Source organism: Martinezella lusitana (genome assembly GCF_014207095.1).
Lineage (GTDB): Bacteria > Pseudomonadota > Alphaproteobacteria > Rhizobiales > Rhizobiaceae > Rhizobium > Rhizobium lusitanum_B.
On the sequence record NZ_JACHBG010000017.1, the window covers coordinates 55788 to 113025 of the forward strand.

A 57238-nucleotide genomic window follows, 5' to 3' on the forward strand; every position below is an offset into this window, starting at 1 on the left:
GGCCAGCATTTCCTTGAGGAACGCGGCCGCGGTATTGCGGCTGGCAATGCCGTGTTTCACGGCAAAATCCGTGAACCGACTGGCGTAAAGCCCCGGTATCGGCTCATCCGGATAGCCGAGAAACAGCGAAAAGCCGGCATGGGCCATCAGCCATCGCTGCTGCGCCGCCATAATCGAGGCAATGCGGGGATTCTCGCTATATATGGCCATGAGTTCATGGGCGTTCTGCAACATTGCCGATAGAAAATGCTGGTTGCGAACAAGCTCATCTGCCGTGGATACCATGTGCGGAAATTTATCACCCTAGGTTTCAGAAGGAATCCGTGGCTCGACCCTAACCCGCTCCACGATACAATAAGATCACAAGAACAACGGTTTGTCTTGTGGTACTCGTGACTAACTCTAAGAATTTTAAGGATAAAGCTTAACGGCGAAATATATCTCGCCAAGGCAAACTTGGGTTGGCGACGGTGCTTCCTCAATATTTCTTTGCATTTGGCCCGCAATTGGCCATGTTTCGGTAAAATCAGCGCCATAGTTCTCAAGAGAATGCATATCCGGGAAGTTGTCAAAAGGAGCGACCGATGGATATGCAGCCTGTGAGATGGTGGAACGGTCAGAGCGAGGTGACCCGGAGGCTCGGTACCGGCCTTGCCGTTTGTGGGACAGTGGTTGGCGCACTCTATCTGATTGTCGAAACCGCGCCCAGCGAACGCGCGATGCGGCTTTTCGACGATAGTGGACGCATCACGATCAACAGTGCCAGGTCGTTGGATCAGGGCGTAACAAATGGGCCGCAACTCGCGATCGATGCGAGCCCGCCCACCCGCCAGATGATGGCGGCGGCAGTGCCGATCCCGATGCCATCGCCTTTCGCGAGCGCCAAGGTCGCAGCGCCGGTCAAGCATGTCGCTTTGCGCTCCGACGTCTTAAAGGCCAAACCTGCGATTGCCACCGGTGTTGAACGTTTTGACCGTTGCTTGCCGCAATGCGAAAGTCGAGATCCTTTGATTGCCGGATATCCGGAATATGCCCAGGCAGAGCCGCCATTGGTGAATCAGGACCCGCCTCCAGTCGTGGAGGAAAAGGTAGGGTTTCGTCCATTGGCCGGCGCACGCGAGCTGTTGAACCAGGCAGTCGATGCTCCCGGCGCGATGTTGCGCCGCAGCCGGCAAGCGCTCGACAATGTCGCCCACATAGAGTGGTGAGGCTTTGCCGCCTGCAATATATAGGTGAGCGCCCATCGTCATATTCCCACGACGATGGGCGCTCATGTCCTTCAGATCGCCAAGCCCGCCGTCAGAGACGGATGCCGGGGGCGAGTATCACAGTCTGCCTGCGAGAGAAGTACTGTGCAGCAGCTTGCAGAGGTTGACGAGACCTGCGTCGAAATCGCCTGAGGCCGTAACCTGACGGCAGGCAATAAGCATGCGCTTCTGCTCGGCAGTCGACAAAGTCCGGAAGGCTGCAAGGGTACGATTATTCGAACCGGTGCCGAGGCCGGAACCAGTTCCGTTCGTGCCTGTTCCTGCACCTGCCGTACCCAGGCCACCCGTACCGCCCGTGCCGGTACCAGTACCACCGGAGCCGACGCCGACACCCGCTCCGACGCCAAGTCCAGACCCGCCCAGGGACGCACCGACGCCGGCATTAATGCCGCCGGATCCGCCAACCGACGCCCCGAGGCCTGCGTTTACTCCGCCAGAGCCGACAGACGTTCCAACGTTGGCGTTGACGCCGTTGGAGCCGCCCAAGGACGCACCAACACCAGCATTGACACCGCTCGTTCCGGATACGAAGGCACCCACTCCTGTATTGACGCCGTTCGTTCCGCCGACCGAGGTAGCGACACCGGCATTCAATCCGTTGGAACCGAGACCAGCGCCGACATTGGCATTGATGCCGCCGAGGGAGACACCCACACCTGCGCCAAGCCCGCCGCTACTGGGCGAACTGCCACTGCGATCCGTCCCGCCGCCAGGTTCTGCATAAGCTGTCGAAGCCAACAAAAGAAATGCGGATGCCGCAACCGCCATCCGTGAAGATCGTACTCTCATGACTAAACTCCGTTTCAGTTTTGACCAGTTAAGCAGCCAGTTTCTGATTATCGGAGCGCGCGCACCGTAGAGTTGGAATGAATGGGCGACGCTTGTTGTCCTTTCCTCCCAAGACCATCTTCCAGAATAGTCTAAATTAGTAATATCGCAACAAAGAATTGCGCGGATGCCTTGCACAATGATAACACAACCAACCGAGCGCAGAATGAGCTGCCCCATTTCGCAACAGGGTTGTTCTTACTTCATATTTCGGACAAGGCTATTCTGCGAAACCGAGCGGCTAGGCGCGCTCAGCCCAGATCTTTGCCAGTTCAACGAGCGTTTTAACAGCTTTCTCCATGTCCTGGCGACTGACCCATTCTAGCGGCGAATGAAACGCGTGGCCGCCGGCAAACAGATTGGCGCAAGGCAATCCCATGAAGGAGAGCCGCGAGCCATCCGTGCCGCCGCGGATACTGCCGCGCACAGGCTCCATGCCCGCACGACGGATTGCCTCGACGGCATAATCGACGATCTGAGGATGACCATCGAGGATGGTCTTCATGTTGCGGTATTGGTGCTTCACCGTGAATGTGTAGGAAGAGCCCGGATAGGTTGCCATGACATCCTTGACGATCCCCTCCAGCATGGCCTCCTTCTCAGCAAGACCAGCCTCATTGAAATCGCGAATGATGAAACCAAGCGAGGCTTTCTCCATGGAACCGCTGATACCGGTCGGATGAATGAAGCCATCGCGGCCGGCCGTTGTTTCAGGCGCTATGTTCTTGGGCAATCTGTCGATGATCGCGCCGGCAATCTTGATGGCATTTTCCATCCTGCCCAGCGCAAAACCGGGGTGAATGGCAACGCCCTGAATATTGACTTCGACACCATCGGCCGAAAATGTCTCGTCTTCTATGTGGCCGGCGGTTTCGCCGTCGACCGTATAGGCAAATTGCGCACCGAGTTTCTGCAGATCCACCTTGTCGACGCCGCGGCCGATTTCCTCGTCAGGCGTGAACAGCAACTTTATGGTGCCGTGGCGGATTTGCGGATTGTCGACGAGATATTGCGCAGCGGCCACGATCTCGGCGAGTCCGGCCTTGTCATCGGCACCGAGCAAAGTCGTGCCGTCGGAGGTAATGATGTCGTTGCCGATCTGATCCTTGAGGGCGGCGTGCTCGTCGAAACGAATGATACGCTGCGGATCGCAGGCAAGCCTGATGTCGCCGCCGGCGTAGTTTCTCACGATCTGTGGCTTGACATTCGTGCCGGTGAAGTCGGTTGCGGTATCCATGTGCGAGCAGAAGCAGATGACCGGAACCGGTTTTTCGACGTTGGAGGGTATCGTCGCATAGACATAGCCATATTCATCCAGGTGAGCGTCGGACAGGCCGATCGCCAGCAACTCTTCGACGAGGATACGGCCTAGATTCTTCTGCTTGGCGGTGGACGGATGGGTGGCCGAATTTGCATCCGATTGGGTGTCGACAACGACATAGCGAAGGAAGCGATCGGTGACGGTGGTCATGAGTCTGGCTCCAATGGTCCTCTGAGTTGCATAGCTATAGCGATACGCCGCCTCGCCGTGAAACCGTTTCCGCATCGGAACGACGCCGCCGGTAAAGCTCAAGTCTATCGAAGAAATAAGAGTTGCCGATCGGGCTCGACGGCAGGTGAATGTTGATCAGCGATACCTTTGGCACCGCCGACGAAAAGGCCGCCCCAGCCGATAGCGGGGCGGCCGTCAATTTCACATCGCCTTGCAGCGGCGCAACTTAGTTCGTTGCAGTCAGCGTAACGGACGTACCGGTTGCGGCAAGGTTAAGGCCGAGCTGACCCGTAACGCTGACCGTCTGAAGCTGGATGGAGCCGGCAGTGCCGCCGACGAGAATGTTGGTGCCAACGCCAGCACCCACAGTCGCTTCGACCGTGGCGCCCTGATAGAGGCCGCTCAGAGAGCCACGATGGTAGCCGGCTGTCGGCGCGAATACCAGCCAAACGAGCCGGCTGCGGGTCGTAAAGCCGAGATCGACGCCCATCTTCCTGATCGCACCGGTATAGTGATCGACGCGCGCCTTTCCGACTGTCGAATGGAAGGTGCACTCCACTTCCTTCGCGGAGCCAAGGACATAGCCCACACCGCCGCCGATTTCGCAATCGAGGTAGCCGATCTTGACACCATTGCGCTCGTCGGTTCCCTCGTCGCTATAGGTCGTCAGATCCGCTGCGCGCACTGCCGCCGTGCCGGCGACCATCAGCGATACGGCAGAAAGTGCCAGTGTCAGGATTTTTCTCATCTGTTTTCTCCTTGTCAGAGTATTTATGGGTGGGACACCCTTTGGCCAAGCCGATGGAATCAGCTCTCAACTACAGTCTGTAACTCCAGAACGATCCTCAAAATAAGGCGGCTATCGTCATGATCCACCTTAGATTATAGGGAGCTAGAACGGCGATCACAGCCCTCGTTCCTTCACGTTTTGCAACCGATTGAATCGCGCGGCTTAAAATCGGCCGCGGGAGACCGCAGAACCAGCCAATAGTCAATCACGCATTCTCGGGCAGCTTTTCTTTCGCGGTGAAGGCGAAAACATCGACCGGTTCACCCAAGCCCTTCAGTGGAAAGGAGCCAAGGCTTTCCATATCGCGCTGACAACTGGCCATTTCGACGAAGGCTTTGGACAGAAGCACCGGCCGCTTCACCTGCTTCGTTAGCGATTCCAGCCGCGAAGCAATATTGACGGCGGGGCCGATAACGGTGAAGTCGAGCCGTGTACGCGAGCCGATATTGCCGTACATCACGTCGCCGACATGCACGCCCACTCCGTAGCGAAGCACCTCGCGGCCATGCTTTCGGTTCTCTTCGTTGAGTGCCGCTACCGCGGCCTGCGCTTCGCTGATGGAGACGAGGAGATTGTGGCAGGCATTGGGGTCGCTGAGCGGAAAGATGGCGAGAAGCCCGTCGCCCATGAATTTCAGAATTTCGCCGCCGTGCTTCTCGATCGGTTCAACCATGGCATCGAAATAACCGTTGAGCAGCTCGATGACGTCGTCTCTCGGCCACATATCGGAGATCGTGGTGAAATCGCGAAGGTCGCAGATCAGGATTGCGGCGCCGACAGTGGCGCCGCTGCCGCGCGTCGTCGCTCCCGCCAGGATCTGCTCGCTGGCATGCGGTCCGACATAGGTGCGCAAAAGAGTGCGCGCCATAATGTTCTTGAGCCTGATCTCCGTCACCATCGTCAGTGCCGGCAGCAAGTCCTTCAGGAAGGTGATGTCCCGTTCGGTGAACCCGCCCGGCGCATCGGACGCAAAGGTGACGATGTGGCGCTTGCCGAGCGTATGATAGATCGGCCAGGCGATATAATCCGTCAGCCCTTCCGCATGCATTTCCTTGTATAAGGGATAGGACAACTGGTTTTTGTCCGAGACCTCCAGATTTTGCCGGACTTCGATTGCACCGTTGAAAATCTCGTTAATAGGACTGGCCAGAAACTGTGGCGTCTTCTCGACGCCATAGCTGAAGGTGGCAATGTCGCCTTCCTTCATGCCGGTGCGCCAGAGGATCCGCGCGCCGAGCCATTGCGGATGCAATGTTCTGAAATGCATGGTTGATCGGGCGACCGATATTCCGACCGCTCGCATCTTCTCGCATAGTTCAACGAGGATGTTGTCGATGAAGCGCTGCTCGCGAACATCATGCATCAGCCAGTCGAGGATCTTGCTCTGCTTCGTCGGCCAATGACCGCGATCATCGATTTCCGAGCCGACCGTTGCTTCAATAGAGGATTCCATTTCCTACCCCACAAATTCTCTTGCCTGTCACCGACGGTCGCTGCTTGCGCCGAGGCGAATATATCGCCCTCGCCATTTGCCGGAAACGATGTTCCGCCAGAAGTTTGCGGATTTGCACGCCAATTCTTCCGCTCTGGCGCGACAACGCTGAATCGGTCATATCCTTCATATGGTTCGGCGGCTGCCGGGCTGCAAACAAATTGTTTAGGGGTAGCGAATTGAGAGCTTATTTGGCAGGTCCCGAGGTGTTTCTTCCCAATGCGCGGGAAGTGCTGGACCGCAAGATCGCCTTGGCGCGCAGCTATGGCTTTATGCCAGTATCGCCCGGCGATCTGACCGTTCCGGAAACGGAAACCAAATATCAGCGTGGACTGGCAATCAGCGCCATCAATGAGAGCCTGATGAGCAGCGCCGATCTCATCATCGCCAATCTCACGCCATTTCGGGGCGTCTCGGCGGATGTCGGCACAGTTTTTGAACTAGGCTTTATGTGCGCACGCGGTTGCCCCGCCTTTGCCTTTTCCAATGCCACCGAAAATCACTTCGAACGTGTGAGCACCTTCTATCGGTCGGACGTGCATCTCGGTGCCGACGGACGCCATCGCGGACCGGACGGCATGGCTCTCGAGAATTTCGACATGACAGAAAATCTGATGCTGGATGGCGGAATCGCCACGCGCAATGGCGCGATAGTCACGCGAAAAGTGGCGCCTGATCAGCTGTTTCTGGACCTGACCGCCTTTGAAGAATGCTTGAAGCTGGCGGCGAAGAGACTGTTGAAACCTGCCGTCGGCGCCTGACTGCTTACGAGAGGCAGTGTTCCTTCCAAAACGATCGATCGGGCGCGATGCGACGGCGCCGCGGTATCACCAACGCCCTGACAGAGCGTCATCGATTGCTTTGGCTCTTGCTGGAAGCTGGCCGTAGGCCGTCACATCCGGCCTGACGAATCCGGCAAGGCCGAGCGATTTCAAAATGGCGCGGCCGTCCGGGCTTCGGTGTACATCGAGAAGTGCCACCTGAAGCGCATCGTTTGTCTCGAGAGGCAGCTGCCTGGCCGCGACGAGGAGCGGGAAGGGTGCCGGCCTTGTCGTCGCGATCACTCGCAAAGGGGCGAGCATATCAGGCTCGTGCAGTTCCAATAGTTGGAAAGCATAGGCGTCGATCGCACCGACATCGATCGCATTGGTGCGGATTGCCTCGATCACCCCATGCGGATTGAGCAGCGGACCGACCGTCTCTGGGGCTGAATGTTCGTTTGCGATTTCGGCAAAAAACTCCCGCGGCGCATTGTAGCCGGACTGAGAGTCTCGCACTGTCCAACCCCAGCGCAAGCCTGGAAGATCTGCAAGATCAAATGACGCATCGCGCCCCACGACGATGTGGCTGGCATAGACCGGTTGTCCCTTGCTCCAATCCGCGAGGGAAACCGGTGCCGCCAGCGGCACGGGACGTTCCTCGGCTGCCAGTTTGGAAAACGGATAGCCGCACATGAAAACGACGCCCATATCCGAGCGCGCCCAAAGTTCTGAAAGGGGTGCGGGTGCGGCGTGGGGAATAATCTCGAGATCGACATCGGAACGGCGAGAAAGCCAATGGAACAAGCGATCCCATTGCTCCGAAATCCGCGGGCTGAGATTATACATGCGCGAGCAAGCGATGGCTGGGGCTAGGGGCGTCGTCATATCAGGTCACGCAAAACGAAGGCGTTGGCCGATATTCATGCGTCTGGCCTTTTCGACCATCGCCGCGCCGAGCGCGACATCGGTGGTGCTGAGCCCGCGATGCCAGAAGAGGATAGTCTCCTCGTCATTTTCGCGACCGGGCTTGGCGCCGCAAACGATCTGACCGATTTCGGCATGGAGCGTCTCGGCCGTCACCTTGCCCTCATCGACATGTCGGCGCAGCGCGCCGAACGGCCGACCGGGACCGCACTGTCCCCAATCGTCAACGACGACCTTGTCCATAATGTCGGTCAGGTCGAATTCGAGCGCGCTCATCGTGCCGTAGGGAACGACGAATGCACCTTTCTTCACCCAGTTCGTTTTGAAGAGTGGCGCAGGTTCCGGCAGACGGCTGGCCTCAATCATGATATCGGCGCCCTTGAGGCAATCTTCCCAATTATCCGTCACGACGATCTTTTTGCCGAGGTCCTTTTCCAAGCGCGCAGCGAATGCATCCCGGCTTTCCGGGCGGCGGGAGTGGACGCGGATTTCTTCGAAATCGAAGAGATGATCGAGCAGACGCACATTCCAATAAGAGGTGCCGCGCGCTCCGATATGGCCGAGGATCTTGCTGTCCTTGCGGGCAAGATGGCGGGCACCGATAGCCGTGACAGCGCCAGTGCGCATGTCGGTAATCGCGGTCGCGTCGATCACAGCCTTCGGCACGCCGGTATGCGGATCGAAGAGGTTGAGCACAGCCATTTCCGAAGGCAGGCCCTGTTTGTAATTGTCAACAAAGTCGCCGACGACCTTCACGCCTGCATAATCCAATGGTTTCACATAGCCGCGCAAGACATTGAAATGTCCTTTATCTGAGCTCTCTGGAACGAGATGGACACGGGGCTCGATCACGGTCTCGCCGCGCCCTTGCGCATCGAGTGCTGTGGTCACGGCGTCCAGAATTTCATCGTTGGAAAGTGCCAGTGCCTTCGCATCGAGGGCATTCAGATAGTCGATCCAGATTTCCTGCATTGCCATTCTCCAAGTCACTTGCCGGCTGAGCCGGTCTATCGATAAGGCGGGTTGCGCGCCTGTTGGGCACCATCACGAATTTTGGACGAGACCAGGTTTCCAGCCGGTATTTTCGATGAACTCCGACAGTCTTTCGAAATCCGGCCCTTGAGCACGATCCTCACCGAGAGGCGGCACGAGAGCACGAACCTGCCGGTAGGCTTGCCCGGTGAGCGTGCCAAGCTCATTCTCCACGCCACGAAGCTCAACTGCTTGCGCCGAAGCGATAAGCTCAATGACGACGAGGTAGCGCAGCCGCTCGATGATCGCCCCCGTCTTGGCCAGAACACCCGGCGCCATCGACGCCTGATCCTCGACCCCGTCCGCAACCGGAAGGGGTGTGAGCGAGATCGGTATGGCCAGATGCCGTATCTCGGCCTCGAGCGCCGAGACCGTCTTTTGCACCGTCGCGAAACCCGTGCGGCTCTGGTCAAGCGGCGTGAGGAACCGCGGCAGGTCCGACATGGCGGCCGACATGATTTTCATCGTGCGGTACGCGGTGGCGGCGGCACAATGCGCCAGCGCCTGACCGAGGTGTTCCCATGCCAGCACGAAGGCGGTCATGTCGAAATTTCCATGCGAGAGAATAAGCCCTGCATCGGCGAGCACGACCGGGTTGTCGCCCGAGCTGGCAAGCTCGATCTCCGTTACCTCATGAGCCTGGCCGATTGCATAGTGAAGCGCACCCCAGACCTGTGGAGCGCAGCGGTAACTCAAGGGATCCTGCAACCGCCGCGCCGCACCATCGGCGAGCAGCGAGCTTCCGGTAAGCAGCTCGCGAAGCCTGGCTGCGACATCTCTCTGGCCAAAGGCCGGTCTTGCAGCCAGCGCCCGGTCGTCGAAAGCGGATGTGTTAGCGCGGAAAGCCTCGAAATTCAAAGCGATTGCAGCAAGCGACCAGTCGAACAGCCGAGAAACGTCTTCGAGACAAAGACAGGCCCTGCCGACGGACAGGCTGTTGGCGACGACGAGAACATGGCCGTCTTTCGGTCCCAGCGGAAGCGGTTTCAAACCGGCCCTTTCGAGAGCTTCGCCCGCCGTTGTTACTATACCGCCGACCTCGGCCTCACCATCTCCCAGCAAAGCTCTGCCCATGTGCGCAAGCGGAGCAAGATCGGCCGCGCCGATAGAGCCAAGCGACGGCACGACCGGGTGAAAACCTGCATTAAGCGCGGCCACCAGTCCTGAAAATACCGGCAGCGACACGCCGGACCCGCCAGCCGCCATGCCGGCGAGGCGCGCCGCCATCATGGCTCGAACAGCCTCGCGCGGGAGCGCAGGGCCGACTCCGACCGCACGCGCTTGGGGCACGCGCATCTGAAAGGCAATCAGATCATCCGCATCAAGCCTGGTATCGACACCCGCGCCCAAAGCGGTTGTCAAACCATAGACCGGACGATCATCGGCGAGATAGCCTTCCACGACCGCACGGGCTGAGCGGATCTTTCCCTCGACCTCTGGCGAAATCGCAATCGTCGCGTTGCCTCTTGCGATCTCGACGATATCCTTCACTGTCGGAGGCGTTCCGGTGAAGGATACGGTATTGTCCGTCTTGCTCATTTCCGCTTGCCTCCAGCACCTGTGATCGCCTTGCCGCCAATGTTCGTCGTCGGATCAGGTATGTCTAACGCATACCATGTCATAGGGGCAGCGGCAGTCATATCGATTGAAGAACACCGCTATCCTATTGTGCGGCGATCCCCCTGTTGAAAAGCCAGGTAGGCTGGATGATTTTGTTTTCTGTGTTAAGATATTAATGTAAGCTATTGATATTATGCAATTTTCATTGAGAATCATTCCGGCTCCAGCATCCAGGCCATAGGAACTATGGCTGCCTGACTTCTGATATCGGCTTGGCTGACGCCTTGCCCATTGTTGCCAAAACGGCGAGGTCCGAACCACTTTTCACAAAGTGGTCCTTGCCGAGCCATCCATTCGCGGCTCAGTTTGCCAGCTCAAACATGACGGAGGAAGCTGATGGCTGAGGAAGACAAGATCGTTTTCGCGAACGGTAAGGGCGAGTTCTGGACCGACGAACGATGCTATATTACGGAGTTGCACAATTGCGATGCGTCTCCGGAAGCGTCGCTAGCGGTCGCTCGCGTCGAGGTAGGCGTTACCACGCAGCTGCACAGCCTGACCGGAGTGATAGAGCGTTACATCGTTCGCCAAGGCGAGGGCAACCTCGAAATCGATGGCGTAAAGCAGCGGCTTCAGGTGGGGGATCAGGCAGTCATACCGGCCGGCGCGGCACAGCGTATCGAGAATACGGGCGCAGTAGATCTCGAATTCTATTGCCTGTGCACGCCGCGATTCTTCCCGGAATCCTATGTGAACCTGGAACAATAAGTAGGTAGGTGGAATTGCTAGGCGGGAAATGTCTCGCCTGCCAGATTGCAAATGGTGTCGATGGCGAACTGCATGGTCGCCGGCGGGCGGACGAAGGGCAAGCGGATGAAGTCGCCAAAATTCTCATTGGCGGAGTAGCCGGGGCCGGCCGACAGGAATAGGCGGTGGCGTTGGGCCTCTTGGCACAGCGCCACTGTATCGACACCGGGCATGTGGATCCACATGGCAGTGCCGCCCGCAGGACGCGACCAGCGCCATCGGCCTTGGACGCGCTCCGTAATGAGATCCTCGGCGGCTTTCAGATGGCCGGCAACCTCCTGGTGACGATAAGTCCGCGCTTCGCTGATGTTTTCGAGCAGGCCGACGGCGAGATACTGATCGAACATCGAACAACCGAGGTCGTTGACCGCTTTGAAACTCGCGAGCCGCTTCACGACTAGAGGCGTAGACCTGATCCAGCCGATGCGGATACCACCCCAGAACAACTTCGATAGCGTTCCGATCGTTGCGACGAGCTCCGGATTCGTCTGGCCGGCGAGTGGACGCGGTGTTGTTCCAGCGAGGGTGGAAAGTTCGTTTTGCGCGCCATCTTCGACAAGGAAAGTCGGGTAACGTTCCAGCAGATCCACAAGCTTGCGGCGACTGGCATCGTCCAGCGATCGCCCCGTCGGGTTATGCGCTTCCGGAAAAAGATAGAGAAGCTTTGGCCGGTTCCTGAGCGCCTTTTCCAATTCGACCATGTTCAGACTGGTATCCGTGGCAGCGACGGGAACAATCCGCGCATTGCGCCGGCGAAAGGCCTCCAACGAGCCGCGATAGACCGGGTCTTCAACAACGACTGCATCCGACGGATCGACAAGGGCGTTGGCGAGAAGCCAAACCGCCTGCTGGGCGCCGCTGGTAATCAGAATATTGTCGGGATGGGTCGGAAGTCCGAGGTCTGTATAGTAACGAGCGACAGCCCAGCGGAGCGCGGGCAGACCGGAGGCATCGTAACCAAGGCCGGCAGCGACGCTTGCAAGGTCGACGCCGCGCAAAGCGGCAAGCATTCGGGTGAGAACGGGTGAGGGCGGCAGGGCGCCGCTGGTCATATCGATATCCTGGGGGAGCGCCAAGACTTCGCCGGCAAGGCGCGTATGCGCAGCCCCCGAGGTGGTTGCAGACGCAACGATGCGATGGCCGCTGCCATGCCGGCTGTCCAGCACTTCCGCATCCCGCAAAGAAGCATAGGCCGCAACGACCGTTCCCCGGCTTACTGCAAGCGCCGTCGCAAGCGCTCGTTCCGAGGGTAACAGACCACCGACGGGCAGCTCTCTCGCGGCGATCAACTTGGCGATTGCCAAACTCAGCTGCTGGCTGATCTTGCCCTCGAGCATGCGCCAGTCACCAATGAGCCGGCTGATCCTTGCCGGTGAAATCCTGTTCATTCCTGATCCACTTCTCGACAAGTGGACTTTGTCAGATCTCGAAGAATGGAGCAACTTGGTTTGCGGAGAACGAGATGAAGGGCCTCGGTCAGCAGGCTCAGGGGAGGAAAAAATGGGATCTTTCGCCACTAGGGGCGAGCATGCGCCATTGGCCGTACGGCAAGTCGTGCCAACGCGCTCGCATGCTGGCAAACGTTATCTAGTCCTCGGCGGTGCAGGCGGTGCCGGCAAGGCCGCTGCTGAACTGCTGGCGGCTGAAGGCGCCTCGGTCGTCATCGGCGACGTCCGCGAGCAGGCCTTGAATGAGGCAATTGCAGGCCTCGGGCCACATTCCAAAACGGTTTCTGGCGTCGTGGTCGACCTCAGCAGCGCCGAGTCTATCGCAGCGGCAATCGGGCAGGCTGAGCATCGGCTCGGCGCCCTGGACGGGCTCGTCAACTGTGCGGCCATCGTCCGACATGTCGATCCTCTTGAAACACCCTGGACGGATTGGGAGCGCATTTTCTCCATCAACGTCTTTGGCGCGTTCGAAGCCGCGCGACTTGTCGCCAAGGCAATGATTGCAAAGGACATCAAGGGCGCAATCGTCAATGTGGCATCGGAAGCCGGCAAGAAGGGACACACCCAGTCGCTCGCCTATAGTGCCAGCAAGGCGGCCATGATCAACTTCACGCGGGTTCTGTCTGAAGTGCTTGCGCCGAACGACATCAACGTGAACTGCGTCTGCCCAGGCGGCATGGCGACGGACATGCTCCGCGAGGTCGCAGTCGCCTATGGCGGTCTCGTCGATCAGGCTCCCGATGACGTGTTCAAGCAGCTCGTCAGCTCGCAATTGCGCCGGCATATCGATCCGGCCGAACTCGCGCGCACGATCTCGTTCCTGCTCAGCGACGACGCGATGATCATTCGCGGCCAGGCGATCAACACCGATGGTGGCGATACGCCCTATTGAACCAATGCGCCCTGGCTGTTCGGCGCTTCTGCGTTCCGCAACTCCCGCGACATACTTGCCCTTGGAGTCTCAAATGACCACCACCAGCAAATTCCAGAATATCTGCCTCGGTTCCGCCCTTGCCCTTGCAACGCTTTGGGTGCCGGCCAAGGCTGAAGATGCCACCTACGTTCTGGTCACGCCCAGCCGCATTGGAGTGAACAAGTTCCTCGGCCTTGGAAAGATCGGCATCGAAAAAGCCGCAGAGGCTCACGGCGTGAAAGCGCGTATCTTCGAAGGCACCGATCCGTCTACCCGCAGACAGAACGTCCAGGCCGCAATCGACATGAAGGCCCAGATCATCGCCGTCATGGGCTTTGAGTTCGGCGATATCATCGCCGATCTGGCGCCGGATTATCCGGAATCGAATTTCGTCATCATCGATACCTGCATTCCGGATGCGCCGAAGAATGTTCACTGCGCCGTGTTCCGCGAACAGGAATCCGCCTATCTCGCCGGCGCGGAGGCTGCCTTGACCTCGAGCAGCAAGACGGTGGGTGTGATCGGCGCTCTCGATATCCCGTTCCTGCATCGCTACACCGATTCCTTCGCGCTCGGCGCAAAGGCGGTGCGCTCCGACATCAACGTCCTACCGACCTCATGGATCGGCGGCGATAATCCCTTCCAGGATCCAGTGAGGGCGCAGACGCAAGCCGCATTGCAGCTCTCGAATGGAGCGGACCGCATCTATGCGGTCGCGGCGGGCAGCAATGGCGGCGTCTTCAAGGCGGTGGCTGACAAGCCCGGCGCGATGGCGATCGGCCTCGACGTCAATCAGTGTGGCGATGCTCCCGGCGCCATCCTCGATAGCACGCTCAAGCGCGTCGATGTCATTCTTCCTGCCACTATCGACGGCATCCTCAAGGGCTCCGCCAAGCCGGTAGTGGGCTTCGGCCTTGCCGAAGGCGGACTGGAGCTGCTGGCCATGTCACCGGACGTTGCGGCCTCCGGCTGCGCGGTCGCAAAGGAAACCGAAGTCATCGGCAAACTCAAGGAAATCCAGGCAAGGATCGTATCGGGTGCGATCGCTATCCCTGATCCCATGGCTCAGTGACGATTCCGGAGCACGACAATGGCCTTGCTTCAGATGAAGGGCATTACGAAGCGATTTGGGAGCCTTGCTGCCAATGACGGCGTCAGCCTCGAGGTAAAAAGCGGCGAGATCCACGCGCTGATGGGTGAAAACGGGGCCGGCAAGTCGACCCTGATGAACGTCCTCTATGGGCTCATCAAACCGGATGCCGGCGAAATCGTGATCGATGGCAAAGCCATGGATTTTGCAAGCCCGCTCAGCGCCATCGCCGCCGGCGTTGGCATGGTTCACCAGACATTCAGGCAGTTTCCGAACCTGACCGTCTGGGAAAACCTGGTGTTCCAGAACGAGCCCGGCAATGGTCCGTTTGTCTCGGCCGATGCCGCTCGCGATTTTGTTCGCAAGCTCGGCGCCAAGCACGGGCTCGAGATCGACCCCGACAGCCGTGTGCGCGATCTGGCGGTCGGCATACGCCAGCGCCTCGAGATTCTAAAGGCGCTGTCGCGTCAGGCGAAGATCCTGATCCTCGACGAGCCGACGGCCGTCCTCACGCCTCAAGAACGCGACAGCCTCTTCGCGGCCATGCGACATCTGGCAAGCCAAGGCATGGCGCTCATTCTCGTGACCCATAAAATTCCGGAGGTCACCGCCGTCACAGACCAGATCACCGTCATGCGTGACGGCCGCCTCACGGGTACCTTGACGACGGCGGAGACGAACGAGGCCGAGATCATCCGTGCCATGATTGGGCGAAATGTGCCGCCAACGGTCGCGACGAAGGTGGTGTCGACCGCAACGCCGATGCTCTCTGTCCGGAACCTTTCGGTCCGCAAGGCAAATGTTGCCGTTGTTGACGATGTGTCTTTCGACGTTCGGCCTGGGGAAATCGTCGGTATCGCCGGCGTTTCCGGAAACGGTCAGCCGCAGTTGATTTCAGCCGTCACGGGACTTGAGCGCGCGGTGGGCTCGGTGGTCGTCGCTGGGAAGGACGTTTCCGATTTCTCGATCGCAGATCGTCGGTCCGCCGGCATCTCCTATGTGCCCGAGGATCGGCATCTGACGGGCACTGCGCCCGCAGCCTCGATTGCTGACAACATCGTCTTTGGCACGCATCGTGTCTCAGATGCCTCTCACCGGGGATTTCTCCGCAAAGAGGCCATCCGCACCCAGGCGCGCAGGCTGATTGAACAATTCAGGGTGAAAGCCACCTCGGAGCAGGTGCCGATCGGCTCGCTCTCCGGCGGCAACATGCAGAAAGTGGTCATAGCCCGCGAGATCGAGCACCAATCGCCGCTTATCATCATCGAGGAGCCGACACGCGGGGTGGATGTCGGAGCCATAGAATTTATTCACAAGACGCTGATTGCCGAACGCGACAAAGGCCGGGCGATCCTGGTGGTCTCATCCGACCTCAATGAACTGCTGGCGCTTTCGGATCGCATTCTCGTGATGTTCGAGGGACGGATCAACGCCAGCCTCACCGGAAACGATATGAACGAAAGCACCGTCGGCGGCTGGATGATGGGGGGAGTACAAAGCGCATGACGACGGCGGGAGGCCTCGATACGAAATCAAGAATGGTGGCCATCGTGCTCTCCATCATCGCTGCGGTTGTTCTGGGAGGGCTTGTCGTTCTCTCGACCGGTGCCAATCCGCTCTCGGTCTATCGTGAGATCATCACCGGCGCCGTCGCCGGCCGCGGACTGGGCGAGACGCTCACCCGCGCTGTACCATTGGTCGGTATGGCCCTGGCGGCTGCGATCGCGCTGCGCGCCGGCCTCGTCAATCTCGGCGGCGACGGGCAGATGCTGGTCGGCGGGCTCGCAGCCGCGCTTGTTGCGCTTTACCTGCCGGCGCCAGGTGTCCTCAGAGCCGTGTTGGCGTTGCTGGCCGCCATGTGCGCAGGTGGCCTCTATGCCTGGATCGCGGCCATCCTTCAGCTAAGTCTCGCGATTCCTTTTCTGATCGCGAGCCTGCTCCTGAGCTATATCGCCCGCGGCCTGACATCCTATCTCGTTCGCTATCCCCTGCGCGATCCATCGACGGGTATGCCGGAAACCTATCGTGTCGCGACGGGAGCACGCCTGCCCAGCAGCATTCTCGAATTGCCGATCAGTTGGGGCATGGTGATCATGGCTGCGGTCGCAATTGCCGTGGTCGTCAACGACCGGCACGGCGTCAATGGTTTCGAGTGGCGTATGACGGGTCTCAATGCCCGCTTCGCGCAATATTCAGGAACGAACTTGCAGCGTCAGACGCGCCGGGTGGCTTTCCTGAGCGGCGCCCTGGCCGGGCTGGTCGGTGCCCTGCTTATACTCGGACAGCAATATCGTTTCACCGATGGCGCCTTGCTTGCTCCGGGCTACACCTGGTCCGGCTTGATGGCAGCGGTCCTTGCCATGGCAAGCCCGATTGCGACCGTCATCACGTCGATATTCTTCTCAGCCCTGCAGGTGGGCGGATTTTCCATGGAGCGGGCGCTCGGCCTGCCAGCCGTCCTCACATGGGTCTTGCAGGCATTGATCATTCTCTGCCTCGCTGCCCGCCCGATCTTCCTGAGGAAGCGATAGATCATGATCAATATGCTTCTTTCCCAGGTGCTCGATCTGATGACGCCGGTGCTGCTGGCGGCGATGGCCGGAGCGCTGTGTGAACGCGCCGGCGTTTTCAACATCGCGCTTGAGGGCAATATGCTCGTCGGTGCCTTCGTGGTCGTTGCGGCAAGCGTTGCCTTTGGCTCACCGGCACTCGCCGTGCTGCTGGCTCTCATCAGTGCTGCAATCTTCGCGACGCCGCTTGCTCTCGGCGGCGCGCGGTTCGGCGGTGATCCGATCGTCATCGGCATCGGCCTGAACCTGCTTGCCTCCGGATTGACGACCTACCTTCTGAGCGCCCTGTTCGGTGTAACCGGCACGCTCGTCGATCCGTCCGTTACCGCTCTGCCTCGCTTCGGCATTCCGGGCCTTGCCGACGTTCCCGTGTTCGGTGCGATTGTCGGCGGACACAATGCGCTCGTCTATCTCTCATGGCTACTGGTGATCCTCGTCAACATCTACCTGTTCCGGACGCGCTGGGGCTTGCGGCTGCGCGGCATCGGCGAGGTACCGTCCGCGGCGGCGGCGATGGGGGCCAATGTGAGCCGCTATCAAACCGCGATCGTTGTTTTCGCCGGTGCTCTTTGCGGGTTGGCGGGGGCAGAGCTGGCGCTTGGCTCCGTTGCGCTTTTTGCCGAAAACATGACGGCCGGGCGGGGGTGGATCGCCGTGGTCGCCGTAATGCTGGGCCGCGCCCATCCGCTCGGCATCGCTTTGGCATGCTTCGGCTTCGGCCTCGCAGATGCGATCGGGCTGCGGCTCCAGGGGCAGGGGCTCCCCAATCAGATCACCGACATAGCCCCCTACGGTATCACTCTGCTGGCGATGGTCGGCCTGGGACTGCGCACTGCTGCAAGAAAATTGAAAAATACGTGAGGAGGAAACGATGACTATGCCGAAGACCATTTATGTGGCGGGTTCCTGCGATACCAAGGGTGACGAGCTGCGTTACGTCGCGGAGCTGATCAGGGCTCAAGGAATGTCCGCAGTCCTGGTCGATCTCTCGACGGCGACGCCGTCCGGTAATGTCGACGTCGATGCGAAGACCGTCGCCGGCTTCCATCCCGGCGGTGTCCAGGCGGTCTTCACCGGAGACCGGGGTTCAGCCGTCTCGGCGATGGGCCTTGCCTTCGAACACTTCATCCTGTCGCGCAAGGACGTCGGCGGCGTCATCGGCCTTGGCGGTTCGGGAGGTACTGCGATGGTCACGCAGGCCATGCGCGTCCTGCCCGTCGGCACCCCGCGCGTGATGGTCTCGACTGTGGCCGCCGGCAATATCAGCGCCTATGTCGGCCCGAACGATATTTCCATGGTGAACTCGATTACCGACATTGCCGGGCTTAACCGCATTTCGCGAACGGTCCTGTCGAATGCCGCCAATTCGATCGCCGGCATGGTCCGCAATCGCAAGGAGGCCGAGCAGGACGACAGGCCGTCGCTCGGCCTGACGATGTTCGGCGTCACCACACCTTGCATCACCCAGGTTGTCGAGCAGTTGCGCGACCAGTACGAGTGCCTGGTGTTTCACGCGACCGGCATCGGTGGTCAGTCGATGGAAAAGCTTGCCGCGTCCGGCTATCTGGCCGGGGTCCTGGATATCACCACGACCGAAGTATGCGACCTGCTGTTTGACGGCATTCTGCCGGCGACGGAAGAGCGTTTCGGCTTCCTGGCGCAACTGCCGCTGCCTTATGTCGGCTCCTGCGGCGCACTGGACATGGTCAATTTCGCCGGCATCGACACCGTTCCGGAGAAGTATCGCCAGCGCAATCTCTATGTGCACAACCCGCAGATCACGCTGATGCGCACGACGGTCGAGGAAAACGTGGCGATGGGCAAGTGGATAGGCGAGCGGCTGAACCGCAGCATTGGTCCAGTGCGCTTCCTACTGCCCCTCGGAGGGGTGTCGCTTCTGGACGCTCCAGGCCAACCGTTCCACGACCCCGAAGCAAACGCCGCGCTGTTCGACGCCATCGAAAGCACGGTGCAGCAGACCCAGGACCGCCGGGTGCTTCGGGTGCCGCATGCAATCAATTCCCCGGAGTTCTGCTCCGAAGCCGTTCGACACTTCCACGAAATCAGCACGAGGCGTTAGTATGAAGTTCAAAAGAAGTCAGTTGCTGGAAAAGTTCCGCCAGCAGATCAACGCAAAAATTCCCATTATCGGCGGCGGCGCCGGTACCGGCCTTTCGGCCAAGTGCGAGGAAGCCGGCGGCATCGATCTGATCGTCATCTATAATTCCGGCCGTTACCGTATGGCCGGAAGAGGCTCGCTCGCCGGTCTTCTCGCCTATGGCAACGCCAACGAGATCGTGCTCGACATGGCCCGTGAGGTGCTACCCGTCGTCAAGCACACCCCGGTTCTTGCCGGCGTGAACGGTACGGATCCATTCTGCAATTTCGACCATTTTCTCGACGAGCTGAAAGGGCTGGGATTTGCTGGCATCCAGAACTTCCCGACTGTCGGTCTGATCGACGGCACCTTCAGAGCCAATCTCGAAGAGACCGGTATGGGTTATGCCCTGGAAGTTGAGCTCGTCCGGCTGGCGCGCAGCAAGGACTTGCTGACGACGCCCTATGTTTTTTCGGTCGAAGACGCTCGTGCGATGACCGAAGCCGGCGCAGACATCGTTGTTGCCCATATGGGACTGACGACGGGCGGAGCGATCGGCGCCGACACCGCGCTGACCTTGGAGGCATGCGTGGAGGAGGTCAATGCGATCGCCGCCGCAGCCCGGAGCGTCAATCCGGACATCATCGTCCTTTGCCATGGCGGTCCGATCGCCGAACCGGAGGATGCCCGCTACATTCTGGAGCGGTGCCCGGGTTGCCATGGCTTCTATGGTGCTTCCAGCATGGAGCGCCTGCCGGTGGAAAAAGCGCTCGTCGAACAGACGAGAGCCTTCAAAAATCTTGTCATCAAACATTAGGAGGGGAATGTGGCCAAGGCATATGCAAGTGCGGTGATCGATGCGCCGATTGAAACCGTGTGGAAACTTGTGCGCGATTTCAACGGCCTGCCGAATTGGCATCCGGCCATTGCGAAAAGCGAAATCGAGGGTGGGCATAGCAGCGGCGATGTCGGCTGCATCCGCTCGTTCTATCTCACGGATGGCGCGCATGTGCGCGAACAGTTGCTCGCGCTCAGCGACGTTGATCATTCGCTGTCCTACAGCTTCGTGAAGCCGGCATTTCCGGTGAAGAACTATATTGCAGGGATCCGATTGCTCCCGATCACGGAAGGGAACCGCACATTCGCGGAATGGACGGCTAGTTTCGACGAAGAGCCCGAAGATGCAGGGAAATACGTCGAGATCGTTTCCACGCACGTCTTCGCTGCCGGCTGGACAGCCCTGCAGGCCACGCTCAGCAAATAGACGAGCGCCTAGGCGCCACCAAAATCGGCGTCATGAAAATTCTGGCGGAGCGCTTTAGAACACGCTCCGCTTTCTTTACGGGCAGGCCTCTGTCCCGTTTCTCAGCGCACGATGTTCCTCGGCCGGATCACGCCGGTTCGACATAGCGCCCCTTGAAGAAGATCAGGGGCTGCTGTTCGTTCTCCGATTGAGCGACGCTCATGTCGTTCACCAGCCCGATCACGATGCGATGGTCGCCGGCCAGATGTTCTTCGTAAAGCGTGCAATCGACCCAAGCGAGAGATCCTTCGATGACCGGATTGCCTGAAGTCGTTCCGCTCCAGGCGACGCCTTGCCACTTGTCACCTAAGGCATTGGAAATTTCCCTTTGTCCTGACGCTAGAATATTGACCGAAAAGATGCCCGCAGCTCGGATCTTCAGCCAACTCGTCGAGCTGTGCATGACGCTGAAGGAGACCAAAGGCGGCTCCAGCAAAAGGCTATGGAACGACTGGCAGGTAAACCCCACAGGTTGCCCCTCCGATATCCGCTTGCCTATTGGATCGCCCATCGGTCGCCGGTGCGTCAAAGGCGCTTCCTCGTGCTCATATTGACGTCGTTCTGGACGAGTTCGCTGGTCAAGAATTTTGCCTGGCTGGTCCGGCTCGGCCGCAACGGGCCGTTCTCCAACCTGCTGCACTATCTGGGCATGCCGGGGGAGGGAACGTTCTGTTCAATCGAGGTACAGTGATATTCGCGATGACGCATACGCTGCTGCCGCTTGCCGTCATCATCATGTTTCCCGTTCTCAATGCGTAAACCGCAGCCTGGTGTCGGCGGCCCGAACATTGGGTGAAGGCGGCGCGCAGACATTCTGGCGCGTCTATTTTCCGCTGACCATGCGCGGCGTGGCAACCGCTGGCCTGCTGGTTTTCATTGTGGCGCTTTCGCTCTTCATCACGCCGGCGCTGCTTGGCGGCCCAGCTCAGACCATGATCGGCCAGCTGGTCATCGAGCATATCAACTCCTATCAAAACTGGCGCGTGGGCAGTGCGCTTGCCGTCCTGCCTACACTTATGACCATGCTTGCCGTCTTCGCCGGCGATTGGTTGCTTTCGCTGTCGTCGGCCATGGGAGGGCGGTTCGAAGCTGCAGGGATGGGATGATGTGTTCATGCAGGTCAGTCCGACACTTGCGGCCGCGTCGACGGTCATTCTGGCAATCGTAACGCTGCTATTCCTGACCATGGAGCTCCTGCAGCGCAAGCAGCCATCGCAATAGGACGCGACGGCGCTGCCTGGGAACAGCGCGACAACAATGATAAGTCGACCCCATCTATGGATGGGGCCGGCTTTTGGCGTTGATACCGGATCAGCGCACGAAATGCGCGAGCTGCTTGCCGCTTAGTGAGCCGCGACAGTCCAGAAATAGTAGGCGAGCGGGATGGCAAGAAGATACATGCCGATCGACACCTGTTTTGCCTCGCCAGACAGCACTTTGACGATGACGTAGAACAGCAGGCCTCCGGCAATGCCGGTCCCGAAACTGTTTGAAACCAAGGTCAGCAAGACCATCATCAGGGCGGAGAGACCGTCTGAGAAGTTCTCGAGATCGACTTTCTTCAGAGCGCCGAACATCGACATGCCGACGAGGATCAGAGCCGGTGCGGTGGCGGCTGCCGGGATCATCAGCGCGATGGGAGTGAAGAGCAGGGTGAGGGCGAACAGAGCCGCCGTTGCGATGGAGGCAAGGCCGGTGCGGCCACCTACTTCGGCGCCAGTGGCGGATTCGACAAGCGCCGTGGCTGAGGGAATACCAAGCAAAGGGCTGATCGTTGCGGCAATGGAGTCGACCAGGAAAGGCTTGCCAAGATCCTTCATATTGCCGGCTTCGTCAACCAGACCGGCCTTTGCACCGACAGCGAGCGTCGTGCCCAGCGTCGAGAAGAATTCCGAGGCGAAGAAGGCGAAGAGATAGGGGAAATATTGGATCTTGAGCGCGCCGAAGAAGTCGAGCTGCAGACCGATTTCGGAGATGCCGTGCGGTACGCCGAAAAATGTGGTCGGGAGCTTCGTGACGCCAAGTGGAATGCCGAGCAGCGTGCTGCCCAGAATGGCCCAAAGGATCGGTCCCGGCACTTTGCGCCCGCGCAAAAAGACGGCCAGGAAAATCCCGAAAACGGCGATGATGGCCTGTCCTGAGCTGAAGGATCCGAGCATGAGCGCATGGCTCTTGGCGTTGACGTCAACCAGCCCCGCATTCTTGAAGCCAAGAAGGGCGATGAACAATCCGATGGCCGCGCCCAAGCCGAGCTTGATCTGGGCTGGCACCATGCGGGTAATGACCTGGCGCACACCCAACACGGTCAAAAGCACGAAAATGACGCTCGACCAGAACGAGATGGCAAGACCGGTCTGCCACGGAATATGTTCCACAGCCGCCATTGTCGGCCCGACCAGAACCGAGCCGCCGATACCGGGGCCAACCACGAAGGGCATGTTGGCATAGAGCGCCATGAACAGTGTCGCCCCGATGATGACGAGGATGGCAGCCGTCGTCGCGGCCGCGCGATCGATACCGCCAGCCGAAAGCAGGGACGGAATCACCACGAGTAGATAGGCGGCGGCAAGGAAGGAGGTAATGCCGGCAATCACCTCCGTTTTCGTATTGGTATTGCGTTCACGCATGCGGAAATAAGTCTTCCACCACACTTCCGATGCTTCGCTTGGCTGCACAACATTCATGTTTGAGGCCATCGTATATATCTCTCCTAAGTCGGCAATCATTGCCGTGCAGCCAGTGACGTCAGTTTGGGCCTGCGGCCAGAAGCGGTCTGATTTGCAGTGTCGTGCCGTCTGTCAGTCCAAGGTCGGTGACGTGCGGGCCGGGATTGCATGCAAGGCTGGCTCCGACGACCGCCTTGAAGGTACGAATTGGCGGCATCCAATCGGCGAACGCGTCGGCTGCCAAGCGCAGCTTGGCGAAATCCTCGGCAACCTCGTGTGCTGGAGCATCCGACAGCAGCCCGCAGACGGGCAGGGCGAGCAGCGCCGTAACCTTGCCATCCTCAGCCGTTGCCATGCCGCCGCCGGCATCGATGACGGCGTTGGCCGCCGCGGCCATATCCGCGGGATTGCGGCCGAAGACCGTCAGGTTGTGGCTGTCATGCGATATTGTCGTTGCCAACGCGCCGCACCAATGGCCCCAGTCTTCCAGAATTCCGATAACGGGCGAGGGGTCTTTTCTCCCATGGCGGTGAATAACCGCCATGAGCAGCATGTTGTCAGGCAGGACGAGCTTGCCGTCCTTTACCTCGACCGTGGCCTCTCCCCATTTTGTGAAGCGAGGGCTGACGACGGTGTTGATGCGGGCCTCGGCCATGCCAGGCAAGGCAATCTCGAAATCGGCTGCTGACAGCCTGGCAAGCTTTACCGTGTCGCGATACGCGTCCGCCCGTGCACTGCCATTGAGAACCTCCGCAAGTCTGCCGTCACTGGCAACCTCGCGCCCCGATGCGTAGACGCGATCGACCTTGATTTTTTCGAGGTCGGACAGGATGACGATATCGGCGCGTCGACCGGGAGCAATCAACCCGAGATCGTATCGATTGAGCCACATGGCAGCATTGAGCGTTGCGGCTCGAATGGCGTCGATCGGCCTCATGCCATAGCCAATAAGTCGCCTGAGAACGGAGGACATTGCTCCATCGTTCACCAGATCATCCGGGAAGACATCGTCGGTGCAGATCGTCAGCGTCTGCGGCAGATGCGGTAGTGTCTTCAGCGCTTCGATCACACCGGGCAGCACATAGTCATGGGAGCCGCGCAACTCGACGGTAAGGCCGGCGCGCAATTTCGCCAGCAGATCTTCCCCGGACGTGATCTCGTGATCGGATTGAATGCCCGCCGCGACGAAAGCCTGCAAATCAGCGCCTTCGAGGCCGCGGGCATGGCCACAGACGCGCTTGCCGCTGGCGAGCCCCGCTTCGATGACCCCGCGCATCGGCTCGCTTCGCTCAAGCACGCCGCGCATGTTCATCACTTCGGCAACGCCCGAAATGTTCGGCCAGCTCAACATGGTCGCCATTTCGCAGGACCGGAACTCTGCACCGGCAAGTTCCAGCCCGGGCGCAGAAGGCACACAGGACGGCGCCAGGGTCAAAAAGCGCAGCGGCAGCTGCTTCGTTTCTTCCAGCGCCCAGCGGATGCCTTCGAGACCGGCGACATTGCCAACTTCATGAGGATCCCAGCATACGGTCGTCGTACCCTGTGGGACGACGGTTTCCGCATATCGCCTCGGCGTTACCATCGAGCTTTCAACATGCATATGCGTATCGATGAATCCGGGCGCAATGAAGCGTCCCGAAGCATCAATTGTCTGTTTGGCGTCGGTCCTGCTCGCTGCAGCATGAACACTCGCAATCAGCGGACCGACAAGGCCGATATCAGCCGGCCGAATGTCCGAGGTCGCGACATCGACGATCGTACCGCCGACGATCAGGACATCGAAAGGTTCGAGCGCAAGGGCGGCCCGCACCGCGCGATCGCGCAGGTCGGATGCATGGAGATCATGGGGTTCATTCGGCATTTGTGTCTCCCTGGGCGATGGCCGATGGCCGCGCGGTGGATTGCCTGACAACAAGTTCTGTCGGAAAAATTCTGCTGGTACTGGTCTCGCCGGCGACGAAGGAGAGAGCGTGCACGGCAACGGCCTCAAGATCCTGACGGACTGTCGTCAGCGGCGGCGAGACGATTTGCGCCCACATCAGGTCATCGAAACCCGTAAGCGATAGGTCAGCCGGTATACGGCAACCCCGCTCCCGAACGGCGAGCGCGAAGCCGATGGCCAGCGCATCATAGGCGGCCGCACAGGCTGTGAAGCGAGTGACGTCAAGTTCGCGGCCGAGAGCGCATCCCGCCTCGAAAGTAGCGTCGCTATGCGTCAACGTCGGCTCGATACCGGCCGAACGGAATATCTCGCATATTCCTCCGACACGCTCGCTTGCCACCAATGCATTCTCCGGGCCAGCAAGCACAAGAAGCTTGTCATGACCAAGCGCAAGCAGATGCTGCGCGATCTTGCGGCCGCCTTCGCGGTGATCGCTCGCGGCGACATTGCCACCGGTGACCGCGCTGTCGATCACGGCAACAGGAACTGCAACGCTCTCTGGCATAACGGTCGTACCGCGCGTCGGTATGACGATCAGGGCGTCGACGCCGCGCGCGATCATATTCCTGATCTCGAAATCCTGTTGCTGCGGATCACCCTGACTGTCGCCGATGAGAACGGCAAGGCCGCGCTGCTTGGCCGCCCGCTCAATGGCCTGGGCGAAGGTTGGAAACAAGGGTTGACCGATGTTCGGAACGAGCAGTCCGACCGTATTGCTTTTGCCCGTGCGCAGCGCGCGCGCCGTATGATCCGGCACGTAGCTCAGCCTGTCTGCCTCAGCCCGGATCTGCTCGGTAAGGGCCGGAGAAACGCGCCCCTTGCCGCGCAGAGCATTGGAGACGGTCGCCGTGGACACACCCAGCCTGTCGGCAATTTGGCGAATGGAAGAAGGGCGCGTTTCACTCATTTCGGGCTGGTCTTGATCATCGTTGATTAAACGATTAATCAAGAGATGCTATTTTTGCAAGTGCTTACTTTCCAGTTTCCTAGGAAGGGGCTGACCTCAAGGGGTGCGAAAGAAACCTTACACAATACGCATGGGGCGGCACGCTTGCGTGCTGTCACCGATAAGGAGACCTCCCACCATGAAGGGAGAAGCTTCCCGTGTGAGTTCCAGAACGGCAGCCTATCCGAAAAACGGTGGATGCGTTTTGATGTAGTCCCAAAGACGGTCGGCGACCGGTCCATGCGGTCGGTCGCGGCGGCGGGCGGCGGCGAGTGCGACATCGGTGCCGGGGAAATGCTGCCCAGCAATCGAGAGCAGCCGCCCTTCGCGCAGTTCCTCCCCGATCATGAAGTGGGGCAGGTGACCCCAGGCCATGCCGCGAAGCACGATCTCCTTCTTCATTGCATGATCGGCGACCGTGCATTGCGGTGCGCCTTCTACCACGTAGAAATTGGTCTTCGGAGTATCCCGCGCGGTGTCGCGAATGATGCACTGGGTCAGCCCGCGCATCTGCTCGGGGGTGATTGAGGGCGAGGGCGCAAACGGCAGAAAATTCGGGGCGACGACCGGCACGAACGAGATCGTGCCGAGGTCGATCCATTCGAAGCGCGGGTCGGACTTGTCTATCCAATGGAGGATCAGGTCAGCCTCATCGAGGAGGAGCCGCTCGGATGGACCTCCGATCGTCTCGAAATGCAAGTCCAGCCGCGTGTTCGGGTAGTCACCGAAAAATCCACCCAGTAATTGCAGCCCGCCATGCAGCGGACATGTATCGCCGAGAATGACACGCAGATGTGTTTCTTCGCCCATCGAGAGCTGGTGCGCATGCAGCCGCAAGACTTCCATTTCACCAAGCAGGGCCTGCGCCTTGCGATGAAAGGATCGTCCGGCCTCGGTCAGGCTAACCCGGTAGCCGCTGCGGTCGAGCAGCGCCACCCCAAGGGTTGCCTCGAGCTTGGCGATCGCCGCGAAGACGGCTGTGTGCGACCGGTTCAGCGCCGAGGCTGCGGCCTGGAAGCCGCCTTCGCGGGCCACCGCATCGAGACATTGGATTTCCTGGAGCGTGAAGGGCTGCATTGTATATTCTGATTACAATGATCTTCGAATCTTTTCAATTTTTTTCGAACGAGCGTCAAACTAGCGTCGCACTGTCTTCGGTAAACGCGCTCCACACGGAAAGCGCCAACAGCAAGTGAAGGTGCATATCATGACCAATAGCTCCGCTCAGCCCGCCACGCTCAATTATGACGAACCGGCCGCCTTGTCGTTCTTCACCACTGGTGATGGCGTTAAGGTCGCTTACAGGATCGATGGCCCGGAGGACCGCCCAGCGCTTATCCTTTCCAACTCTATCGCGACTGACTTACACATGTGGGATCTCCAGATCCCAACCTTGGCCGCGCATTTTCGGGTTATCCGCTATGATTACCGCGGTCACGGCGGCTCCGATGTTCCGGCTGGCGCCTATTCGGACGGGCGGCTTGGCCGCGACGTGCTGGAGCTGATGGATTGGCTCGGGATCGAACGGGCACATTTCCTCGGCCTGTCCCTGGGTGGCTGGGTCGGCCAATGGCTTGCCATCCATGCGCCGGAACGCATCGACCGTCTGATCCTCAGCAATACGTCTTCCTATCTCGGTCCGGCAGAGAACTTCGACCGGTCGATAGCCGCAACGCTGGCCGCGGCGGATATGCAGGAAACTGCCGAAACCTTTCTCGGCAACTGGTTTCCGAAGCCAATACTTGCAGAGAATGGACCTGTTGTGCGCCAATTTCGCGACGTATTGCTGAATACATCGCGCCAGGGCCTTGCCGGCCTGTTTGCCGCCGTGCGCGACGCCGACATGCGCCGCACGATCACGCTTATCCAAAGCCCGACGCTGGTGATTGCGGGAGAGTTCGATACCGTGACCTCACATGCGATGGGTGAAGCGATCGCCAACACGATCCCCGGAGCGAGACTGAAAACCTTCCGGTCCGTGCACTTCTCCAATATCGAATTTGCGCAGGAGTTCGGCGAGGAAGTCGTAGCGTTTCTCGATCCGCAATCGATCTGAGTTTCTGTGATAGGTCCCGACGAAGCCCGGAGAGCGCTGTAGACTGCGCGAACTTCGTGCGGCGCTTTCTGGGGGCGCTCTTTGAAGGCACTGAATAGATTTCAACGTTCGTCATGACCTGCCTCGCGGCTCTCTTGGGCCGCAGGCGACGACGAAGGTAATCCTTTAGACGGTGAATTTCGTGACAATTGATTTGATGGATTTGTCTCTTTTTTCGCTTGCTGCGGTAATCCTGCTTGGGTCGCCTGGACCTGCCATCGCGGCGCTTATCGCCGTTGGCAAAGAGCGGGGATTTCTCCACGGCCTGCGCTTTTATGCCGGCCTGCAGATAGGTTTGGCTGTTGCTGCTGGCGTCAGCGCCGCAGGTCTCTTTTCGGCATTTGCGGCTATTCCGGGCGCTACGAAGACGATGATGTTCATCGCGACGGCCTATTTGCTCTATCTCTCTTACAAGATCGCTTTCGCCCCGGTTGGGGCAAGCGAGACGGAGGCTGGATCGAGCTTCGCTTCGACGGTGGCTGGTGGAGTGCTCCTAGGCGTTACGAATCCGAAGGCCTATATTGCCTTTGCATCTCTGATGGCGTCTTACGCGATCGTCCGGCTGGACACGGTAGCGGACATGTCGATCAAGTGGATTATCTGCGTTGTCGTTATGATCGTTGTCGACCTTGCCTGGCTATGGGCCGGCGTCGTCTTAGGCCGGGTCGACCTCGAGCCAACGACCGAGAGGACGATCAATGTCTTGATGGGCGGCACGATCCTCGCTACTGCATTGATGGCCATTCTGTAAAAACGGAACCAAGTATGGCCCAAACGGGTGCCAAAACCCCCGGTTTTCCGGCATAAACGGAGTATGCGTGGCCCGAACCAGAACGTAGCGTGGCCCAGAATTTTCGGGCACAAAAAAAGCCGGGTCATCGACCCGGCTGGCAAAAATCAAACTTGATTTCTAGTAGGGCAGTTCAGAAGTCAAAGTCGGATGTTTCCAACGTGCCGCATTTTCCAAATACCTGAGCAGCTCGGTGTACCCGGGTTGGTCTGCTCTCTCCAGCAACTCTACGGACAGCCGCCCCAGAAGCATCGATAACGAGATCTTTCGGCGTATCGGTTTTAAATCGAAAAATGGGTCAAGTGCGGAGTCTAATGCCTGCTCACCCCGGGATACCATTGCGTATCCAATGTCAGAAACCTCAACCCAATCATCATCATCAAATTCTTCTAGCTCTGGTTCTCGGCCATACTTGGCGACTGCGCCGAGCAATTGGGTGAAATGGGCCGCTGATTGTAAGGGAAATTTATCGAGCCAATTTCCGTGGGGCGGACCACCTCGCAATCGGTTCACCACGTAATCTTGGAAGCCAGCAGGCCTCGTTGAGCGCGGCCCGGCGAGGTTTTCAAGATCGGCGATCGCTGTTCGCAGTTGGGCAGAGAAATCTGACGCCTTCAGCCTGTCGCCGGATACCGTCTGCAACCGAATCCCATGCTCCGGGCAAGTGTGCACAAACTTCATCATCCATTCGACGCGTCCAAAAGCACGGTGGAGACGTCGCGCTGGGCCGATGTCATTTGCCACGCAGGCCGGACAAAAACGACAGCGATCTGTTTCGAGAAATTCGCGCGAAAATGTTCCTCCTGGAGTTTCCACGAATTCCCTGCTCTGTATGACGACACCGTCTGCTGGACGACCCTGCCTACTTCCAAGCAGGGCGCAAAACACGTTCACGTCGGTTTCCCAGCCTTCGGCCAACCGTCCAAAGTTGAAACCGAAATGCGACGCGAATTCTGCGGCGCTCTCGATACCATTCAGCGCGGCGATACGAGAGCAGTAGCTGGCCAAGGTCTCATTTGGCTGAAAGGGGACCGTCAACGAAAGCATTCTGAACCTCAGCAACTTACTTTTTGCGAGACCTTGCGAACTTCTCCAAACGCGCATTCGCCTCGCGATGAGAGGCGTCGTACGGCCTGGTATCCTTCCAATTCTTTACAAGAAAAACGTTGCGGTCCGGCTCAAATCCAGTGTTGTTTTCGAAGCAGTTTGCAAACTGTTGGTTAGTGACGACGGTTTGGTCACCGTCGATTGCTTCTTCGACAGCGCCACGGATCATCTGGACAATGGTGCCGAAATCCCGGTCGCATCCATGGATCAAACGCTTGATGAATTCCTCGTCCTCGTGAAGTGCGGTAGACAGCTCGGCATGGTCGAAGATGATCATACGCGTCACTTCCGCGATTGTTGCTTCACCGGAGGTCCCAGTCATCTTCGAGAAAGGAATAACCGTCGAGCGGTTCGCCAACTGTTTTATAGCCAGGAACTGATCGAGAGGCTCGACGCCTGCCAGTACGATCCTGAGTGGCCAGTCAGGCATCTGGACCAAATTTTTCAGAGAGTTTGCGATTTTGGTGATTTCGACGCCATTGGCGGCGTCGACCGCATGCTGTGCCTCGTCGATGATCAAGAACATCACTTCATGCGCCTTCAACACATCTCGGAAGGTCTTCCACATCAAATTTTCGCGGAGAGTGCTTCGCACGGGATATCCCAACGCATGCAAACCCTCATACGCTAAAAGACGGGGAGTGCAGGGGCTCGGAGCAGTCATCATCAAGACAGGAGATTTTGTATTCCCGTCTTCATCGACATAAGGCCGCATCGCGACCGTTTCGGCAGTGTGCCTCAACAGTGCGGTCGTCTTGCCAGCACCGGATTCGCCACAGACGGCAACAATTCTGCGCTTATCGGGCTTGGCCACCTCGTCGAGATTAACGACAGCAATGCTTTCGACCATCGCTTTGAAGGCCTTTTTGAGCCTCTGGTCCCGTGAGAGGCCAATATAACGACCGTTCATCCGAGCGACGCGGTCGGCCTTCAAAAGTACATCGTGTGGCATCAGTGCCCGAATACGGGCGATTGCTGCCCGCTGAGATTGAGAGATATCCAAAGCGCGCTCCTTTAGAACGAAAACATTGATAAGTTTGAAACGGGTAGGGGGCGGGCCGGATCAGAGATTGAAGCCTGGATCGAGAAGATTTCCGCTAACAGGGTTAGGCGCTGTTTTAGCAACCGGGTTTTGAGTTTGCGCGTTTTCAGCAGACTGCTGAATACCGTGCATGTCCCACTGTTTGATCAGTGAAGAGATATCGGCCTCCTCGACCTGGGCCTGCTCCTCGGAGCGCTTGCGCTCGACGAATTCGACCTGGTAGGCGACCTGCTTCTCGAAACGAAGGATATCGCGCTCGGTCAGGACTGCGCTCCCAAGTTCCGCTTCGGCACGCGCCACTTCCGCCTGGTCACGAAGCCACGACTTCGTCCGCCGGGCGATCTCCAAGGAAACCTCAGCATTCTTGCGGTTCGTGAGATTGAGGCGCTGATTGAAAGCGAGCCACTTCCAAAGGCTCATTCCGGCGATCTCTTCGTGGTCCGCCGGAACGGTCAACCAACCCTCAGGATGACGAACCGAAATCGCCCCAAGGTCGAACCGGTCAAACCTCACTTCCAAGCTGACGTCGCTTTCACGAAACAGGGCCTGGAGTTTGCTGGAAGTATAAAGAATGCCGAGAATGCGGATGCCGCCCTTGGAAATCTTGCGATTTACCTGGATGCCAAACACGCTGCGGCGAAGACGGGGGGACAGCGGCGGTGTCGGCTTGTAAAACTTCCGCAAGCGCAGCCATGCATTACGTGGTGTCTCACCGTTCAGCCCCTCATGGGGCGTGTTGTGGAAGACGTCGACAACATAGCGCATCAGGAGTTCGGCGGCCTTATGAAAGACGATGCTTGCCTCTTTCTCAGCATCGTAGTCGCCTTTTTCAGCGGGCGAACCCCAGGTCCTCCCGGTTAAGCTCAACAATGCCTGTCGGTTCAACGTCCTGAACCACCGCTCCAAAGTTCCGCGTGCCGCTGCATCACCTGCCTTCGGTTGGAAGAGGCACCCACCGATATCATTTGTAGCGGTACGAAGCTCTTTGCTGGCGAGCCAGGTCGCAGAGTCGACCGGGACTTCTTGAGGAACGCCGTCCATATCCCACGGTGTTTCGCAGCCGATGCTCCTCGCCAATTCTGACTTATCGCGCGTCACCATCTCCAAAGCGCAGATCGCACTTGATGTGTTTGGGGCGGTGTGGTGGATGCGCAGACCCACGATACATTTCGTTGCGACATCCTTCGCGGCCGTAATATAGAGTCGTACCCGCGCGACGACGTTGCGCTCTTTTTGACTGAGGTTGTCCCAGTCTTCGGCTTGGACCAGAAGCGTCTGCAGGTCGATGGAGCATTCATCGATTTCAACACGTTCGAGTGGCCTCAGAACATCCACACCTCCCATAATGGCGGAATACCGAGCCAAGGCGGCGTCTGAGCCATGCTGCCCAAGAGTTACATGCGCCCGAGGAAGCTTGTGGATGCGCGAGGAGAACGTATCGATATCCGGGACGCGCAAGTCTTTCAGGGCAGTTGCGCCCAACGCGATATTCTTTGCCCTGCGCTCCTGGTTTGCCGTCTCGACGGCTTTTTTGAGCATGGCGTGCAGCTCTTTGATCGGGAGCCGATCCTTCGAAGCGTACATCCAGACATGCTTGTTGATATGCTCAAGCTCTTCGGGCGTGAAATATTCCCGGCGGTATTTCGCGCTACTTTTGTTCAACAGGGCGATTGCATCGAAATTACCCTCTTCGAATTTTTGAACCCACCGACGCAAACTGCGGGGAGACGGTGGCGCAGGAAGCTGCGGCGCGGTTCGGTGCGTTTTTCCTGCAGCTTTGTGACGTTCATCGGACTCCTTCTGAAGCCTCGCCTGCGTCTTCATAATGTAATCGGAAAGCTTAGCCTCCGAGCGCGAAAGGAGGTCGTCGGCCGCTTCGTCACGCAGGAAACGCGCACACCATTCATGCTTTTCGAGGACCTCCTGCTGCTGAGCAGGCTTCAGGTTACTGAGCAACTCGGTTTCGGAGAGATTACCCTCGTTGGGCGAGGACCGACGGCCCGGAAGGTAGCCCATGGGGTCGCGCTTATTGTCGAACGCCTGTGACACCGATTCATACGTAAAAAATTCGGGCGGCAGGTCGTCATCGACACGCTGGAACCAGTAACCCGTGTTTGTGGTACTCATCCAGCGATAGATTGCGTGTTTGTATTCGACGCGATCACCGCGATTGAACTCGAAAAGTTGGACGTGGTGTGCATGGCCTGGGCGTACGAGCATGTTCATTTCGATCTCCTTTTTTTTTGGGACGCAGGTGTCCGTTCCGCTTGAGGCGGATCAAATCCATCAGACATTTTCGGAAGGCCGGAGTTGAGTGCGTCGCCCTAAGGCGGATGCGCGGCCAATGTTTTGCAACCGTGCATCATGCGATTACCTCGCCTTCATAGACCCGAACCCAGGGAGCATCGACGAGTTTGCGAGCCGGTTCAGCCAGCTCAATCACGCCGTCGTAGAGAAGACACCAGATTGCATTCAGTCCATCGGCGAAGCGCTCGAATTTGCGGGCCAAGGCATAGGCACTGACGACGCCATGGGCATCCGCGATGATCGTGCGCATGCGGGCGCAATCTTGTTCGTTGCGAATTTTCAAGGCCCGAAGTGTGGCTTTCGCATTCCAAGCGCGATCCCGGGTGAGGGTGCGGTCGGTCACAAGGAATGCGGCGTCCGCGAAACCAGGAAGGTTGGGCTTGGTCCGCCCAATGATGTTCTCGATCTCAGTCGACTCGACCTTGTCGAACGGTTTGACCGCAAACGCTAGACGGGTCCCGTTCTGCAGGGTTGCGCGGTAGTCGTAGGTGTGCTCGTGCATCCGACCGTCAGCTCCCAGATAAGGCACCGCAGGTGGCTGATCTTCAATGTCGATGACCAACCGATTGGACAGCAGATCAAGAGCGCAGTGCATTTCGTGCGTGCTGGCAAAGCTGACGGCGCGGTTCGTGCGCGTGTCGACGAGATAGCCGCGACTGTGAGCCTTTGTCCGAGCAGGCGGCAAACGGGTTGCCGTTGTCGGACCAGGCGGAACCCACAGGTCGATATTTTCGGTCTCTCCGTTATCATTAACGGCCGTGATCTGGACGAGGCGGCCAGCAGGGATGAATTCCTCCTCAATCACCTTCTCGAAAATCGGCGGGCAATCGTCGATATAGTTGTCGATGCCATGCTCAACCTCGATCATATAGCGCAAGACCCGCTTCTGCTTCATTTCACGTCCCGTCCGAGCACATTCGTGCTGTAAATTCATTGCCTTAAAATCGCTGTTCAACGCGCCGCAAATCAGCGCGGCCGGAAGGTTTCAGCGAGATATTAGGACAGGGATGAATGAATGCCGGGACGCACCCAGGCCGTCATCGCGGAACATTCGTCCGGCGACCTGCTGACGGATTGCGGGCATGACGATGCCGTCCGAAAGGTCAATCGGACCGCAATCGGATTTGGTATCGACAGCTACTTTGACAGCGTTGTCCTGAGACAACTGCAGCCGGGAACCATTTCTCGGGATTTTCGACACGAACGACCTCCTACAACGACCCTACGTCTGTGGGAGGGATTTGCCGCAGCCTCTTGGCTCGGCATTGTAGGCCCAGCTAGAGGTTGTCGCGGTAAACCCGCTCCCATCCTGCTATTTGTAGGTCTACGCGCATCAATATCGCTTTCGCGTTCGTTTCGATGGTTCAATAATGCACACCACCAGCACCTGGGGAAAGAGGCTCAAAGCTTTTTGTCCGACTTTCAGGCATTTTGGAGGAAACATGGTTAACGCTAGAGGGGTGGCGTAACGTTTTGTCTGTTTCCGATACAGAATGATCTAATTTCGAGTTACCACATTCTGCCAAAGGCCGTGTAACGGTCGTTCTCTTCCTCAAGTTTAGGTGTGACTATGTGGCGAAGAGCTACGAGCGCCCTCAAGGTTGCCGCTCGATAGACCGGATCAACGACGAGTTCCGGATCGCCAATAGGGACCTCGGTGAAAAGCTGCGAGATGTCTTTTTTAGAGACCGCGATCCGGGCCAGGCAGGTTCGTTCCCTCATAATGTCAGGCATGCTCATCTTCTGCAGGGGCAAGGGATCGAGGCTATTGACCGAAAAGATAAAACTCAGGCTGGGCTCATCGTCTTCTTCAAGTGAAGTGACGTAGACACCGGAGACGTACCTATCCATTTCATTTTTCAGATATAGACCGGCCCCGTAGCCAAAATGAGCGTAGAAGCAGGCCGGATAGGTTCCGTCCGGCAAACTATTGAATTCGATGGCCGTTGCATCGGCGAGTTCCTCCATCAAGGCCGAAAAATCGAATATTCTTCTGCCCTTGTGCGCCCACCGGTTGATTGTATTGGTAATTGCCACGGAGTCATGGACGCGGCGGTCGAATTCCTCCTGAGGCAGTCCCGCATAGGCTTGTCGGCTGATCTCGTCCAACGTGTGCGAGGGGTTTTGCGCCTGCAGCGTCTGCAGACGCTCGCGGCATGTGTCGATACTCTGGGTCAAGCGAACCGGATGGTACGTTTTGTTGATCAGGTTCATTTCTCACCCCTTGCATTACGGGGACAGTGGCGCAACGGCCAGCAAGACACAAAGCTATGCAACTCGGTTAGGCTGCGTCAAAGCGACAACGCTTTCTCTACCTATCGCGTCAACAACTTGCCTTCATTCAAGAGGCAGATAATTCGCCTTTTGAGGCGGCGATCAAGACGACTCACGACTTGAGCCGATGCCAGATGGACCTATAGCTCGGAGGTGTATTTAGCAACTCATAACCTATCGATCATCAGTTCGAAACTAACCGATCCGTTTGGGCTTTTCTTGCTCGCCACATACCTCTGAACTTTCGCCACTCAAATTGAACAAAACGCTCGCAGTGATAGCGAAATCAACGTTTCGAGCCGTTGCATGCCATATCATGTTGCGTTTGAGGGCGCTCAGAGTGGATGTGCCATCGCATATTGGTAAGGCGTTCAGTCCGAGATTGCAGTCAATCGAACGTCAAAATTTGAGTTTGCGCATGAATAAACAGCACCGAATGGTGGAATGGCAATTACTTTAAAGGCTTGCGGCCGACCAAAACCTCGATTGTGATAGAATCACATGCATCCGAGACTTTGTCATGCCGACCGAAAAATCCAATGAATGGTTGCCCGATCCGTTCGAAAACCTTCTACGATACGAAACGTCCGGCTCCGTGCGGATGGTAGGGACGATGTTGTCCACCGACAAAAAGTGGTTCGAAGCCAACCTCAGCGAGGAAAATCTATCTCGTTGCGCCAGCATCGCCGCTCGACTGGATCAATGGAAAGCAATTGAAGCCGTACACGGCGAAGGCTCAGCTTTGAACCCCGATCATCAAGTTCTCGCAAATCTAATTTCGAGCGTCGAAAGTTGGAAGCGCGACTACGAGCCACTTCTTGCCAACGCCCATCGGTTTAAGGCCTTTATGGATGATAATTGGCTTTGGCACCAATCATGAAATCCCGTGCGTCGTGATAGCCGTCAAAGAGTTTGGAAGCCTCTCGGAAAGAAACACTTCCTATCTCAATAGTTTTCAGTTTTCCCTCTTCGAAGGAAACACTTATGCGTTGGGCAGTAAGGAAATAATCTGAAACCGCTTCAAAGAATTTCGCCATGATTTCAAGTGACTCATCGGCAACAAGTTCGCGAATGAGACTGCGAAGCTCCTCTAAGCCGGTGGCTTCTCTGAGCTTCCCATCTGCAAGGAATGCATAAAAGAGAGTTTTTGAACCGAACTTTATCGCGATTACTTCCCGCATCTTACCCTCGGACGATTTGACTGTCTGCCGAGGACATAATTGCTTTTTGATTTCGGAAGCGTTTCCAATCAAGCGACCCAGTGCGTAGGCTATCTCCAGCGAGGTACGCCCTTCAGGGCAATCTCACCGTCATGAACGAACGTCACGCTGTATCGGGCCCTAGAAACGCCGACGTATAGCTCGGGTCTGACCCCATCGATATGTTCGTAGTTTCCCGTCTTCAGCCACTTCAAAGCCTTCAGATGCGGAAAAACGAGAACTCGGTCGAACTCCATTCCCTTTGCCTCGCCAAAATTCATGGCTGGCAACCCAGCACAGGCCGTTTTTACAGATAGCCGGAGAACCTGCGGATCGAAGGTGCGGTAATAATCACTCACTTCGTCCGGCCTGATTGCAAACACGCCGTCATGACCCGTCAGGTCCTTGTTTTGCGATTGTGTCTTCTCGTGGTCGGGATAGAAGCTGTCAGCTAGGTCTGCGATCAGTTGGTTGCACCGATGGGTCTCAACCCGGTGTTCCAGTTGGGCGAGCTTCTTTTTCTCCCACTCCTGAAATTTCTTGATGATATCAGGCCCACGAAAACCTTTGTGTCGATTGGAATTGTTGGTTGTGAAGGTCGATTGCCGTGGATCACCCACGAGAACTACTTCGAGCTTCGATCTGAGCATCAGGTCGATGATGTCGAGGTCATACCCGGCAACATCCTGAATTTCGTCGATGTAGATTCGCGTAAAACGCTGCTCCAAACGTTGGAAGATCGCGCCGCCCGCTGCGGCGTTGCAGTCGCAAATGAATTCCGCAAGCCTGTTTGAATAGATCGTTGACGAGTTGCCGAAATAGTAGCGACCGACGTCGGCCTTTGGAGCGAACCTGTCTACCGTCGTTTCTGTCCAGAAAATGCCGTCGATCCGCTTCTCGTATTTGTAGTTCCGATACGGCCGGGCCATTTCACGGAGAAGGAAGGTGTACCAGGGAATGATTTCTACGTGTTGCGGGATTGTTAGCCCTCGCTGATAGAACTTGGCCTGAATCTCGCGAACGTTGTTCCTAGTGTAGGTGACGATTGCCGACCGGACCGACTTGTCGGCCAGCACCTCGTCAACGATGCGGGTCGTCTTGCCTCCACCTGCAGCAGCGATGACGATTCGATTAGGCGACCGCACGATCAATATATCCCGGCACGTTCCACGCCTTATCAGTTTCCAGGAGTCGAAGAGCGACCTCAGTTTTGTTGTTCTTCATGAATTTCAGTAGATCATCGTTCGTGGCATATGTGGTGCCGAGAATATCGTTCAACACACTCCGGTCATTGGCCTTGAGCAGTTGTGGTTCCAAGGTCTTGGCGGTCTCATCGGGATCGTACTGAATTGAGATATGTGCGTGGTTGAGGTAGTCGACATACTTTTGCTGCAGCCTTGCCACGTCACCATCGTTGTCGGTGACAACATCAACCCGGATGTTCAAAATTTCGGCAATTTCCAGGAAGCGTTTGAATGCCAGGGAGCTGACACTGATGACATCGACGCCCGCCTCAATGGGCATCTTTCCATGCTTTCGATGGAAGGCCTTCTGGACAATAAGCTCGTCGGACGGACCTTCAACGAGGATCGCACGCTTCGAGAGCACGAGTCGAAGGGTATCGTAGCCGGGCAATTTCAGGAAATAGTCCCGGGTTTTCGGATCAAGTGCTGTCAGCTTGATCGCGGCTCCATTCATGAACATCAGAACGGAATCGACACCGAGCTTGTTCATAACGTAGCTGCTGTGGGTGGTGATCAGTAGTTGTCGGTCTCCGCGTTTTGTGGCGATATGATTGATCAACCCGGCCAGATTTGAGAACGACAAATGGTTTTCGGCTTCCTCGATTAAAAAGACGTGGGAGTTATCCGCAATGTCCAATGCAAGTTTGATCTTCACGGCGCTCTGCTCGCCTTTGCCGATGAGGGTCATCGGAATATCATCGAGATGAGGCATGACCCCCGACTCCCAGTTGGCGCGGGCGGAGCTGTCGAGCGACACGGTGATCGCCTTGTCGGAAACGTTCCCTTTCTTTGCTTCCAAGCCTGAATTGATCGCCGCCACCTTTGGGTCGGCGAGAAAGCGATCTTTCATCTGACGGTACGAGAGCGCGAGGCTGACCTGTTCCTCGCGGGTCAGACTGTCTTTGACCACATCAAGCACATATCGATTAGCGACACCATTGCTGCGCAGGGTGCTTGCATCAATGAAACTGGGTTTGATTGGGATGGATCGCGCCGTAACGTCGTTGTCCGCGAAATCGCGCCACCGGACAATGTAGTGTTCGACCGGGACCGTTCTGATGAGCGAGGGGTCCTTAATGTAGTCCGCGTACTCTGCCTTGTAGCCCTCGTTAAATTCAATGAGCATTCTGATGCCTGGAACATCAAGTTTTAGGAAATTGTTTCGTCCCTTCATCTTGCTCAGCGCAGTATCGTCGGCAAAATATAACTCGATCAGGATCGGAGGTGGGGGGCTAACGTGTCCTTTGTTCAGCCGCTCAATGTACATTCGGACGATCTGGGAATTGAACAGGTAGGGATGCAGCTCCCCTTGGATAGCTCGACCGTTGATTTGGCCGCTTAGCGCCAGATGGATTGCTTCCATCAAAGTCGATTTTCCGCATTCGTTGTCACCGACGATGACGTTGAGATTTGGATTTAGGTCGATGGTTGAATTGTGGAGACAGCGATAGTTTTTGATTACGACCTTCGTTATGTGCACTCAAACCCTCGCAATCTACCTGCGACGCAGGCGAATCAGCACCATTTCGTTCTTGGATTTCTACCGCACTCACAACGTCTGATACAACTATCGCGTTTACATTCCAGTTTTAGAGGTCGCAAATGCGACTCGTGAATACATCGAATTGGAACCAAACGACGTGATCCGGCTGCTTGTCAGAACCAGGGTCCGGGTGAACGGTTGCCTTCGAACTCGGCTCATCGAATATTTCCAAGGAGTGAAAGTCCCGGCTAGGTCCTGGACGCATGCTCCCGAGCTGAGCCTTCAGCAGGAAGAGCAAGCGTCTGCCTCAGCAGTTCGGGGACTGGCATCAATAAGCTATTAATACTATATATAGTGTTTGCAGCCACCGTCACTACACGATAACTCAACTTCAGTCCACCGACGCGTCGAGGCTGCACATGGAATTCATATGGAAAAAGGGAGTGGGGTTTAAGGTCACGGTTGCGCCGAGATTTGCTCTTGTCGCATGCAGCCTTGTTCTTGCTCTGCAAGCGCCCGATTACTTGCCCCACTGGTTTTCGATCCTTCGTGCGGCACTGGCGGGCTAGTCATTATAGCAAAAAAGCCTCCCGGCGTGAACCGAGAGGCTTCATGTCATTCAATCTTCCGCTACGGGAAAATTCTAGTAAACAGCGAGACCAACCCAATGATCCGCATATCGGTGATACCGAAGGAGTGGACCATTCTGTAAGTCTCGCCCTTGGCATTGCGATATTCCAGCGCAAGGAGTGAAAACACTCTGAGCCCCTTCATATTGCTGCACGAGAAGCCTCCAAGGCAGACCATTCTCGTGCTCGTTAAGCCGACGCTCCGCAAGGGTTTCCTTCATTAGGGCCGTAATGAAACCGCTGCGGGGGAAACGTCGTGGCCTTTTTCCGTGGGGTGCTAAAGCACTAGCAGCACTCGCATGTAGGTAGAATGGGTATGCTGTTCAAGGCGATTACGGTGAATTTCACATCATACGTACAGACGTCAGGGAGTAACAGCTCCCACGTTTAATGAGAGGGCAGTCAGGCCCGGTGAGAGCCTAGTCCAACTCGCTGCACTTGATATCAATGTTTGCGGGAGATCTTTCGGTTGCCTGAATGAATCGTCGTAACTTGTCACTTTCAATGACCACCGCCGTCAGCCTACCCGTTGCATATGCGCCCGTGTCGACCGCGATCCGGTGAGGATAAGTTTCCGGCAGATCAGTCTCGGTCGGCGTGTGACCATGCACAATGATCTTTTCAAATTGGCCACGATGATCGAGAAACTCCTCCCGTATCCATCGCAGATCGAACGAATTCTGATCGGCAATAGGAACGCCAGGCCGAATACCCGCGTGCACGAAACAGTGCGCTCCAATAACCACTTTGTCGACAGCGTTCCTCAGCAGCGAATGATGGTGCCCATAATATTCATGGACGAACGCTGCAAACTGTTGAACGGTTGGCCTGTTACCAGGAAGATATGACCGCATGGTAGCCTGACCGCCGTTGCCTTCCAGCCAAATCGTTGCGTCCGTCTCCGTCAGAAGACCTTCGAGGGCAAGTAGGAGATACTCGTCGTGGTTCCCAAGGATCAGCTGCGATCCTGGAAAGCGATCCATCGCCTCATCGACGAGTTCCAGCGCTTCTTTGCTATCCGGCCCCCGGTCGATGATGTCGCCAAGGAAGATGATGACCGCACTTTGATCGCCCGCGTCGTCCGCAATGGCGTCCAGCAACGGGCGCAACAAATCCGCTCGACCGTGTACGTCTCCGATAGCATAGATTGGCTGCTCACTCTTCACTTCGAACGGTCCGCTTTTTCCTTGCGCCATAGGATGTCAGGCTCGTTATCGTGAAAAATGGAAACGAGCAATGCGTTACCCCCATCCCTGCCGCATCACAATGTTCCACGCGATCTCGTCAACTAGGATGAATGCCGTCCGCAACACCTGGGCGGACGCCTTGGCGAACTCCACATTGCGGCAATCACGTCGGCAAGAGCAGGCCATACAAGGCTGGGCTTTGTCTCGGGAGATGGCTGCCGTGAACGAGATCGAGCAAGCCGACCGCTTTTAAACGTTAGCACTGATAAGCCGTTGGCGGAAGACATCCTGCTGACGCCGGGTCGAATTGTCGATGCATCGGCCTTGATCAACGGATTGCCAGATAATGAGTGGCAGGCTGCATGCCTTCGGGATGTCCGCGTACAATTCAACGAAGCGTACTTCTGCTTCGGAAAGCAGAAAAGCCTGATCATCGATCCGGTAGAGGGGCTGTATTTCGAGGGCGCGTACGTCAAGAAGGCGAACCGCTATGGGAAGTGGACGTACGATTTTATTCTCGTCGCGAATGACAACAAGGAAGCAGACAAGGCATTCGACACTAGTCGTGTCTTCCTACGGGACGAGAACCTGGACGAGGAGATTGAGCGGCGGCTTGCAGAGGCCCGCCTCGCGGGCAAGGGAACTCAGCAACTTGATCAAATTTTCCTAAGTCTGGACAAGCAGGCGTTCGCTGATGAGACTGTTCCTACCCTGGCTAGCGCTCCTGTAGCAGAATACATTCGTATTTTCAAAACCTACGACGGGGACGAGTTGAGAACGATATTGGCTGGTGTCTTCCAATACAGTCGTGTCGGAAATGCCACCGATGACATGAAGACCATCGTTTCAAAGTCCCGCGAAGCGCTAGTAGTCATTGGCCAGGAATCCAAATTAAATGCGGAGCGAGTGAAGGAGTGGGGTATTACGATCTCTACTAATCGGACCGCTCAAGGATAAATGACTGCATTTGGCTGAACTCAGCGAAAAGTCCAGCGAGACAGTTTCCAGGAACGGGCGTCAATTTCTGACCAAGGTGGGCGAATTGAGGAATAACCCAGTGGATAGCTCAATTCGTTTGCCGAGAACCGAGCTTCGCTTTTCTTAGCCCCCTCAAAATCAAAACCATTGCTTGATCTACATAAGGAGTTGTGGCCAGCACACGATTCTCTTCGCTCGATAATCCATTTCGAAGGGCTTTCCCGTTGAACGCGCTGAAGCGCTCGCGACCTGGCCAATCCCGAATGCTTTTCGCTTCCAACACGCCAATCGCTTCGGCAACATCTCGGGCACAGCCGCCAAAGCCTCCCATGATGTATAGAGGTTGTTTGCCTTGCAGCGAATATAGTGCTTCCTCTGCGATCCCCGGCATATCCCCCTTATATTCATTGACTTTGCCACCGAGGATTATTCTCGCGTCAGTCTCAGCCAACATCGTGTGACGCATTGCCGATAGCCCCTTTACCCACTCTAAATCCGTCGGCGGGTGGCTAGGTAGCTTGTGCCGCTCTTCCAGTCCGATCTCTTTTCCATCGATGTCGAGAAGCCGAAGTTCAGCAGTACCCTGTAGATCCGTAGCCGCCTGATCTAGTTCCTGCGGCGCTTTGGCAATATGAATGGGCCAGGCTAGGTAGTTCGTCACTCCGAGTTTGTCGTCGCCTATCGTATCTCGGCGGTATCGTGCAGCCAGCTCGAACAACAGGTTACTGAAACCGCCGACGCGGAGGTCTCCGCCGTATACCAGTTTTGCGCCAAGCGCGAGCGTATGACGCGCGATCTCGGCCATTGCGTCTCGAAGGTGTTCATCGTCGAGGCCAAGTTCGGCCATGTCCGGGCTTTCCGATGTGGACACGGCAATCGTTCTATTGTCCAGAAGTTCTTGATAGCTCATCTGACGGCTCCTGCTAGCCACTCTGTGGCACTGCGTAGCTGTATATTTGGCGCGATTGCATGAAATAATCGTTCCTCCTCCCGGCCGAGAGGAGGATCAGGATAGACGACAATTGACTTTTTGCCTTTCGAGTCTGGCACAAGCGTGGCGAGGGAGATCAGCTCGGGCGGTCGAGGCACGAAAGTGACGCGCAACTTGCTTTTCTTGGGACGCATTAGTTCAACTCGGCACTGCCACAAAAAGTCTCTTAGAATTTCGTCCAATAACGCGCGTATGACAATATCGACGCGTGGAGATTTCTCATTATCCAATCGAATGATTGGGACGTTTCCCAAATATGGGAAGCCTCGCTCGTCCTTGTCCGCGAGACAATTCGCGATGACAAGTGGTCGGTTATGCCGCTTAGCCTCAACAATCTCGCGGCGACACCATTCTCGGGACGAGTAAGAATCCGTGTGGATCGCAATAACAGCGCTCACCTTGACTTGCGAAAGTAAGACCTTTTGGAACCGCAATCCGGGTGGGATATCATAAACGTCGAAGAATGAACCCAAACCGTCGGTCAAGGTCAGCTTTCTCCGAATGGCGGTTGCCACCAGTTCACCGGCCTTGTTTCCATCGTGCTTCGAATGACTAAGAAAGATGTCAACCTTCTTGAGAAAACGAAGGAGAGCTTTTTCACTCTTTCCCGGTTTCTTCAAATGAGCGAGATAATGTCGAAGCATTCGGCAAAATTGGAAAGTCAGGTGCCCGATCAGAGCGTCAGTTCGGCTCTGTACGTCGCCGTTCCATTGATACCATCGTATCGCCTGTTCGCTGAGGTTTAGGTCGCGAAGTAGGTCGGGCTCGATAACGACGGGAAAAAGCCTTGTCCCAAGGCCAGCTTCATCGGTCTGGTCCGCCAGCGCTCTAAGATAGGTGAGCCAAACCTCGTCTTCGGTGTAATTCTTATCGACGAGAACAATGACTGCGGAGGTCTCTGCTGTTGAGAAATCTATTGGGAGAGGCCCACCTCTGTCATTGGATAACACGAAGCGATAGACAACGGGTATACCAGTACCGCCAGTTATCTTCTCGTAGCTCTCTCGGCGAAAGTGCTCAAACATGGCTTTCGCGATGTCGTGCCCCATCGCAAATTGCGGATGCCATACGACGTAGATAACGATGAAAGGGCGAGCCGTATCTGCCATGCAATCCCTCGTTTTTGCTCGCTAGGCACGCAACCGATAAGTGGTAATGTAGTCGAGAATCAGCTTGGCGGATAGTGAGCTTTGGGTTGTCCCGTCGACCGGCACAATTATTTGACCTCAAGCTTAGAAGGGTTTTTTAGGCTTGTTACCTTGCTCGCTCTTCGGTCGTGGTTCACCCCAATCAGTGATGATGGACGTGATTATCTCCGCAAGCGCTGGCACTACGGACGACCGCGCAGCAACAGCAAGATTTTTGCGGACATTGGCTGGGATTTGATCTCGTAGTGCGTTTAATTCATCCATTGCTTCCTGAAAGCCAGATTGGCGTGGCGGCTCGCCGCTTGAAAAATTCTCTAAGAGATCAAGCGCCTCGGCAATCGCTTTTCCACACCCACCGTAAGCTCCCAAAGCGATGACTGGCTTTCCCGCCGAAAGCATCCCGATCGCTTCTTCAGCCACGCCGGGAAGATGGCCATAATATTGATCTCGCGGGTTTTCCAACAGTCCAGTCTTTCCGCCTATCGTTATACAGGCGCTGGAGTTTGTAGTCTTCATACGCCTGGCGAAGGAGAAAGCTTCTTCGACATTCTCATGAGAGATCTTCACAGGGAATGTTGAGCTGTCGTATTCCTCTTGATCTAGGCCATCTGGCGAGAACACGAGTGTGTCGCCATTGATTTGTATCACGCCGTGACTCTCGCCGATGCAGGCGTACGTGACTATTTTCTGTGATTGGCGGCCAATTAAAGTCTTGCGAAACCGGTCGTATCCCGCTTCCACGAGACTAGGCTCGTCAATAACATGAATGAACGTGGGTGCCGATTTCCCTGGTGGGAGGTTGGAAAGCGCAGACGCAATTTTATCTGTAAGCCCACCCGGAGCCAAATTGCCGCCGTAGACAATCACAGCACTTTTTTGGGTTAGCGCTGTACACAGCAGCGACAATGCGTCCTCAAATGTCTTTTTGGATGCGGAGTTCTCTACTTCCGGAGGCAAGCTTGCGGATATCAAGATGGCTTTCCCGCCCAAATCGGACATTCACTTCATCCTTTGAGATTGCGAGTTATCAGGTGGATTGGCGGCTGAGATCGGATTCCTAAAAAGTCAAGGATAGAGTAACAGCTCGCCTTCGGGTAGAGGTGGCGTCTCAAAAAGCTCGCGTCTGCTCAATAGATCGCCAAATATTTTCGCGATCGCTGATAGGCGAATACATGAGCTATATCGTTGATGGCTCAAGAATATACAGCTGATGCTTGTGTCTCGGCTTATGGTAGCTTGGACACGGGCCGTGTCTCGGCTTCCGTTAAAGTTGCTAAAGCTCGTCGCGCTCGGTTGGATGCAAAACGACAGAGGCTGCTCGGATTCGATGGACGCCGCCGCATCGAGTTCAGAACATCGCCAATTGCTGAGAGCCCCGTGCGGCTGACGGCAGACCGTAGAGGCCTTCAATCCCAGATATGAAGTCGCTTTGGCCGCCGTAGCTCGGATGGCGAACCTGCATCGCCTCAATGCCCAGGTCGGCCAAGGCGAACTGCGCATCACGTCCGACGGCAACAACTATTCGGGGATCAAGCACATCAAGTAACCAACTGAGCAGCGGACGACAGGCGTTTCGCTCGGTCCGAGTATGGCAACGATTGGACTGCGGGTCACCATGTTCGTGCGGATGAAGTGGGAAGACGTTCCACAAAAATACTGGTCGCTGGATACGATTCAGCGTTTCCCATATGACGCTCGCTGTTCTTTCAGCCAAGGCTGGGCCTTTGGTAGCGCGAACGAGAGGCAGGTCGCCATATAGAATGGAATGGTCCGTAAGGTGGGCCTCGTCTGTAAGCGCGAGGCCTGTCCGCCGTCCGCCACGATATCCAAGATCCCGAGCAATCCAGATTGAATCGACCTTACGCTCTATTGCCGCATCGAGGACCAACTTCAGATTCTTTCTGCGAATAGCTGGAGCGTCGTCCTGGTCAAAATCATCGCAGGCATCGGAATAGGGATTGAAAGCATCCGTGAATGAAAGATTGGCTAGCGTTTCAACAAACTGAGCGGTATTCATCATGGAAGTTCCTCTATCGACAGCGCCCGCTTCTCTATATCAAGCTTGATCCGACCGCGACGGCTTTCTCGAAGAAATCGAAAAGCGTGATTTCCCTGCAGGATTGCTTCCTCCCAAAGCCAGAGGGGTGAGGAGTGCACCTCGTATCCACGAACAAACTGCCGGACATTCTTGAGGAATGTTAGACTGAGATCGCCCGGCCTTTGATCGGCAAAAAAATCAAAATCCTTCGCAATTCCAAATACATATGTCGCGACCCCCTCTTCAATCAGAGCGGCACGAGCGCCATCCTCTCCCTCGTCGACACGCGCTTTGCTTTTTCGCTTACGTTTGAGAAGCGCACGGGTAACGGGGGACCATCCAAGCACTGCAGCATAGGCATAATGGAAAACATCGTGGAAACGGTAGTCATCAGGCTGCATGATGTTGTCGGTCAGGCGATCTCCTATAAATAGGCCTCTGCAACTTTGAAGCACGTATCGCTTACCGTTGCTGGCCTCGCGCTCAAAAATGTCGATTTCCAGGGAGCGAGGCAGTTGCTCGTCTTCGGGGAATTGGCCATCAAATAAAGGGGGATACACACGCTCCTGCGGCCAACGATCTTCTGTCTTTTGAAGATTGGCGCGAGCTGCCTCTTCAAGAAGAACATCCGCCTCGTTCGCTGCTTGCACAAGATGCTGCAAGACGCTGGTCAATCGCGTTTGAAAAGTCCCATTGTCACCTTGCGCCCCGTCGATGTTGGCTGCGAGTTCACCCGTAGCCGCCGCCAAACGTAGCAGGGTCTTCTCGAACTGAACGCTCGGCGTGTTCATCGGCAAAGAATGCTGCGGTTGAAGCGCTGAGAAAGCAACATCAGCACCGGAGACGTCGTTCGCCAGCGAAGCGAGCTTAATTCCCGCATGTTCTGTAATAATCGCCAAATACCACAGGGTGTCGCCCAATTCTTCAAGCACGGTCTGCTCATAGCCGATGATCGCTGCCTTGTCGCGCTGACGCTTCTTTACCTCGCTTAGCAGGCTTCCAACTTCCCCAACGAGGCCAAGAACTGGGAGATCAAATCCATTGCCTTTGTTGCGCGTACGGTCGCTCCGAGCTGCAAGTGTTTGGTATTCATTCAGTCCAAGCGAAGCGCCCGTCATTGCAATCCTCCTAGCGTAGCCTCAACCATTCAAATGGGGTCCCTTGCAAACGTCGCGGGGCGATTGATCCAGCTAAACAACAAGTTTGGTTTTCATCTCGTCACCGGTAAATTTGGATCGATCGATCCCGGTCTTGCGGAGATCATTTTTTGACCGCCGTGAAACTTGGACAACTTCTTCCGTGAAAAACGGAAGATCTTTGTAAGTTCTGTACTGCAGCTTTATTTCATCATGGCCGATTCGACATAGGCAATTGTCTGGTCGATCGTTCCGGTATTTCTTACAATCTCGACCGTATACTTCTCGCGTTCGCGGTTTGCTAGGTCGACGTAACTTTCGCGGAGAGCTTTCCAATAGGTCAGGTCTTCGCGGCGATCGATCGGACTGTCTCTATCGATCAGAAATGCCACTGTGGGCTTGATGTCTCCCCAGACCGTTTCCTCGGCCCCGACGAGCTTTTTCAATGCCCTTTGCGTCCCGCCGCCAACACCTCCGTAAACCAGCGTTGACCACCAAAACCGATCGAGAACGACGTTCTTACCGCTTGCAATCCAGGGTCTAATGCGTGTTTCAATAACGTCAATGTGGGCTGCGATATGAAGGGCCTGTCTTGCCAACTCGGACATTTGCTTGATGCCGAATGCTTCAGGGGTATGATGGATCTGATAAACGGCGCGGCCCAACGTTCCTTCGTCTCGGCCTGGAAAACTCAAAAACTCAAAATCCGAGCTTAGTAATCGACCTCGTAGCTCTTGCACGAGGGTTGTCTTTCCGACTCCATCAGGACCTTCAAATATGAACAGTTTTCCAGTCATCAACACCACCACCACTATCGAAAACTAATTCAACCTATGGTACTTGAGTCGTCAAGAAGGTGGAGAAGTAAAATGGCAGGTAGACGTCACGTTTTTATTAGTCATCACCACGCGGATGATGAGCATGTCTCGAAGTTGACAAATTCGCTTGCCCGCAAAGGCTACGAAATCCGGAACAGCTCAATCAGAGCCAAGCCCGCGAACAAAGAACGCTTGGAGAAAGGACTAGTAAGCGATAACGCGATTAAGCGTCTTTTGAGGATCAAGATGGCTTGGGCATCGACGGTTATCGTCCTGATCGGGAAGGAGACGCACGCGAGACCTTGGGTAAACTGGGAGATTAAGAAAGCTCACGAGCTGGGCAAGCGTATTGTCGGTGTTTTCACCAGGGGTGGCACGGAAGCAGATGTTCCACCTGCTTTCGAGGACTATGGCAGCGCTTTGGTGAGTTGGAACCCAGACAAGATTATCGAGGCTGTCGAAGGCAAGGATAACGATTTTCAGGAACCCGACGGTTCCCCGCGCGAGCCCGTGCACATTCCCTCCACATCACGCTGCTGATCCATGAGCGTCTATATCTACGTTGTAGCGCGGGACTTTGGTTTCGCGCCCAATCCGTTTCACGGTGTGTGTACGCTTGCGACCTGCAAGCCGATCGTTCGGCGAATGGCTGCTGAGGGCGATTGGATTTTCGGGATGGGGGGGACCAAGCTGGGCGCGGTAGGTCGCTGCATATTCGCGATGCAAGTGACAGAATGCATGCAGTTCGATGAATATTGGGCCGATCCTAGATTCAAAGACAAACGGCCGGTTCGCAACGGAAGCCGGACAATGATGCTGGGCGACAATATCTATCATCGGGCAAACGGGCAGTGGCAGCAGCTCGATTCCCATCACAGTCGTCCAGATGGATCGCCTGACATTCATAATATCAAAACAGATACGGGAACTGATCGCGTTCTGATATCGAAACATTTCTTCTATTTCGGCAAAGATGCTCCAGAGGTTCCGAAGGAAATCTTAGAAAAAATTCGATACAAAAACCTCAGAGGGCACCGCGTGTATCTAGATGACCAATGCCGCGAACTTCTTGACTGGTTGACCGCGACCCAGTCTAAGAACCTAAACAGAGTCGTCGATGATCCGTTTCAATTCCACCAAAGTGCAGCTCGATACTCCGTCAGCGACGACAAAATTTTAGACTAGTTGGGACTTGGGCCAGTTGTTAGGCCAAAGCCACCTACCCACGAATAGACTTGCGATGACGGTAGTTCAGGAATTCCGATAGAATGACCGAAAATTCAATGAAATCTTTGAAAACGAGCACGTTCAGGTTGGAAATGGCGCAGCTTTCCGACGCAAGTGTCTTTGGGTCTGAGTTTATTGAACTATACGGCGATCAGGTCTGGACACAAGACATACCGAATACCGCAGCTGCCCATCAATTTAGGACAGAGTTGATTTCGCGAATTGCGACGAACCGCCTTTCGTATGGTAGCGGAACAGAAAAGCGTGCACTGGAAAGCATTGTTGAGCTTTTCGAAAAGGCTCGGAAGATAACTGCGGACAACATTGGTTGCGGCACATTCGAAATACTGGTCTGGCACACGCTAAATTCAGTCGTCAGGCAATTTACCGCGAAATGGCATCCGCTAAGTAATTCCGGTGCGCTTGATGCTCTCGATTCGAGTGACATTTTTCGTGCTGAACTCTACGGAATTCAGTCCACCCTACGGGAATTAGAGCGCGGACTTGCCTTGTTGGAAGGCGGGGCATCCTCTTATGATCCAGCGGTTGGCGTCGCTAATGGTGGGGCAAGCGGCCATCTCCAGGGTGCATTATGGCGACCTGCAGGTGGTTTAGCAACCTTTGCGGACCTCGAACGAAATGCGGTTGAAGAACGAAGGAAAACCTACAAGGTAACCCATGAAGATTGGGCCGCAGGTCTCGCGATATCGGGAGGAGGGATACGCAGCGCAACATTCTCGCTCGGCGTGCTCGCTGCACTGGCCCGCCGCAACCTGCTGCCTGAGTTCGACTATCTATCAACCGTGTCCGGCGGCGGCTACACAGGTTGCTTCCTTACTTCGTTACTCGGACGCGGTGACCTATCGCCTAGTGAAGGTCTACGCAGCAACCAACTTCCATTCAAGCGCAACGAACAGGAGTCCGAGCTGCTGATGGGTGTCCGACAGAGAGCAAGTTTTCTTTCTGCTGGTTTTATCGAGCGCCTACTTCTTGTTATGCGTTCCAGCTACGGTGTTTTCGTGAATGTCGTCCTGATCTTCAGTGCGATCGCAGCTTTCGCGGCGATGGAGGTCGCTCTACGGCTTGGTTTCGAGAGTGCACATATCCCCACATGGCTTGCTTGGATTTTTCCGCTTGCTTCAGTATGCCTTCTTGGCGTGGTTGCAACGAAAGAACGACTTCAGTTGGGTGAGCTGAACGCGTGGCATCTTATATTGGGCACGTTATTTTTCGCTCCATTGGTCTGGATTGCCCTCCGATCCTTCCACGATGGCATTTCCAAAATAACGGATACGTTCGGCGGGTACCTGGGATTGAGTGGTCTTACCTCGTCGCTTCTTGTCGGCTCCATCGCGATTTCCTTGCTTGGGGGAACGCTTGCCGTCCAAGCACGAGCGCGGTCCCTGATGGCGGCCATCGTTACGGTCGTCTTTTTGCTATTCGTGGAACATTCATTTTTCATCGTGTTCGGTTCGCAGTCAGTATTTAAAACTGGTTGCGTGTTGGCAGCATGCGCGGCGGTGGTCCTGTTACTCTGGTCAGTAACCAACGTTAACGCGACATCTTTATATCGATATTACCGTTCAAAGCTTGCGACGGCCTTCATTTATGTTTCTCCGGGCGCGATGCCACCGAAGGTCAGCGAAATCGCGCCGGGAAATTCGCTTTATCCCATAATTAATTGCGCATTGAATGCGCCTGGCTCCGAAGATCCGCGAATGCGAGGCCGCCTCGCGGACGTCTTCTCATTCACGCCGCATATGACCGGAAGCACGGTTCTCGGACACAGCGTAACCAGAGACTGGGAGCGGTGGAATCCAACGTTTGATTTGGCATCGGCTATGGCGCTTTCGGGAGCGGCTGTATCTCCTCAGATGGGTTTAAGCACATCCAAGCACGGGAGTTTCTGGCTTACACTGTTCAATGCTCGTCTCCACGCGTGGTTGAGAAACCCAGATCTCGTGCCCAAGGACGAGCAGTCTGACAAATCAAAATGGTACCGTAGAAGTCCTGGGCTCGGATATTTGGTCCGTGAATTTATGGGTAACGCCGATGAGAAACTCCCATATGTAAACATTTCAGATGGCGGTCATATCGAGAACCTCGGCATTTACGAACTTTTACGTCGTCGCTGCAGATACATTGTCGCAATCGACGGTGAGGCCGATCCACGGATGACCTTCCACGCACTGACGAACTTACAACGGTTGGCGTATATTGATATGGGTATCCAGATTGATGCTGATTTGGATGAGTTGCGGTTACAAGAGACGGGTTTTAGCCGTTCGCACTTTCGATTCTGTAGAATTCGATACCCGACAGACCAAGGTGTGGATTGCTGGGAGGTTGGCTACCTACTATATGTAAAGCTCTCGTTGACCGGCAACGAAGGGGAATTCCTGCGGCGTTATCGCCTGGACGAGCCGACCTTCCCACATCATTCGACTGCAGATCAGTTTTTCACTGAAACCCAATTTGAGGCCTACCGTTCGCTCGGAGAACACGTCGGGGACAAGCTCTTCATGGAGGCGATCATCGAGGATTTGGCGAATAAGCCGCCGATTGGAGTGCAGGAATGGATGGGAAAATACATCAAGAATTTTCCACCAGCGTTTGCGATCTAAAACTCGCGCAGCAATGGGTTGTCCTGGTTTAACGCGAGACATGACAGGATAGGCAATTTTTTGGGAGCAGCGAGGTCACACAAATTTTCCCGGGCTGAAGACAAGAGGCGGACATGTTTTCTCAATGGAGGAGGCATCATGATGCTCGTTCAGGTGCCGAGTTTGACCAAACTTTAGCGTTTCATCGAGCTTTCGAAGCTAGTGGCGCGTTGATTAAATTGCAAGATGACATCGTCGCGACATCGGTGATCCCAGACGCCGTCTTCGTTGTCTTCCATTGTCGCTTAGTACAGCGGGTTCTTTCGTTGGCCGCTCCAACAAAATGGAGTCGAATACCCGGATTGAACTTTGTTCTTGCTTCGTTCATAAACTTGCGGTCGTCGTAACGGCAACGGAGATGGGCATGAAAATGACTTACAACGGTCGACCATTTGACGTTGCCGACTTTGCAAGAGACATTGATCGTCAAATGCTGGAAAGCGTGAAAGTTCAAATCAGGGAGCGCTTCGCCTCAATCCGCAACCCCGAGACAGGCGAGTTTCCCACGGTTTTGGTCCATGGCGAACGACTTGATGACATTCGGTTGACGATAGAAGGTTCGCCGGAAATCCTTGAGCTGGTTAAAAAGCGAATGTCGTTAGATGATCAGGATGCCGTGGACTTCGTTCCCCTTCACGACGGCCCCCCAAGAGCATTTCTCAGTTACTCGTTCGAAGATCGAGACTTGGCAAAAGCGATTGCCACAGGTTTGATGGCGAACGGCGTAGATACCTGGTGGGCTGAATGGGAGATTGGGCTTGGCGACAGCCTTCGCCGGAAAATCGATGACGGCTTAGGTAAGTGCAGTCACTTCATTGTTCTTCTTACCCCCAATGCCATGGAAAGGCCTTGGGTTCAGGAGGAAATGGACGCCGGTCTCGTGAGACAGATTTCCGGGCAAGCGCGATTTATACCCTTGCGTCATGGCCTTACGGTTTTGGACCTGCCTCCTTTGCTTTCCGGGAAGTATTCGCCAGAAATTGACGTCATCGGGCTGGATCAAAACATACGTGATATCGCTAACGACATCCATGGGATATCACGCAAGCCGATACTAGGTCCCGCACCGAGCGCAATTGAGCTTCCGCCTACAGACTATTCAAAAACCGCCACGGCGATAGCTAAAGTTTTCGTTGAGGGTACTCAAACGGCTCTCTTTGCCGACCCGCAAATGACAGTAGAAGAGCTGACGGCCATCATTGAGGTCTCTGAGGAAGATGTGGAGGATGCGCTGCACGAGTTGCGGGATTTTGTAAATGTGACTCACCGTCGTGTGTTGCCACAGGCTGATTTGTTCGCGCAGTTCGACAAATATTTCATGGCGTGGTCGCCCGAGCAGGATGCATTACGGATTGCAGCCGATCTTATTAATGATCCGGAGATGCCGTATCAAACTGGGCTGGTCGCCGATCGCTACGGCTGGAACCAAAGACGCATGAATCCGGCACTCGCGTATCTCTTGGCTCGTAATTTAATTGTGGACTACAGGGCGCTTGCAAATGATTTCGCCACCGTTCGCGTTGTTAAGACAGAAGCCACCCGTAGGTTCGTCAGAAGCCGTAGCTAGAAATTGTGCTTTATGCCGAAGCGCCGACAGGCGCGAGAATGCCTTCGGCTCTCTCTTTTATGTCGCCGAATGCCCGTTGTTCCTTGCAAGCTCAAATAGTCCCATTGCCTGATCAATGGAGATTGTAATCGAGATGAATAATGAATTCGCCGTTTTTGCTTTCGCTGGTAACTTTTCCAGCACCGAACGTCGTGTGGCTATCCAAAGCCGGAATGTTGAGTACGCTGAAGGTATCGCGCAGCAGATGACGATTGAGTGCGGTTTTCAACCTGTTGCCTTTAGATTTGAGACGATGTCAGATGATGGAAGCATACAAAACCGAAGTGGATGGTTCTATCTCGGTGGGACCGTAGAGACCTTGCAGGATATCACAGGCAAAAATGAACCCGGCGATAGTCGCCTTATCCACTTTCTCGAAGAAAGTGGCCTCAACAAGATTGTCACAAACAATTGCCCTTACCTCGTCCGTTTTCCGCTTCGCGACCAAGATCAAGTTTTATCCTGGGAGCCGGTAGCGGAAAACGGCTTCGGTATGAGGTAGGTTTATTCCTTGCCACGTTGCAACGCAGCTTCGGCTTCCGCCAGTAACTTTTCACTTATCTTCCAGCCATTTAGCGTGTCATCCCATCTGCCATTTGCAGCCGCGATGACACGCTTCTGCATAGGAAAAGATCCGTTGAGATGGATCTTTTTTCCGATCTTTTCGGCCACAAGTATTCCATCTGGTACGACAATTCGTGTAGCAGCCTCACGAGGCTGGCCATCGAATTTTCGCTGAAGAGGTGGCTGGTCCTCAACCAGCCGCACTATCTCTCGACCTGCTGATTGCATCGCACGGATGGGATCGCTTTTGCTGGCAGCATGGCTGTAGGGAATTGGCGTGATGCCAGCAAGATTAGTGGGAAGTTTAATTTCATAGTCGCCTGGAGCGACAAAAAAGGTTCGTTCTTTGCCGAGCGCTCCCATGAACAATCCCAGTTCCAATATCACATTATCTCTTGGGGCAAGGGCATTCTTTTCCCTGGAGGTAACGTCGTCATCAGGCGTCAGCAAAAAAATCGCAAAGTCAACCTGGCTTGTAACTCTTATCAAGTTGTCCAAATGGCTGTGATTAACGCGAAATTTGCAGAGACCGCTTTTGTCGCTAGCCCGACCGCAATAAAGTGGCTGCTCAAACTGATCCTGGAGAGCATCAGCCACGCGTGCGCTTTCGTTAGAATGACCCAAAAATATGTTTTTCATAATATCCCCAATGGCTATTTGAACGCAGGCTTCTAGTCGCAGAGAAATTTCTAAAATAGCGTAAAAAGTGTAAATTCTGTTTCTGCATGCTTAACGGGAGGTGACTGGCTCTTTGATTCCTTTTGCAGTGAACTTAGGGAAAGATGTCGTTTTATAAGCAGGGATCCCGTTGAAGATGAGCTGGGTCTATCGTCAGCTATAGGGAAATCCTTAAAGGTGGACGCAACAAACGCCGGTCCAAGCTGCAACTGTTGAATCACCTAAGAAGCATGGGGATATCTTGGTAACTTGATGCACGGCTAACATCTCGGCAAATAAGGTTGAGGTTAGGTGCCTTCCGTTGAGCGCGTCGAAATCCTTCCAATGTACGTTTGTCGACGAGCGCGAGATCCACGTATGCGGCCAGGCATGCCAGGTGTGTGTCGTTTAGATCGCTTCCCTTACGCTCCTTAAGTGGAGGTCCGTGACGCCGGAGTTCCGAAGAGATTATCCATGTCGGCACGCGGTCCATGGTAACCGACCGTTTGAGATCACGAAAAGGGATGCCAGAATCCTGTGTCGTGATTTTCATCTGCTGAAAAAATAGCCCATACTCCAGCACCTCTCCGACTGTAGCGTCGGGCCTGACATCCGACGGTTCCACTCCCTGAGCCGCCAGACTTTGCCAGATCAATGCTTCAACGCTATTGGGTAAGCTTTGTATTTCTTCGGCAACCTGCCTTATAAATTTCGTCGCTACGGTGCGGGGCTCCTGAATGCGTTTATCGCCGTGACGGAGAATATCTAAGGCAAGGCTGCCCTCGATGACTTCTAGTTGTCGTTTGATTTCTTTTTCGCTCCTGAACCGACCGTTTAGCAACTCTGAAAATGGCTTGGATGAGATGTCAATGGCATTTGTCCGCGTAACGGCTACTAAGGCGCGAGCATCGCGAGACCGATCAAGGAAGATTTCGCGCAGAGAAAGCCATAGGTCAGGCTCGGGGCCAAGAAAATCCGCGCCACTCCCGACTTGGATCAACGATGCAGCACTGGTGTCACGTATCCGAACAAGATTGGCCTCTGGATTGGCATGGGCTGCCAGAATTTCTGATCTCATCATTGATGTTACACCGCTCGGACCATTGGGTGGCTCCTGACGACCAATCCAGGCTATGAATGGTAGAGAGTGTAGAAATCTGATCCGGGAGCGGACCAGATTGGCATCTTCATGTGCACATAGTTCCTCAAGGTGATGAAGGGTGAATATCGGAAGCACGCCTCGGCTGCTTTGCCATTCGGCAAAAGCTTGTGCTCGCTTTCTCTCGGCGCTCTTATGTGAGAGACTATCACGAATCCAAAGGGCGAGATGTGAGGTATCCAAGGCAAGGAAGAAAGGCTTCTGCAGACCGTTCATTTGTATTCCATTCCCTGGGTAATTTACTCAGCAGCCACGTTGATGGATCTGCAACTTTAGCTTGTTCTTCTCTCATATTTCCCAGGCTGCCAAGCATTCTTTTCTAGCTTTCACCATAATTTCGCCGGTAGCGACGCAAATGGAGGGCGGCCCGATCACTGAACATTCGGTCTCGACTGTTCGGGAACAGGTAAACAGGTGGGAATCCTCGTCATCCACCATCCTTGTTAAGCTGAAGGATATATCCGTGCCTGCGCAACTAGGTCATCGACGAAACGTAGTGCTCTCGCCGGTATGAGGATTTGTTGATCATTTCCAGGCAGCCCTATGTGTTATGATCGGCAAGTGGATGACGAAATTCTAAGAGTGTTGCCTTCCGGTGCTCCATGCTCACGCCATCTGAAACTTCAAACCACAACTCTGTCACGTTGGTGATCTTATCCGAGCCGATTGCCGGTGGGCCTGAAGCTGCTCGCGACTATATCCCCGAGGCTTGCAGATCACCCTAGTCTTGTCCGCCATATAATCGCTGGCCGAATGGATATGGCCATGTATCCAGAAGGTGGGCCGTCGCCGAGCGATTAGATCACATAAGTCAGTGGCAAACGCGGCATTGATAGCGTACCTATAGAAGCGGATAGACAGATGACGTCGCGCCAGTCAAAAATCGCAAAAAGTGGTTGACGTCACGTTTTTTGTTCTTTATTTGTTCCGACATGACCCAGCTGCGCACCCTCATACGAATAGCAC

54 protein-coding genes (1 of these 54 running past the window's edge) are annotated in these 57238 nt (G+C 55.9%); 22 read left to right on the plus strand and 32 right to left on the minus strand.

Annotated features, from left to right (window positions below):
* Positions 1 to 285: the beginning of a hypothetical protein gene (locus GGD46_RS25265; RefSeq protein WP_184709177.1), read on the minus strand. Its footprint begins 621 nt before the window's first position; the window shows 285 of its 906 coding nt (coding positions 1-285); the start codon lies at positions 283 to 285; its stop codon lies off the left edge, out of view.
* A 299-nt stretch (positions 286 to 584) separates the two neighbouring features.
* Between GGD46_RS25265 and GGD46_RS25270 the strand changes: the two genes are divergently transcribed.
* Positions 585 to 1208, plus strand: coding sequence for a hypothetical protein (locus GGD46_RS25270; protein ID WP_184709180.1), 624 nt, complete (start codon positions 585 to 587; stop codon positions 1206 to 1208).
* A 117-nt stretch (positions 1209 to 1325) separates the two neighbouring features.
* Here GGD46_RS25270 and GGD46_RS25275 read toward each other — a convergent pair whose 3' ends face one another.
* From GGD46_RS25275 to GGD46_RS25290, 4 genes are all read right to left on the minus strand, one after another.
* On the minus strand, positions 1326 to 2057 hold the full coding sequence (locus tag GGD46_RS25275; protein ID WP_184709182.1) for a hypothetical protein: 732 nt from the start codon (positions 2055 to 2057) through the stop codon (positions 1326 to 1328).
* Positions 2058 to 2337: 280 nt separating this feature from the next.
* Entirely contained in the window at positions 2338 to 3567 is a 1230-nt protein-coding gene (gene pepT / locus GGD46_RS25280) for a peptidase T (RefSeq protein ID WP_184709184.1), read from the minus strand.
* A 247-nt stretch (positions 3568 to 3814) separates the two neighbouring features.
* Positions 3815 to 4336, minus strand: a complete 522-nt coding sequence (locus tag GGD46_RS25285) for a DUF992 domain-containing protein (RefSeq protein ID WP_184709186.1) — start codon at positions 4334 to 4336, stop codon at positions 3815 to 3817.
* A 247-nt stretch (positions 4337 to 4583) separates the two neighbouring features.
* The gene (locus tag GGD46_RS25290) at positions 4584 to 5831 is read right to left on the minus strand and encodes an adenylate/guanylate cyclase domain-containing protein (RefSeq protein ID WP_184709188.1); all 1248 of its coding nucleotides are present in this window, start codon (positions 5829 to 5831) and stop codon (positions 4584 to 4586) included.
* A 218-nt stretch (positions 5832 to 6049) separates the two neighbouring features.
* Here GGD46_RS25290 and GGD46_RS25295 point away from each other — a divergent pair, with 218 nt between their 5' ends.
* Entirely contained in the window at positions 6050 to 6631 is a 582-nt protein-coding gene (locus GGD46_RS25295) for a nucleoside 2-deoxyribosyltransferase (protein WP_184709286.1), read from the plus strand.
* Positions 6632 to 6697: 66 nt separating this feature from the next.
* Here the strand turns inward: GGD46_RS25295 and GGD46_RS25300 are convergent, their stop codons facing one another.
* The 3 genes from GGD46_RS25300 to hutH form a co-directional block, all read right to left on the minus strand.
* Positions 6698 to 7516, minus strand: coding sequence for a phosphate/phosphite/phosphonate ABC transporter substrate-binding protein (locus GGD46_RS25300; protein ID WP_246806472.1), 819 nt, complete (start codon positions 7514 to 7516; stop codon positions 6698 to 6700).
* A 6-nt stretch (positions 7517 to 7522) separates the two neighbouring features.
* Positions 7523 to 8527, minus strand: coding sequence for an ornithine cyclodeaminase family protein (locus GGD46_RS25305; protein ID WP_184709190.1), 1005 nt, complete (start codon positions 8525 to 8527; stop codon positions 7523 to 7525).
* Between the two features lie 72 nt (positions 8528 to 8599).
* On the minus strand, positions 8600 to 10126 hold the full coding sequence (hutH, locus tag GGD46_RS25310) for a histidine ammonia-lyase (protein ID WP_184709192.1): 1527 nt from the start codon (positions 10124 to 10126) through the stop codon (positions 8600 to 8602).
* A 417-nt stretch (positions 10127 to 10543) separates the two neighbouring features.
* Between hutH and GGD46_RS25315 the strand changes: the two genes are divergently transcribed.
* A complete protein-coding gene (locus GGD46_RS25315; protein WP_184709194.1) occupies positions 10544 to 10915 on the plus strand; it encodes a cupin domain-containing protein in 372 nt (123 codons plus the stop codon).
* Positions 10916 to 10932: 17 nt separating this feature from the next.
* Here the strand turns inward: GGD46_RS25315 and GGD46_RS25320 are convergent, their stop codons facing one another.
* Positions 10933 to 12342 (minus strand): PLP-dependent aminotransferase family protein, encoded by a 1410-nt coding sequence (locus GGD46_RS25320; protein WP_184709196.1) that lies wholly within the window; start codon positions 12340 to 12342, stop codon positions 10933 to 10935.
* A 112-nt stretch (positions 12343 to 12454) separates the two neighbouring features.
* Here GGD46_RS25320 and GGD46_RS25325 point away from each other — a divergent pair, with 112 nt between their 5' ends.
* From GGD46_RS25325 to GGD46_RS25360, 8 genes are all read left to right on the plus strand, one after another.
* Positions 12455 to 13294, plus strand: a complete 840-nt coding sequence (locus GGD46_RS25325) for an SDR family NAD(P)-dependent oxidoreductase (protein WP_184709198.1) — start codon at positions 12455 to 12457, stop codon at positions 13292 to 13294.
* Between the two features lie 73 nt (positions 13295 to 13367).
* Positions 13368 to 14387, plus strand: coding sequence for a BMP family ABC transporter substrate-binding protein (locus GGD46_RS25330; RefSeq protein ID WP_184709200.1), 1020 nt, complete (start codon positions 13368 to 13370; stop codon positions 14385 to 14387).
* Between the two features lie 18 nt (positions 14388 to 14405).
* Positions 14406 to 15911, plus strand: coding sequence for an ABC transporter ATP-binding protein (locus tag GGD46_RS25335; protein ID WP_184709202.1), 1506 nt, complete (start codon positions 14406 to 14408; stop codon positions 15909 to 15911).
* A complete protein-coding gene (locus GGD46_RS25340; RefSeq protein WP_184709204.1) occupies positions 15908 to 16936 on the plus strand; it encodes an ABC transporter permease in 1029 nt (342 codons plus the stop codon). The genes GGD46_RS25335 and GGD46_RS25340 overlap by 4 nt, the downstream gene beginning before the upstream one ends.
* Positions 16937 to 16939: 3 nt before the next feature.
* Positions 16940 to 17836 carry an ABC transporter permease gene (locus GGD46_RS25345; RefSeq protein ID WP_184709206.1) on the plus strand — a complete coding sequence of 299 codons (897 nt, stop codon included), beginning with the start codon at positions 16940 to 16942 and terminating at the stop codon, positions 17834 to 17836.
* Between the two features lie 10 nt (positions 17837 to 17846).
* Positions 17847 to 19055 (plus strand): Tm-1-like ATP-binding domain-containing protein, encoded by a 1209-nt coding sequence (locus tag GGD46_RS25350; protein ID WP_409527713.1) that lies wholly within the window; start codon positions 17847 to 17849, stop codon positions 19053 to 19055.
* Position 19056: 1 nt separating this feature from the next.
* On the plus strand, positions 19057 to 19890 hold the full coding sequence (locus GGD46_RS25355; protein WP_184709208.1) for a phosphoenolpyruvate hydrolase family protein: 834 nt from the start codon (positions 19057 to 19059) through the stop codon (positions 19888 to 19890).
* Positions 19891 to 19899: 9 nt separating this feature from the next.
* Positions 19900 to 20337, plus strand: coding sequence for an SRPBCC family protein (locus tag GGD46_RS25360; RefSeq protein ID WP_184709210.1), 438 nt, complete (start codon positions 19900 to 19902; stop codon positions 20335 to 20337).
* Positions 20338 to 20464: 127 nt separating this feature from the next.
* Here GGD46_RS25360 and GGD46_RS25365 read toward each other — a convergent pair whose 3' ends face one another.
* Entirely contained in the window at positions 20465 to 20797 is a 333-nt protein-coding gene (locus GGD46_RS25365; protein WP_246806473.1) for a flavin reductase family protein, read from the minus strand.
* Between the two features lie 21 nt (positions 20798 to 20818).
* Here GGD46_RS25365 and GGD46_RS25370 point away from each other — a divergent pair, with 21 nt between their 5' ends.
* Positions 20819 to 21067, plus strand: coding sequence for a hypothetical protein (locus GGD46_RS25370; RefSeq protein ID WP_184709300.1), 249 nt, complete (start codon positions 20819 to 20821; stop codon positions 21065 to 21067).
* Complete coding sequence (locus GGD46_RS34295) at positions 20964 to 21482, plus strand: ABC transporter permease (RefSeq protein ID WP_281414731.1); 519 nt, start codon at positions 20964 to 20966, stop codon at positions 21480 to 21482. Before GGD46_RS25370 ends, GGD46_RS34295 begins: the two co-directional genes overlap by 104 nt.
* 237 nt (positions 21483 to 21719) lie before the next feature.
* Here GGD46_RS34295 and GGD46_RS25380 read toward each other — a convergent pair whose 3' ends face one another.
* From GGD46_RS25380 to GGD46_RS25395, 4 genes are all read right to left on the minus strand, one after another.
* Positions 21720 to 23072, minus strand: coding sequence for an NCS2 family permease (locus GGD46_RS25380; protein WP_184709216.1), 1353 nt, complete (start codon positions 23070 to 23072; stop codon positions 21720 to 21722).
* Positions 23073 to 23121: 49 nt separating this feature from the next.
* A complete protein-coding gene (locus GGD46_RS25385; RefSeq protein WP_184709218.1) occupies positions 23122 to 24903 on the minus strand; it encodes an adenine deaminase in 1782 nt (593 codons plus the stop codon).
* Positions 24893 to 25891, minus strand: a complete 999-nt coding sequence (locus GGD46_RS25390) for a LacI family DNA-binding transcriptional regulator (RefSeq protein ID WP_184709220.1) — start codon at positions 25889 to 25891, stop codon at positions 24893 to 24895. Before GGD46_RS25390 ends, GGD46_RS25385 begins: the two co-directional genes overlap by 11 nt.
* A 219-nt stretch (positions 25892 to 26110) precedes the next feature.
* Positions 26111 to 27007, minus strand: coding sequence for a LysR family transcriptional regulator (locus tag GGD46_RS25395; RefSeq protein WP_184709222.1), 897 nt, complete (start codon positions 27005 to 27007; stop codon positions 26111 to 26113).
* A gap of 130 nt (positions 27008 to 27137) precedes the next feature.
* Between GGD46_RS25395 and GGD46_RS25400 the strand changes: the two genes are divergently transcribed.
* Together GGD46_RS25400 and GGD46_RS25405 are read left to right on the plus strand one after the other, a co-directional pair.
* Positions 27138 to 27986, plus strand: a complete 849-nt coding sequence (locus GGD46_RS25400; protein ID WP_184709224.1) for an alpha/beta fold hydrolase — start codon at positions 27138 to 27140, stop codon at positions 27984 to 27986.
* A 181-nt stretch (positions 27987 to 28167) separates the two neighbouring features.
* Complete coding sequence (locus GGD46_RS25405; RefSeq protein ID WP_313206335.1) at positions 28168 to 28776, plus strand: LysE family transporter; 609 nt, start codon at positions 28168 to 28170, stop codon at positions 28774 to 28776.
* 159 nt (positions 28777 to 28935) lie between these two features.
* Here GGD46_RS25405 and GGD46_RS25410 read toward each other — a convergent pair whose 3' ends face one another.
* The 5 genes from GGD46_RS25410 to GGD46_RS25430 form a co-directional block, all read right to left on the minus strand.
* Positions 28936 to 29862 carry a TniQ family protein gene (locus GGD46_RS25410; RefSeq protein WP_184709226.1) on the minus strand — a complete coding sequence of 309 codons (927 nt, stop codon included), beginning with the start codon at positions 29860 to 29862 and terminating at the stop codon, positions 28936 to 28938.
* A 16-nt stretch (positions 29863 to 29878) separates the two neighbouring features.
* Complete coding sequence (locus tag GGD46_RS25415; RefSeq protein ID WP_184709228.1) at positions 29879 to 30925, minus strand: ATP-binding protein; 1047 nt, start codon at positions 30923 to 30925, stop codon at positions 29879 to 29881.
* Between the two features lie 60 nt (positions 30926 to 30985).
* Complete coding sequence (locus GGD46_RS25420; protein ID WP_184709230.1) at positions 30986 to 33190, minus strand: Mu transposase C-terminal domain-containing protein; 2205 nt, start codon at positions 33188 to 33190, stop codon at positions 30986 to 30988.
* A gap of 136 nt (positions 33191 to 33326) precedes the next feature.
* Positions 33327 to 34166, minus strand: coding sequence for a hypothetical protein (locus GGD46_RS25425; protein ID WP_184709232.1), 840 nt, complete (start codon positions 34164 to 34166; stop codon positions 33327 to 33329).
* Between the two features lie 614 nt (positions 34167 to 34780).
* Positions 34781 to 35485 carry a hypothetical protein gene (locus GGD46_RS25430; RefSeq protein WP_184709233.1) on the minus strand — a complete coding sequence of 235 codons (705 nt, stop codon included), beginning with the start codon at positions 35483 to 35485 and terminating at the stop codon, positions 34781 to 34783.
* Between the two features lie 580 nt (positions 35486 to 36065).
* Between GGD46_RS25430 and GGD46_RS25435 the strand changes: the two genes are divergently transcribed.
* Positions 36066 to 36425 (plus strand): hypothetical protein, encoded by a 360-nt coding sequence (locus GGD46_RS25435; protein WP_184709235.1) that lies wholly within the window; start codon positions 36066 to 36068, stop codon positions 36423 to 36425.
* On the opposite strand, the gene GGD46_RS25440 is transcribed toward GGD46_RS25435, so the two are convergent.
* The 5 genes from GGD46_RS25440 to GGD46_RS25455 all read right to left on the minus strand — a co-directional run bounded on the left by GGD46_RS25440 (position 36391) and on the right by GGD46_RS25455 (position 41296).
* Positions 36391 to 36726: a hypothetical protein gene (locus tag GGD46_RS25440; RefSeq protein WP_184709237.1), complete on the minus strand. Its 336-nt coding sequence runs from the start codon at positions 36724 to 36726 to the stop codon at positions 36391 to 36393. The genes GGD46_RS25435 and GGD46_RS25440 overlap by 35 nt on opposite strands.
* A gap of 89 nt (positions 36727 to 36815) precedes the next feature.
* Complete coding sequence (locus GGD46_RS25445) at positions 36816 to 37889, minus strand: UvrD-helicase domain-containing protein (RefSeq protein WP_184709239.1); 1074 nt, start codon at positions 37887 to 37889, stop codon at positions 36816 to 36818.
* On the minus strand, positions 37876 to 39468 hold the full coding sequence (locus GGD46_RS34440) for an ATP-dependent nuclease (RefSeq protein WP_184709241.1): 1593 nt from the start codon (positions 39466 to 39468) through the stop codon (positions 37876 to 37878). Before GGD46_RS34440 ends, GGD46_RS25445 begins: the two co-directional genes overlap by 14 nt.
* A 633-nt stretch (positions 39469 to 40101) precedes the next feature.
* Entirely contained in the window at positions 40102 to 40230 is a 129-nt protein-coding gene (locus GGD46_RS34305) for a hypothetical protein (RefSeq protein ID WP_281414732.1), read from the minus strand.
* Positions 40231 to 40519: 289 nt separating this feature from the next.
* Positions 40520 to 41296 carry a metallophosphoesterase gene (locus tag GGD46_RS25455; protein WP_184709243.1) on the minus strand — a complete coding sequence of 259 codons (777 nt, stop codon included), beginning with the start codon at positions 41294 to 41296 and terminating at the stop codon, positions 40520 to 40522.
* A gap of 264 nt (positions 41297 to 41560) precedes the next feature.
* Between GGD46_RS25455 and GGD46_RS25460 the strand changes: the two genes are divergently transcribed.
* On the plus strand, positions 41561 to 42244 hold the full coding sequence (locus GGD46_RS25460; RefSeq protein ID WP_184709245.1) for a hypothetical protein: 684 nt from the start codon (positions 41561 to 41563) through the stop codon (positions 42242 to 42244).
* 109 nt (positions 42245 to 42353) lie between these two features.
* Here GGD46_RS25460 and GGD46_RS25465 read toward each other — a convergent pair whose 3' ends face one another.
* The 6 genes from GGD46_RS25465 to GGD46_RS25490 form a co-directional block, all read right to left on the minus strand.
* Positions 42354 to 43175 (minus strand): hypothetical protein, encoded by an 822-nt coding sequence (locus GGD46_RS25465; RefSeq protein ID WP_184709246.1) that lies wholly within the window; start codon positions 43173 to 43175, stop codon positions 42354 to 42356.
* On the minus strand, positions 43172 to 44365 hold the full coding sequence (locus GGD46_RS25470; protein WP_184709248.1) for a toll/interleukin-1 receptor domain-containing protein: 1194 nt from the start codon (positions 44363 to 44365) through the stop codon (positions 43172 to 43174). Before GGD46_RS25470 ends, GGD46_RS25465 begins: the two co-directional genes overlap by 4 nt.
* Positions 44366 to 44488: 123 nt before the next feature.
* Positions 44489 to 45403 (minus strand): hypothetical protein, encoded by a 915-nt coding sequence (locus GGD46_RS25475; RefSeq protein WP_184709250.1) that lies wholly within the window; start codon positions 45401 to 45403, stop codon positions 44489 to 44491.
* 349 nt (positions 45404 to 45752) lie between these two features.
* Positions 45753 to 46424 (minus strand): uracil-DNA glycosylase, encoded by a 672-nt coding sequence (locus tag GGD46_RS25480; protein ID WP_246806475.1) that lies wholly within the window; start codon positions 46422 to 46424, stop codon positions 45753 to 45755.
* Positions 46421 to 47560, minus strand: coding sequence for a nucleoside triphosphate pyrophosphohydrolase family protein (locus GGD46_RS25485; protein ID WP_184709252.1), 1140 nt, complete (start codon positions 47558 to 47560; stop codon positions 46421 to 46423). Before GGD46_RS25485 ends, GGD46_RS25480 begins: the two co-directional genes overlap by 4 nt.
* Before the next feature lie 221 nt (positions 47561 to 47781).
* The gene (locus GGD46_RS25490; protein WP_184709255.1) at positions 47782 to 48375 is read right to left on the minus strand and encodes a dTMP kinase; all 594 of its coding nucleotides are present in this window, start codon (positions 48373 to 48375) and stop codon (positions 47782 to 47784) included.
* A gap of 72 nt (positions 48376 to 48447) precedes the next feature.
* Between GGD46_RS25490 and GGD46_RS25495 the strand changes: the two genes are divergently transcribed.
* From GGD46_RS25495 to GGD46_RS25515, 5 genes are all read left to right on the plus strand, one after another.
* Positions 48448 to 48936: a TIR domain-containing protein gene (locus GGD46_RS25495; protein WP_184709257.1), complete on the plus strand. Its 489-nt coding sequence runs from the start codon at positions 48448 to 48450 to the stop codon at positions 48934 to 48936.
* Between the two features lie 3 nt (positions 48937 to 48939).
* Entirely contained in the window at positions 48940 to 49581 is a 642-nt protein-coding gene (locus GGD46_RS25500; RefSeq protein WP_184709259.1) for a hypothetical protein, read from the plus strand.
* A gap of 83 nt (positions 49582 to 49664) precedes the next feature.
* Positions 49665 to 52247 (plus strand): patatin-like phospholipase family protein, encoded by a 2583-nt coding sequence (locus tag GGD46_RS25505; protein ID WP_246806476.1) that lies wholly within the window; start codon positions 49665 to 49667, stop codon positions 52245 to 52247.
* A gap of 403 nt (positions 52248 to 52650) precedes the next feature.
* Positions 52651 to 53853: a toll/interleukin-1 receptor domain-containing protein gene (locus GGD46_RS25510; RefSeq protein ID WP_184709261.1), complete on the plus strand. Its 1203-nt coding sequence runs from the start codon at positions 52651 to 52653 to the stop codon at positions 53851 to 53853.
* A 133-nt stretch (positions 53854 to 53986) separates the two neighbouring features.
* Positions 53987 to 54394, plus strand: coding sequence for a hypothetical protein (locus tag GGD46_RS25515; protein WP_184709263.1), 408 nt, complete (start codon positions 53987 to 53989; stop codon positions 54392 to 54394).
* A gap of 2 nt (positions 54395 to 54396) precedes the next feature.
* Here GGD46_RS25515 and GGD46_RS25520 read toward each other — a convergent pair whose 3' ends face one another.
* Positions 54397 to 55095 carry a TIR domain-containing protein gene (locus GGD46_RS25520; protein WP_184709265.1) on the minus strand — a complete coding sequence of 233 codons (699 nt, stop codon included), beginning with the start codon at positions 55093 to 55095 and terminating at the stop codon, positions 54397 to 54399.
* Between the two features lie 256 nt (positions 55096 to 55351).
* Positions 55352 to 56488 (minus strand): hypothetical protein, encoded by a 1137-nt coding sequence (locus GGD46_RS25525; protein ID WP_184709267.1) that lies wholly within the window; start codon positions 56486 to 56488, stop codon positions 55352 to 55354.
* Positions 56489 to 57238 lie beyond the last annotated feature (750 nt).

Excerpts from the sequence above, each read along its gene's own strand:
- GGD46_RS25285 (WP_184709186.1), bottom strand. The coding sequence starts at position 4,336 with ATGAGAAAAATCCTGACACTGGCACTTTCTGCCGTATCGCTGATGGTC.
- GGD46_RS25300 (WP_246806472.1), bottom strand. The coding sequence starts at position 7,516 with ATGACGACGCCCCTAGCCCCAGCCATCGCTTGCTCGCGCATGTATAAT.
- GGD46_RS25330 (WP_184709200.1), top strand. The coding sequence starts at position 13,368 with ATGACCACCACCAGCAAATTCCAGAATATCTGCCTCGGTTCCGCCCTT.
- GGD46_RS25490 (WP_184709255.1), bottom strand. The coding sequence starts at position 48,375 with ATGACTGGAAAACTGTTCATATTTGAAGGTCCTGATGGAGTCGGAAAG.
- GGD46_RS25420 (WP_184709230.1), bottom strand. The coding sequence starts at position 33,190 with ATGAACATGCTCGTACGCCCAGGCCATGCACACCACGTCCAACTTTTC.
- GGD46_RS25345 (WP_184709206.1), top strand. The coding sequence starts at position 16,940 with ATGATCAATATGCTTCTTTCCCAGGTGCTCGATCTGATGACGCCGGTG.
- GGD46_RS25465 (WP_184709246.1), bottom strand. The coding sequence starts at position 43,175 with ATGAGCTATCAAGAACTTCTGGACAATAGAACGATTGCCGTGTCCACA.
- GGD46_RS25390 (WP_184709220.1), bottom strand. The coding sequence starts at position 25,891 with ATGAGTGAAACGCGCCCTTCTTCCATTCGCCAAATTGCCGACAGGCTG.
- GGD46_RS25430 (WP_184709233.1), bottom strand. The coding sequence starts at position 35,485 with ATGAACCTGATCAACAAAACGTACCATCCGGTTCGCTTGACCCAGAGT.
- GGD46_RS25440 (WP_184709237.1), bottom strand. The coding sequence starts at position 36,726 with ATGCGGGAAGTAATCGCGATAAAGTTCGGTTCAAAAACTCTCTTTTAT.
- GGD46_RS25385 (WP_184709218.1), bottom strand. The coding sequence starts at position 24,903 with ATGCCGAATGAACCCCATGATCTCCATGCATCCGACCTGCGCGATCGC.
- GGD46_RS25370 (WP_184709300.1), top strand. The coding sequence starts at position 20,819 with ATGGAACGACTGGCAGGTAAACCCCACAGGTTGCCCCTCCGATATCCG.
- GGD46_RS25525 (WP_184709267.1), bottom strand. The coding sequence starts at position 56,488 with ATGAACGGTCTGCAGAAGCCTTTCTTCCTTGCCTTGGATACCTCACAT.
- hutH (WP_184709192.1), bottom strand. The coding sequence starts at position 10,126 with ATGAGCAAGACGGACAATACCGTATCCTTCACCGGAACGCCTCCGACA.
- GGD46_RS25335 (WP_184709202.1), top strand. The coding sequence starts at position 14,406 with ATGGCCTTGCTTCAGATGAAGGGCATTACGAAGCGATTTGGGAGCCTT.
- GGD46_RS25510 (WP_184709261.1), top strand. The coding sequence starts at position 52,651 with ATGAAAATGACTTACAACGGTCGACCATTTGACGTTGCCGACTTTGCA.
- GGD46_RS25315 (WP_184709194.1), top strand. The coding sequence starts at position 10,544 with ATGGCTGAGGAAGACAAGATCGTTTTCGCGAACGGTAAGGGCGAGTTC.
- GGD46_RS25480 (WP_246806475.1), bottom strand. The coding sequence starts at position 46,424 with ATGATGAATACCGCTCAGTTTGTTGAAACGCTAGCCAATCTTTCATTC.
- GGD46_RS25290 (WP_184709188.1), bottom strand. The coding sequence starts at position 5,831 with ATGGAATCCTCTATTGAAGCAACGGTCGGCTCGGAAATCGATGATCGC.
- GGD46_RS25475 (WP_184709250.1), bottom strand. The coding sequence starts at position 45,403 with ATGTCCGATTTGGGCGGGAAAGCCATCTTGATATCCGCAAGCTTGCCT.
- GGD46_RS25305 (WP_184709190.1), bottom strand. The coding sequence starts at position 8,527 with ATGCAGGAAATCTGGATCGACTATCTGAATGCCCTCGATGCGAAGGCA.
- GGD46_RS25325 (WP_184709198.1), top strand. The coding sequence starts at position 12,455 with ATGGGATCTTTCGCCACTAGGGGCGAGCATGCGCCATTGGCCGTACGG.
- GGD46_RS25410 (WP_184709226.1), bottom strand. The coding sequence starts at position 29,862 with ATGCTTTCGTTGACGGTCCCCTTTCAGCCAAATGAGACCTTGGCCAGC.
- GGD46_RS25400 (WP_184709224.1), top strand. The coding sequence starts at position 27,138 with ATGACCAATAGCTCCGCTCAGCCCGCCACGCTCAATTATGACGAACCG.
- GGD46_RS25470 (WP_184709248.1), bottom strand. The coding sequence starts at position 44,365 with ATGGCAGATACGGCTCGCCCTTTCATCGTTATCTACGTCGTATGGCAT.
- GGD46_RS25505 (WP_246806476.1), top strand. The coding sequence starts at position 49,665 with ATGACCGAAAATTCAATGAAATCTTTGAAAACGAGCACGTTCAGGTTG.
- GGD46_RS25350 (WP_409527713.1), top strand. The coding sequence starts at position 17,847 with ATGACTATGCCGAAGACCATTTATGTGGCGGGTTCCTGCGATACCAAG.
- GGD46_RS25520 (WP_184709265.1), bottom strand. The coding sequence starts at position 55,095 with ATGAAAAACATATTTTTGGGTCATTCTAACGAAAGCGCACGCGTGGCT.
- GGD46_RS25485 (WP_184709252.1), bottom strand. The coding sequence starts at position 47,560 with ATGACGGGCGCTTCGCTTGGACTGAATGAATACCAAACACTTGCAGCT.
- GGD46_RS25395 (WP_184709222.1), bottom strand. The coding sequence starts at position 27,007 with ATGCAGCCCTTCACGCTCCAGGAAATCCAATGTCTCGATGCGGTGGCC.
- GGD46_RS25320 (WP_184709196.1), bottom strand. The coding sequence starts at position 12,342 with ATGAACAGGATTTCACCGGCAAGGATCAGCCGGCTCATTGGTGACTGG.
- GGD46_RS25275 (WP_184709182.1), bottom strand. The coding sequence starts at position 2,057 with ATGAGAGTACGATCTTCACGGATGGCGGTTGCGGCATCCGCATTTCTT.
- GGD46_RS25455 (WP_184709243.1), bottom strand. The coding sequence starts at position 41,296 with ATGGCGCAAGGAAAAAGCGGACCGTTCGAAGTGAAGAGTGAGCAGCCA.
- GGD46_RS25425 (WP_184709232.1), bottom strand. The coding sequence starts at position 34,166 with ATGAAGCAGAAGCGGGTCTTGCGCTATATGATCGAGGTTGAGCATGGC.
- GGD46_RS25495 (WP_184709257.1), top strand. The coding sequence starts at position 48,448 with ATGGCAGGTAGACGTCACGTTTTTATTAGTCATCACCACGCGGATGAT.
- GGD46_RS25380 (WP_184709216.1), bottom strand. The coding sequence starts at position 23,072 with ATGGCCTCAAACATGAATGTTGTGCAGCCAAGCGAAGCATCGGAAGTG.
- GGD46_RS25270 (WP_184709180.1), top strand. The coding sequence starts at position 585 with ATGGATATGCAGCCTGTGAGATGGTGGAACGGTCAGAGCGAGGTGACC.
- GGD46_RS25435 (WP_184709235.1), top strand. The coding sequence starts at position 36,066 with ATGCCGACCGAAAAATCCAATGAATGGTTGCCCGATCCGTTCGAAAAC.
- GGD46_RS25500 (WP_184709259.1), top strand. The coding sequence starts at position 48,940 with ATGAGCGTCTATATCTACGTTGTAGCGCGGGACTTTGGTTTCGCGCCC.
- GGD46_RS25340 (WP_184709204.1), top strand. The coding sequence starts at position 15,908 with ATGACGACGGCGGGAGGCCTCGATACGAAATCAAGAATGGTGGCCATC.
- pepT (WP_184709184.1), bottom strand. The coding sequence starts at position 3,567 with ATGACCACCGTCACCGATCGCTTCCTTCGCTATGTCGTTGTCGACACC.
- GGD46_RS25515 (WP_184709263.1), top strand. The coding sequence starts at position 53,987 with ATGAATAATGAATTCGCCGTTTTTGCTTTCGCTGGTAACTTTTCCAGC.
- GGD46_RS25355 (WP_184709208.1), top strand. The coding sequence starts at position 19,057 with ATGAAGTTCAAAAGAAGTCAGTTGCTGGAAAAGTTCCGCCAGCAGATC.